This is a genomic window from Streptomyces sp. NPDC101132 (assembly GCF_044759225.1).
Classification (GTDB): Bacteria; Actinomycetota; Actinomycetes; order Streptomycetales; family Streptomycetaceae; genus Streptomyces.
This window is the reverse complement of the sequence record NZ_JBIVYX010000010.1, coordinates 155357-213027: the sequence shown is the minus strand read 5'-3', so window position 1 is coordinate 213027 and position 57671 is coordinate 155357. Positions and strand designations below refer to the sequence as shown.

The 57671-nt window shown below is 74.0% G+C and carries 43 protein-coding genes (2 of these 43 running past the window's edge); 37 read left to right on the top strand and 6 right to left on the bottom strand.

Annotated elements, in window-relative coordinates; all coding sequences use genetic code 11:
- The 7 genes from ACIQUR_RS23830 to ACIQUR_RS23800 all read left to right on the top strand — a co-directional run.
- Positions 1 to 482, top strand: the 3' portion of a protein-coding gene (locus ACIQUR_RS23830) for a S8 family peptidase (protein ID WP_403667643.1). The gene continues 895 nt to the left of window position 1, outside the view; the window shows 482 of its 1377 coding nt (coding positions 896-1377); its start codon lies beyond the left edge, outside the window; the stop codon is at positions 480 to 482.
- 202 nt (positions 483 to 684) lie between these two features.
- On the top strand, positions 685 to 1968 hold the full coding sequence (locus ACIQUR_RS23825) for a hypothetical protein (protein ID WP_403667640.1): 1284 nt from the start codon (positions 685 to 687) through the stop codon (positions 1966 to 1968).
- A gap of 124 nt (positions 1969 to 2092) precedes the next feature.
- Positions 2093 to 3121, top strand: a complete 1029-nt coding sequence (locus tag ACIQUR_RS23820; protein WP_403667637.1) for a WxL protein peptidoglycan domain-containing protein — start codon at positions 2093 to 2095, stop codon at positions 3119 to 3121.
- Positions 3122 to 3302: 181 nt separating this feature from the next.
- Positions 3303 to 6125: a helix-turn-helix transcriptional regulator gene (locus ACIQUR_RS23815; protein WP_403667635.1), complete on the top strand. Its 2823-nt coding sequence runs from the start codon at positions 3303 to 3305 to the stop codon at positions 6123 to 6125.
- A 68-nt stretch (positions 6126 to 6193) separates the two neighbouring features.
- The gene (locus ACIQUR_RS23810; protein ID WP_403667633.1) at positions 6194 to 6940 is read left to right on the top strand and encodes an SDR family oxidoreductase; all 747 of its coding nucleotides are present in this window, start codon (positions 6194 to 6196) and stop codon (positions 6938 to 6940) included.
- Between the two features lie 102 nt (positions 6941 to 7042).
- Complete coding sequence (locus ACIQUR_RS23805) at positions 7043 to 8680, top strand: FAD-binding oxidoreductase (RefSeq protein WP_403667630.1); 1638 nt, start codon at positions 7043 to 7045, stop codon at positions 8678 to 8680.
- Positions 8677 to 9177 (top strand): cupin domain-containing protein, encoded by a 501-nt coding sequence (locus ACIQUR_RS23800; RefSeq protein ID WP_403667627.1) that lies wholly within the window; start codon positions 8677 to 8679, stop codon positions 9175 to 9177. The genes ACIQUR_RS23805 and ACIQUR_RS23800 overlap by 4 nt, the downstream gene beginning before the upstream one ends.
- A 95-nt stretch (positions 9178 to 9272) precedes the next feature.
- Here ACIQUR_RS23800 and ACIQUR_RS23795 read toward each other — a convergent pair whose 3' ends face one another.
- Entirely contained in the window at positions 9273 to 9785 is a 513-nt protein-coding gene (locus ACIQUR_RS23795; RefSeq protein ID WP_403667624.1) for a cupin domain-containing protein, read from the bottom strand.
- 307 nt (positions 9786 to 10092) lie between these two features.
- Here ACIQUR_RS23795 and ACIQUR_RS23790 point away from each other — a divergent pair, with 307 nt between their 5' ends.
- The 7 genes from ACIQUR_RS23790 (at position 10093) to ACIQUR_RS23760 (ending at position 18815) form a co-directional block, all read left to right on the top strand.
- Entirely contained in the window at positions 10093 to 11595 is a 1503-nt protein-coding gene (locus ACIQUR_RS23790) for an MFS transporter (RefSeq protein WP_403667621.1), read from the top strand.
- The gene (locus ACIQUR_RS23785; protein WP_403667618.1) at positions 11592 to 13187 is read left to right on the top strand and encodes an FAD-dependent monooxygenase; all 1596 of its coding nucleotides are present in this window, start codon (positions 11592 to 11594) and stop codon (positions 13185 to 13187) included. Before ACIQUR_RS23790 ends, ACIQUR_RS23785 begins: the two co-directional genes overlap by 4 nt.
- Positions 13188 to 13340: 153 nt before the next feature.
- Positions 13341 to 14138, top strand: a complete 798-nt coding sequence (locus ACIQUR_RS23780; RefSeq protein WP_403667614.1) for a 2-amino-3,7-dideoxy-D-threo-hept-6-ulosonate synthase — start codon at positions 13341 to 13343, stop codon at positions 14136 to 14138.
- A gap of 142 nt (positions 14139 to 14280) precedes the next feature.
- A complete protein-coding gene (locus ACIQUR_RS23775) occupies positions 14281 to 15387 on the top strand; it encodes a 3-dehydroquinate synthase II family protein (RefSeq protein ID WP_403667611.1) in 1107 nt (368 codons plus the stop codon).
- A gap of 8 nt (positions 15388 to 15395) precedes the next feature.
- Positions 15396 to 16169 carry an amidohydrolase family protein gene (locus tag ACIQUR_RS23770; RefSeq protein ID WP_403667609.1) on the top strand — a complete coding sequence of 258 codons (774 nt, stop codon included), beginning with the start codon at positions 15396 to 15398 and terminating at the stop codon, positions 16167 to 16169.
- An 18-nt stretch (positions 16170 to 16187) separates the two neighbouring features.
- Entirely contained in the window at positions 16188 to 17525 is a 1338-nt protein-coding gene (locus ACIQUR_RS23765; RefSeq protein WP_403667607.1) for a phenylacetate--CoA ligase family protein, read from the top strand.
- 72 nt (positions 17526 to 17597) lie between these two features.
- The gene (locus ACIQUR_RS23760; protein WP_403667604.1) at positions 17598 to 18815 is read left to right on the top strand and encodes an FAD-dependent monooxygenase; all 1218 of its coding nucleotides are present in this window, start codon (positions 17598 to 17600) and stop codon (positions 18813 to 18815) included.
- 68 nt (positions 18816 to 18883) lie between these two features.
- Here ACIQUR_RS23760 and ACIQUR_RS23755 read toward each other — a convergent pair whose 3' ends face one another.
- The 3 genes from ACIQUR_RS23755 to ACIQUR_RS23745 form a co-directional block, all read right to left on the bottom strand.
- Complete coding sequence (locus ACIQUR_RS23755) at positions 18884 to 20251, bottom strand: cation:proton antiporter (protein ID WP_403667602.1); 1368 nt, start codon at positions 20249 to 20251, stop codon at positions 18884 to 18886.
- Positions 20238 to 20822 (bottom strand): flavin reductase family protein, encoded by a 585-nt coding sequence (locus ACIQUR_RS23750; protein WP_403667599.1) that lies wholly within the window; start codon positions 20820 to 20822, stop codon positions 20238 to 20240. Before ACIQUR_RS23750 ends, ACIQUR_RS23755 begins: the two co-directional genes overlap by 14 nt.
- An 85-nt stretch (positions 20823 to 20907) precedes the next feature.
- On the bottom strand, positions 20908 to 22515 hold the full coding sequence (locus tag ACIQUR_RS23745; RefSeq protein WP_403667596.1) for a tryptophan halogenase family protein: 1608 nt from the start codon (positions 22513 to 22515) through the stop codon (positions 20908 to 20910).
- A gap of 181 nt (positions 22516 to 22696) precedes the next feature.
- Between ACIQUR_RS23745 and ACIQUR_RS23740 the strand changes: the two genes are divergently transcribed.
- The 15 genes from ACIQUR_RS23740 to ACIQUR_RS23670 all read left to right on the top strand — a co-directional run bounded on the left by ACIQUR_RS23740 (position 22697) and on the right by ACIQUR_RS23670 (position 39011).
- Positions 22697 to 22831: a hypothetical protein gene (locus tag ACIQUR_RS23740; RefSeq protein ID WP_403667593.1), complete on the top strand. Its 135-nt coding sequence runs from the start codon at positions 22697 to 22699 to the stop codon at positions 22829 to 22831.
- 91 nt (positions 22832 to 22922) lie between these two features.
- Positions 22923 to 24002, top strand: a complete 1080-nt coding sequence (sbnA, locus tag ACIQUR_RS23735; RefSeq protein WP_403667591.1) for a 2,3-diaminopropionate biosynthesis protein SbnA — start codon at positions 22923 to 22925, stop codon at positions 24000 to 24002.
- Positions 23996 to 25024: a 2,3-diaminopropionate biosynthesis protein SbnB gene (sbnB, locus tag ACIQUR_RS23730; RefSeq protein ID WP_403667588.1), complete on the top strand. Its 1029-nt coding sequence runs from the start codon at positions 23996 to 23998 to the stop codon at positions 25022 to 25024. Before sbnA ends, sbnB begins: the two co-directional genes overlap by 7 nt.
- Before the next feature lie 36 nt (positions 25025 to 25060).
- Positions 25061 to 27556, top strand: coding sequence for an FtsX-like permease family protein (locus ACIQUR_RS23725; RefSeq protein WP_403667585.1), 2496 nt, complete (start codon positions 25061 to 25063; stop codon positions 27554 to 27556).
- 180 nt (positions 27557 to 27736) lie between these two features.
- The gene (locus ACIQUR_RS23720) at positions 27737 to 28000 is read left to right on the top strand and encodes an acyl carrier protein (protein WP_403667582.1); all 264 of its coding nucleotides are present in this window, start codon (positions 27737 to 27739) and stop codon (positions 27998 to 28000) included.
- Positions 27997 to 29352 carry a beta-ketoacyl-[acyl-carrier-protein] synthase family protein gene (locus ACIQUR_RS23715; RefSeq protein WP_403667579.1) on the top strand — a complete coding sequence of 452 codons (1356 nt, stop codon included), beginning with the start codon at positions 27997 to 27999 and terminating at the stop codon, positions 29350 to 29352. Before ACIQUR_RS23720 ends, ACIQUR_RS23715 begins: the two co-directional genes overlap by 4 nt.
- Positions 29353 to 29365: 13 nt before the next feature.
- Positions 29366 to 30550, top strand: a complete 1185-nt coding sequence (locus ACIQUR_RS23710; protein WP_403667576.1) for a beta-ketoacyl synthase N-terminal-like domain-containing protein — start codon at positions 29366 to 29368, stop codon at positions 30548 to 30550.
- A 158-nt stretch (positions 30551 to 30708) separates the two neighbouring features.
- Complete coding sequence (gene fabG / locus ACIQUR_RS23705) at positions 30709 to 31470, top strand: 3-oxoacyl-[acyl-carrier-protein] reductase (RefSeq protein ID WP_403667573.1); 762 nt, start codon at positions 30709 to 30711, stop codon at positions 31468 to 31470.
- Between the two features lie 100 nt (positions 31471 to 31570).
- Positions 31571 to 32287, top strand: coding sequence for a 2-hydroxychromene-2-carboxylate isomerase (locus tag ACIQUR_RS23700; protein WP_403667570.1), 717 nt, complete (start codon positions 31571 to 31573; stop codon positions 32285 to 32287).
- Positions 32284 to 33714 (top strand): condensation domain-containing protein, encoded by a 1431-nt coding sequence (locus ACIQUR_RS23695; RefSeq protein ID WP_403667567.1) that lies wholly within the window; start codon positions 32284 to 32286, stop codon positions 33712 to 33714. The genes ACIQUR_RS23700 and ACIQUR_RS23695 overlap by 4 nt, the downstream gene beginning before the upstream one ends.
- Entirely contained in the window at positions 33711 to 34010 is a 300-nt protein-coding gene (locus tag ACIQUR_RS23690; RefSeq protein ID WP_403667564.1) for a Dabb family protein, read from the top strand. Before ACIQUR_RS23695 ends, ACIQUR_RS23690 begins: the two co-directional genes overlap by 4 nt.
- A gap of 836 nt (positions 34011 to 34846) precedes the next feature.
- Positions 34847 to 36286: a phenylacetate--CoA ligase family protein gene (locus tag ACIQUR_RS23685; RefSeq protein WP_403667561.1), complete on the top strand. Its 1440-nt coding sequence runs from the start codon at positions 34847 to 34849 to the stop codon at positions 36284 to 36286.
- On the top strand, positions 36286 to 37398 hold the full coding sequence (gene ilvE, locus ACIQUR_RS23680; RefSeq protein ID WP_403667558.1) for a branched-chain-amino-acid transaminase: 1113 nt from the start codon (positions 36286 to 36288) through the stop codon (positions 37396 to 37398). The genes ACIQUR_RS23685 and ilvE overlap by 1 nt, the downstream gene beginning before the upstream one ends.
- Before the next feature lies 1 nt (position 37399).
- On the top strand, positions 37400 to 38023 hold the full coding sequence (locus ACIQUR_RS23675) for a hypothetical protein (protein WP_403667555.1): 624 nt from the start codon (positions 37400 to 37402) through the stop codon (positions 38021 to 38023).
- 1 nt (position 38024) lies between these two features.
- Positions 38025 to 39011 (top strand): ornithine cyclodeaminase family protein, encoded by a 987-nt coding sequence (locus tag ACIQUR_RS23670; RefSeq protein WP_403667553.1) that lies wholly within the window; start codon positions 38025 to 38027, stop codon positions 39009 to 39011.
- Between the two features lie 473 nt (positions 39012 to 39484).
- Here the strand turns inward: ACIQUR_RS23670 and ACIQUR_RS23665 are convergent, their stop codons facing one another.
- Positions 39485 to 39850: a hypothetical protein gene (locus ACIQUR_RS23665; protein ID WP_403667550.1), complete on the bottom strand. Its 366-nt coding sequence runs from the start codon at positions 39848 to 39850 to the stop codon at positions 39485 to 39487.
- 14 nt (positions 39851 to 39864) lie between these two features.
- Entirely contained in the window at positions 39865 to 41121 is a 1257-nt protein-coding gene (locus tag ACIQUR_RS23660; RefSeq protein WP_403667548.1) for a helix-turn-helix transcriptional regulator, read from the bottom strand.
- Between the two features lie 615 nt (positions 41122 to 41736).
- Here ACIQUR_RS23660 and ACIQUR_RS23655 point away from each other — a divergent pair.
- The 8 genes from ACIQUR_RS23655 to ACIQUR_RS23620 all read left to right on the top strand — a co-directional run.
- Positions 41737 to 41874, top strand: coding sequence for a hypothetical protein (locus ACIQUR_RS23655; RefSeq protein WP_169435287.1), 138 nt, complete (start codon positions 41737 to 41739; stop codon positions 41872 to 41874).
- A gap of 14 nt (positions 41875 to 41888) precedes the next feature.
- Positions 41889 to 43076, top strand: a complete 1188-nt coding sequence (locus ACIQUR_RS23650; protein ID WP_403667544.1) for a cupin domain-containing protein — start codon at positions 41889 to 41891, stop codon at positions 43074 to 43076.
- The gene (locus ACIQUR_RS23645; protein ID WP_403667540.1) at positions 43073 to 43981 is read left to right on the top strand and encodes an aldo/keto reductase; all 909 of its coding nucleotides are present in this window, start codon (positions 43073 to 43075) and stop codon (positions 43979 to 43981) included. Before ACIQUR_RS23650 ends, ACIQUR_RS23645 begins: the two co-directional genes overlap by 4 nt.
- Positions 43962 to 44816, top strand: coding sequence for a hypothetical protein (locus ACIQUR_RS23640; protein ID WP_403667537.1), 855 nt, complete (start codon positions 43962 to 43964; stop codon positions 44814 to 44816). Before ACIQUR_RS23645 ends, ACIQUR_RS23640 begins: the two co-directional genes overlap by 20 nt.
- 217 nt (positions 44817 to 45033) lie before the next feature.
- The gene (locus tag ACIQUR_RS23635) at positions 45034 to 46101 is read left to right on the top strand and encodes a MupA/Atu3671 family FMN-dependent luciferase-like monooxygenase (protein ID WP_403667534.1); all 1068 of its coding nucleotides are present in this window, start codon (positions 45034 to 45036) and stop codon (positions 46099 to 46101) included.
- 55 nt (positions 46102 to 46156) lie between these two features.
- Positions 46157 to 46399 (top strand): MbtH family protein, encoded by a 243-nt coding sequence (locus ACIQUR_RS23630; protein ID WP_399950486.1) that lies wholly within the window; start codon positions 46157 to 46159, stop codon positions 46397 to 46399.
- A 284-nt stretch (positions 46400 to 46683) separates the two neighbouring features.
- The gene (locus ACIQUR_RS23625; protein ID WP_403667531.1) at positions 46684 to 51714 is read left to right on the top strand and encodes an amino acid adenylation domain-containing protein; all 5031 of its coding nucleotides are present in this window, start codon (positions 46684 to 46686) and stop codon (positions 51712 to 51714) included.
- Positions 51711 to 57671: the 5' end (the start) of a non-ribosomal peptide synthase/polyketide synthase gene (locus ACIQUR_RS23620; RefSeq protein ID WP_403667528.1), read on the top strand. It continues 17673 nt past the right edge of the window; 5961 of the gene's 23634 nt are visible here — the first part of the coding sequence; the start codon lies at positions 51711 to 51713; its stop codon lies off the right edge, out of view. The genes ACIQUR_RS23625 and ACIQUR_RS23620 overlap by 4 nt, the downstream gene beginning before the upstream one ends.

Sequence of the window (57671 nt, the reverse complement as noted above, 5' to 3'; positions counted from 1 at the left end):
GGGCGGGCGAAGGTCCCGCGGTGGCCAACATGAGCATGGGCGGCCCCCTGAGCCAGGCACTCAACGACGCCATCCGCCGCTCCGTCGAGCGCGGCATCGCCTACACCGTGGCGGCCGGCAACGAGGGCGGCGACGCCTGCACCACCTCCCCGGCCGCGGAGCCCACCGCGGTCACCGTCGGCGCCAGCGACACCGACGACTCCGCGGCGGGCTTCTCCAACCACGGCCCCTGCCTGGACCTGTACGCCCCGGGCGTGGACGTCACCTCCGCCGGCCGCACCCCGGGCGAACCCGTCACCGCCTCCGGCACCTCGATGGCCGCGCCGCACGTCGCGGGCGTCATCGCGCGCCACCTGGCGGCCCACCCGGCCGCGTCCCCCGCGGAGATCGACACGGCGCTGCGGGCGGACGCCACGCCGGGCGCGCTGACCGGCGTACCCGAGGAGACGCCGAACCTGCTGCTGCACGCGCCGGCCGGCTGACCCGGCCCGGCCCCCGGCCCGGCCCGGAAGTCCTCCGGGTCAGGTCCTGATGGGACATCAATTTCTGTGCGCTTCACGGGAATGCAAGTCATTGACTTCTCATCACCGCGACGCGTCAATGTCGGCCACCGCACCGGCTCGGACTCCCCCGCACAAGCGGGTGTGGGGGAGGGCTCGTCATGACGAAGGAGTCGCGACCGAAGTGAGTACGAGTTACCGACGAAGAATCCTTGCCGGGGCGGGCGCCCTCACCCTGGCCCTGGGCGGCGTGGCGGGCCTGACCGGGACGGCGCAGGCGGCCACCAAGACGACCACCATCTTCATGGACTGCGACGCGCCCGCGCCGCAGACCGACGGGTCCGGCAACCAGGACTTCACCATCACCCTGCCGGACACGGCCAAGGCCGGTGACACCGTGCCGGTCACCATCGATCCCGGCCCCAGCCCGCTGGTGCCGGCCTTCGCGGTGACCACGGAGAACACCACCAAGATCACGTTCGTCGGTGTCCCGGGCCAGCCGATCACGGTCACGAGCCCCAAGGAGACGGTCACCGTCACCCCCGGAGTGCCGCTGGACGCCAAGCCGTTCACCGCGAACCTGACCATCCCGGACGGCACCGAGGGCACCACGATCGACTTCAAGATGGACCTCGCGGTGACCGTCGCCAACCTGGGCGGCATGGACTACGTCACCACGTGCACGCCGCAGCCGCGGCCCAGCGCCACGGTGGGTTCCATCGCGGTCGAGGCCCTGCCCAAGGACCCGGTCACCACCAAGCTGAGCCCCAACAGCGGCGGGCCGAACACGGCGGTCGTCGCGACCGGCGCCAACTTCCCGCCCGGCGCCGTGACCTGTGCCGCCTCCCTCGCGGGCGTGGACACCGGTGACACCGGTACGGGCACGGCCGACGCCTCCGGCGCCGCGTCCTGCTCCCTGACCGTCACCAAGAAGGCCGACAAGATCCGCATCGGGTCGACCGCGGGCAAGCCCTTCAGCTACATCGCCCCCGTCGAGGGCGTCCCGCACCCGGTCGACATCGAGGTCCTGCCCGGGCCGCTGGCGCTCGGCCCCACGGCCGGCCTGCCGACGCTCGACTTCGGCGCGATCACGATCAACGGCAAGAAGCAGTCCGTGGTGGGCGCGTTCAACGCGGCGACCGTCCAGGACTTCCGCGGCGGCACCCTCGGCTGGGACCTGACGGTGACCCGCACGCCGTTCCTGAACAGCTCCACCGGTCACTCGCTCGCGGCGGGCCTCGGCATCCAGCCGTCCTGCACCGTGACCAACCCGGACAGCCCGAGCCCCTGCGTCGCGGGCGCCCCGGGTGCCATCACCGACGTCCCGCTCAAGGTGGCCTCGCAGGCCGCCGGGGGCGACGACCTCACCGGTGGTGAGTTCGCGGTCGGCGGCGGCGCGATGATCCAGCTGCCCGCGTTCATGTTCGCGGACACCTACCAGTCGGTCGTGACCTTCTCGATCGCCTGATCCCGCCCGGGTGGTGCGGGGCTCCGGCCCCGCACCACCTCCCGCGTTCCCGTACCGGCGGAGCCCGTACCCGGCCGCATTCCGTACGACGCCCCCTCCGTCCCGCACCTGGAGAGCCGAGCCCATGCGCATACCCCGCCCGCTGCTCTGCCTGCTGGGGGCCCTGCTGGCCGTCGCCGGCGTGCTGCCCGCCGCCACGACCGCCGGGGCCGCCGAGAACGGCACCTGGGCCGTGTTCCCGACCCCCGCCGCGGGCGAGAAGACCACCAGCCGCGCCTACTTCTTCCACCAGGGCGGGGCCGGCACGACCATCAGCGACAGCGTCACCCTCACCAACTCCTCCGACGCGCCCATCACCTTCCGGGTCTTCGCGACCGACGCCGTCAACACCCCCGTCGGCGGCGCCTTCGCGCTGCTCCCGGTCGAGACGAAGCCCAAGGACGTGGGGACCTGGGTCCGGCTGCCGGAGGACGTCGCGGGCCGCACCGTGACCGTCCCCGCCAAGGGCCGCCAGGACATCCCCTTCACCGTCCGGGTGCCCGAGGACGCGAGCCCGGGCGACCACGTCGGCGGCATCGTCGCCCTGAACACCAAGGTCGAGGGGATCAGGAAGGAGGGCAAGGTCCAGGTCGGCGTGCGCCGCTCCGTGGGCGCCCGCCTCTACCTGCGCGTGCCGGGCCCGGTCACCCCCGCCGTCAGCGTCGAGGACGTACGGGTCGAACGCGGCGCACCCCTGCTGCCCTGGACCAAGGACGCGCACGCGACCGTCAGGTACGCCCTGGTCAACCGCGGCAACGTGGTCGTCGGCCCGAAGGTGGCCGTCCGCGCCGAGGGCCTCTTCGGCCGGAAGCTGCTGGACCGTGCCCCCCGCCACCTGCGGCTGGTGCTGCTGCCCGGCCAGCGGATCGAGCTGACCGAGCGGTGGGCCGACTCCCCGCAGCTGGACTGGGTGACGGTCCGGGTGACGGCCACCGCCGTCAACCACCCCGACACGGAGGAGAGCGGCGAGGCGGAGTTCCTGGCCGTCCCGTGGCCCGCCGCGGGCGTCCTGCTGGTCCTGGCCGGTGCCGGGGTCGCGGCCTGGGCGGTCCGCCGCAGGCGCCGTACGGAGCCCGAGCCGGCGGCGGAGGAGGAGCACCTCACCCCCGCCTGAGCATGGCGACCGCTTCTCGCCACCTCCCGGTCTCAGTGGCTGAGACCGATCTGACAGACCCCCACCGGAACTGTTTGACCTGCCATTTCACGGGTTGTTAGGTTCCTCGGCGGTCTTGTGGACCAGGAGGTTTCCCCCCGCTGCCGACGGCGAGGGCCGAGTGAGAGGCAGGAACCGCCGCGTGACTCCCCGGCTCACCTCACCCACCATCGGACGAGACGCCGAGCTGGCCGCCCTGCGCGAGGCCCTGGCCGCCACGGCGGCCGGGGCGGGCCGGTGCCTGGTGCTGGGCGGCCCGGCCGGCATCGGCAAGAGCCGCCTGCTGGCCGAGGCCCGGGCCGAGGCCGGGCGGCTGGGCATGGCCGTCGCCGCCGGCCGGGCCACCGAACTCGACCGCGTCGCGCCCCTCGCCACCCTCCTCACCGCCCTGCGCGGCAGCGTCCCGCCCGTGGTCGACGGCGCCGGCATGGCCGCCCTCGGTGCCGCCGGCAGCCAGGTCACCAACCGCTTCTGGCTGGTCGAGCAGCTCGGTGAGCTGATCGAGGAGTACGTGCGCCTGCGCCCCCTCCTCATCGTGCTGGACGACGCCCACGCCGCCGACGAGCTGACGGCCGTGGCCCTCCAGATCCTGGTGCCCCGGCTCCAGTCCTGCGCGGTGACCTGGCTGCTGGCCCAGCGGCCCGGACCGGCCAAGGCCCCCATGCACGAGGTCACCGCCCGGCTGGTCGAGGAGGGCGCGGTCCAGCTCACCCTGCCGCCGCTGGACCCCGAGGCCATCGCCGAGGTCTGCACCCACGTGCTGGGCAGCCCGCCCGCGCCCCGGCTGCGGGCCCTGGCCGCGCGCAGCGACGGCAACCCCTTCCTGCTGGAACAGCTGCTCACCATGCTCAACGACCACGGCTGGCTGCAGACCGCCGGCGGCACGGTCACCTCGGTGGCCGAGGACGGGCTGCCCGCCGGCTTCCTCTCGGCCGTCGAGTACCAGCTGCGGCACCTCTCCGAGCCGGCCCACCGGCTGCTGGAGGCCGCCTCGGTCTTCGGCCGCCCCTGCACCGTCCACGAGGCGGCCCGGCTGCTGGGCCGGTCCGCCGTGGCCGTCGTGCCCGCCGTCGAGGAGGCCGTCGCCGCGCACGTGCTGGTGGACGACGGGACGGCCCTGGCCTTCCGTCACGACCTGATCAGGGACGCCGTCTACGGCAACCTCTCCGGCGCCGTCCGCCAGACCCTGCACCAGGAGGCCGCCGTGCTCCTGGAGGCCGAGGGGAGGCCCGGCGCCGAGGCCGTGCTGCACCGCATCCGCGGCGCCCGCCCCGACGACCCGCGCACCCTGGAGGCGCTGTCCCGGGCCGTGGACGAGGTGGCGCCCATCGCCCCCTCGACCGCCGCCGACCTGATGCTCCAGCTGCTGGACCTGCTGCCCGCCGACTCCGCCTCGCGGCCGCACGCCATCGCCGAGACCGTCCGGCTGCTGGCCGTCTCCGGCCGGCTCGGCGAGGCCCAGGGGCTGGGCGAGCAGGCGCTGCGCGGGCGGGTGGACCCGGCGTACGAGGCCACCATGTGCGTGGGCCTGTGCGACGCGCTCAAGCACGCGGGACAGGACGCCACCGTCATCGAGTACACCGCCCGGGTGCTGGCCCGCCCCGGGATACCCGAGCCGGTCCGGGCCCAGCTGCTGGCCATCCAGTCGCACGCGATGCTCGTGGTGGGCGACAGCGCCGGCGCGGAGCGGTCCGCGCTCGCCGCGGCGGCCGCCGGCGAGCCCTCCGCCCTGGTGTACGCCGAGTCCGCGCGCAGCGCCGCCGCGCACGCCCGCGGCGACGTGGCCGCCGCCATCGCCATCGCCTCCGAGGCCGTGGAGGTCGCCGACCAGGACGGCGGCGACGCCCGTCACCGCCACCCCCGGCTGTGGCTGGGCCGGGCGCTGGTGGCCGCGGACCGGTTCAGCGAGGCCGAGGCCGTGTACGAGCTGGGGGAGCGGGAGGCACGTGAGCTGGGCACCGCCTGGTCGCAGCCGCTGTGGCACTTCTACCAGGCCGAACTGCGGCTGGCCGCGGGCCGTCTGGACGACGCCGAGGCCGAGGCGCTGGCGGGGGAGCGGGTGGCCCAGCAGCTCACCGCCCTCGCCCTGCTGCCCTCGCTGCTGGGGCTGCTGGCGGACGTGGCCGTCCACAAGGACGAGCTGGGGCGGGCGCGGGACCTGCTGCGCCGGGCCGTGAAGCTGGGCGACACCGGCAACGGCACCACCACCGAGGACCTGGCCTGGCCGCAGGCCCAGCTCCAGGCCGCGCAGGGCGACGGCGCCGCCGCCTTCGCGACCCTGGCCGCGGTGTACGGGGCGGTCGGCGAGCGCCCGCTGCTGCTGACCCTCACGCCCTGGGCGGCGCCGGCGATGGTCCGCATCGCGCTGGACGCGGGGGCCCGTACCGAGGCCGGCGCGGTCGCGGCGGCCGTACGGTCCCTGGCCGCGTCCGCCACCGCCGTGCCCTCCCTCCAGGGCGCCGCGGCCCACGCCGAGGGGCTGCTGCGGGCCGACGCGGACGCGCTGCGGGCGGCCGTGGAGGCGTACCGGGACAGCCCGCGCCGGCTGGCCAGGGCCGCGGCGCTGGAGGACCTGGCCCTGGCGGAGGCGGCGGCGGGCGCCCGGCCGCGTGGGGTGGCGCTGATGGAGGAGGCCCTGGAGCTGTACGCCGCCTGCGGGGCGGTCCGCGACGCCGCGCGCACCCAGCGGGCGCTGCGCGGCATGGGCGTCCGGCGCAAGCGCTGGCAGCAGACCGCGAAGGCGCAGACCGGCTGGGACAGCCTGACCGGCGCGGAGCTGCGGGTGGTGCGGCTGGTGGCGGAGGGCCTGACCAACCGGGCCACCGCGGAGCGGCTGTTCCTCTCCCCGCACACGGTCGACACGCACCTGCGGCGGGCCTTCGCCAAGCTCGGCGTGTCCACCCGCGTCGAACTCGCCCGGCAGGCCATCACGCACGACGACGCGAACGATCGCGTAAAGGCGTGATGCCGGGCGCCCCCTCTCCCGGAAAGGCTCGGACCGCACAACGTTCCGAAATCAAGGGAAGAGGGAGCATGTCTCTGCAGAACAAGGTCGCCATCGTCACCGGCGCCACCCGCGGCATCGGCCGCGCCGTGGCGGAGCGCCTGGGCCGTGAGGGCGCCGCCGTGGTCGTCAACTTCCGGGCCGGACGCGAGGGCGCCCAGCAGCAGGCGGAGGACCTCGTCGGCAAGATCAAGGCCGACGGCGGCCAGGCCGTGGCCGTGGCGGGCGACGTCAGCAAGGCGGGCGACGTCCAGGGCCTCTTCGACGCGGCCGAGCGCGAGTTCGGTGGCGTGGACATCCTGGTCAACAACGCCGCCGTGTTCGCCGCCGCCCCCATCGAGTACCTCTCCGAGGAGGACTTCGACCGGCTGATCGGCACCAACCTCAAGAGCGTCTTCTTCGCCGGCCAGCAGGCCGCCTCGCGCCTGCGCGACGGCGGCCGCGTCGTCAACGTCGCCGCGGGCCTGCCCAACGGCGGCATCGCCTTCATGGGTGCCTACGGTGCCACCAAGGCCGGCGTCGAGGTGCTCACCCGGTCCCTGGCGCACGCCCTCGGCGGCCGCGGCATCACGGTGAACGCCGTGGCCCCCGGCCCGACCGACACCGAGATGCTGGCCGACGAGGCCCGCCAGATGGTGGACCAGATCACCGGCAGCACCCCGCTCGGCCGCCTGGGCCGGCCGCAGGACCTCGCCGACGTGGTGGCCTTCCTCGCGGGCGACGACTCGCGCTGGATCACCGGCCAGGTCATCGGAGTCAACGGCGGCTTCGAGTAGCCGAGCCGGGCCCTGGAGCCAGCCAGGCGCCCCTTCCCGTGACGACGCTGTGCGCCGGGTCCGCTCGCGGGCCCGGCGCACCCCCACGAACAGGAGTTCCCCATGCGTCGCCTGACGCGCAGAAACCTCTTGGCAGGGGCGACCGCGGTCGCCGGCGGAGCCACCCTCGCCGCGGCCCTCCCCGGCTCCTCCGCCCTCGCGGCCGACGAGGCCCCCGCCGCGGAGGCCGGGCTCACCCCCACCACGCCCGCCGTCTCCGTCACCCCCGCGGACCCCCGCTACCCCGACCTCGCCCGCGGCGACAACAACCGCTGGATCGGCACCCCCGAGCAGGTCGTGGTCGTCTCCACCACCCAGCAGGCGCTGGACGCCGTCCAGCAGGCCGTGACCGCCGGACGCCGGATCGCCGTGCGCAGCGGCGGCCACTGCTACGAGGACTTCACCACCAGCCCGGACGTCAAGGTCGTCCTCAACCTGTCCGAGATGCGGGCGGTGTACTACGACTCCGCCCGCCGCGCCTTCGCCATCGAGGCCGGCGCCTCCCTCGGCGACGTGTACGAGCAGCTGTACCGCAAGTGGGGCGTGACCATCCCCGGCGGCTCCTGCCCGACCGTCGCCGCCGGCGGCCACATCGCCGGCGGCGGGTACGGCGTGCTCAACCGCACCCTCGGACTGACCGTCGACCACCTCTACGGGGTGGAGGTCGTCGTGGTCGACGCGGGCGGCCGTGCCTCGGTGGTCGTCGCCACCCGCGACTCCACGGACGCCAGGCTGCGCGACCTGTGGTGGGCGCACACCGGCGGAGGAGGCGGCAACTTCGGCGTAGTGACCCGCTACTTCATGCGCAGCCACGGCGTCAACAGCACGGATCCCGCGAAGCTGCTGCCGAAGCCCCCGTCCGAGGTGTGGATCGCCTCGTACGACCTCCCCTGGGACGGCCTGACCCAGGCCGGCTTCAGCCGGATGCTGCTCAACTTCGGTGCCTGGCACGAGCGCAACAGCGCCGCCGGCACCCCCGCGGCCGCCCTCTTCAGCCGCTTCATGGTGATGAACCGGGCCGCCGGCCGGCACACCCTGCCCATCCAGGTCGACGCCTCCGTGCCCGGTGCCGAGCAGATGATCGCCGACTTCGCGGCCGCCGTCGCGGAGGGCACCGGCATCACCCCGCGGCTGACCACCAAGCTGCGCATGCCCTGGCTCAAGGCCACCCACTGGTCCGGCATGTTCGGCGGCGACGGCACCGGACGCGCCGACTTCAAGTCCGCCTACATGCGGAAGAACTTCACCCCGGCCCACACCGCGGCCCTGTGGAAGCACCTCACGCGGGACGACTACGGCAACCCCTTCTCCCTCGTGCAGATCTCCGGCTACGGCGGCCGGACCAACACCGTGGCCGCCGCCGACACCGCCGTGCCCCAGCGCGACTCCGTGATGAAGCTGATGTACCTCGTCGGCTGGCAGGAGCCCGCCCAGGACGCCGCGCACATCGCGTGGATACGTGATGTGTACCGCGAGGCGTACGCGGAGACCGGCGGCGTGCCCGTACCCGGCGACGTCATGGACGGCTGCTTCGTGAACTACTGCGACATCGACCTCGGCGACCCGGCCCAGAACACCTCCGGCGTCCCGTGGACCACCCTGTACTACAAGGACAACTACCCGCGCCTCCAGCGAGCCAAGGCCGCCTGGGACCCCCGGAACGTCTTCCGGCACGCCCAGTCGGTGCAGGCCGCCTCATGACCCTGCGCAGCCAGGGGGCCCTGTACGGCCCCGGGGAGGGCTTCGTCCTGCCGCGCCCCAAGGTGACCGAGCGGCTGGCGCTGCCGGCGTCCGCCACCGGCGGCGGCCTCACCCTCATGGAGATCACCGTCGAGCCGGGCGGCCTGGTGGCCCCCGAGCACACGCACACGCGGGAGGACGAGTCCGCGTACGTCATCGAGGGCGAACTCACCCTCAAACTGGGCGGGGAGCTGCTCACCGCGGGCGCGGACAGCGCGCTCTTCGCCCCCCGCGGCACCCCGCACACCTTCTTCAACGCGGGCACCACCACCGCCCGGATGGTCCTCGTCGTCACGCCCGGCAACCTGGACGACTACTTCAAGGGCATCCCCGCCCTGGGCGCAGGCGGCCCGCCGCCGCCCCACCGGGTGGCCGAGCACGCCGCCGAATACGGGATGGCGCTGCGCCCCGAGAGCCTCGCGGAACTCGCCGAGCGGCACGGGGTCACCCTCGTCTGAACGGCCGAAGGGCCCTTCCCCCACCGGGGAAGGGCCCTTCCGCGTGCCCGGGAGCGGGCCGGGCACGCGGACGTGCCCGGCGGCGCGCCACCGGCTCAGGGGAAGTACCGCGGGCCTGCCTCACCGGCGCGCTCGACGTCCTTCTCCGTCACCCGGGGCCACGGCTGCCCCGGCACCGCCCGCTCGCCGATCTCGTAGAACAGGCCCTCGAAACCGGCCGGGGTGAACAGGAACAGCATCCGCGCCGCGTCCGGGCCCACGTTCTTGAAGCGGTGCGTCGTCCCGCGCGGGATGAAGATGAAGTCCCCCGGGCGCGCGGTGATCAGCCGGTCGCCGTCGAGCACCTCGAAGGTGCCCTCCAGGATGTAGTACGCCTCGTCCGCGTGGTCGTGGGCGTGCGGCGGCGGGCCGCTGCCCGGCGGGACCGAGGCCTCCACGGCCGACAGCGTGCCGCCCGTCGTCGCGCTGTCCACCTTCACGGTGTACGTGGCCTTCACCGACCCCAGCGCGTCCTCGGACTGCGTGTCCTCCGGTATCCAGAGGGACGGTCCCGTACCCGCCGGGACGTGGATCACCCCGTCACGGCGGGTTCCCGTGATCTGCGTCATCAGGCTTCCTCAGAGCTCGCGCCGCCGTCCGGTGACGGCGGGCCGACGCTCCCCATCGTGGCCGCGGGCGCCCTCCCGGCACTGCCGCACGATCGCGGGATCTTCCCCGGCCGGGACCCCGTCCAGCATCACGCGAAGACGCGATGTCCGGCGCCCCGCCGCGGGTCCAGCATGAGGCGGTCGTCCCGACCGGACCCCCGACCGGACCCCCGACCGGACTCCGGAAGACCCCCACAGAACCCCCGAGAACCCCCATGAGCAGCAGTCCCCTTACGAGACTTCCTTACGAGAGCCGAGGGCATCGCCGATGACCAGTGACATCAGCAGTGAGATCCACGGAGCGGGCCCCCAGGACCCGCCGGACGCGGTGCGGGGCGGCGTGCGCTCCCCGTGGGCCACCTTCTGGGTGCTGGCCCTCATCGAGTTCATCACCGTCCTCGACACCTCGATCGTCAACGTCGCCCTGCCGAGCATCCAGCGCGACCTCGGTTTCTCCGCCACGGGCCTGGCCTGGGTGGTCGACGCCTTCCTGCTCGCCTACGCCGGCTCGCTGCTGCTGGCCGGCCGGGCCACCGACTTCGTCGGCCGGCGGCGGCTGTTCGTCACCGGCGTCGCCGTCTTCACCCTCGCGTCGCTGCTCTGCGCCGCCGCCACCGAGGACTGGCACCTGGTGACCGGCCGCGTCGTGCAGGGCCTGGGCGCCGCCATGGTGGTCCCCGCCGCCCTGGCGCTGATCACCGACATCTTCCCGGAGGGCGCCGAGCGCAACAAGGCGATCGGCATCTTCAGCGGCATGGGCGGCTTCGCCGCCGCCGCGGGCGTGCTGTTCGGCGGCCTGCTCACCGCCGCCGCCTGGCAGTGGGCCTTCCTGATCAACGTGCCCATCGGCCTCGGCGTGTTCATCGCCAGCTTCCGGATGCTGCCCCGCACCCACCAGCAGGCCTCCGGCGGCATCGACGTCACCGGCGCCCTGTCCCTCTCCCTCGGCCTCGTCGTCCTGATCTACGCCGTGATCCGCGGCCAGGCCCAGGGCTGGGGCGCCGCCGCCACCCTCGCCCAGTTCGCCGCCGCCGTCGTGCTGCTGGGCGTGTTCGTGATCCGCCAGCGCACCGCCGAGGACCCGCTGGTCCCGCGCATGCTGCTGGCCCGGCGCAACATCGTCGTCGGCAACGCGGCCATCGCGATCGTCGGCGCCCTGATGTTCGCCACCTTCTTCATCATCACCCTCTACATGCAGAAGGTCCGCGGCTACGGCCCCCTGCTGACCGGCCTCACCTACCTGCCCATCCCGGTCGCCACCTTCACCGGCACCCAGCTCGCCCCCCGCCTGCTGCGCTTCGGCCCGCACAACTCCATGGCCATCGGCCTCCTCCTGCAGGCCGGCGGCCTCGCCTGGTGGGCGGCCCTCATCGGCGGCGACGCGCAGCTCGTCACCGGCTTCCTCGCGCCCACCGTGGTCTGGGGCCTCGGCGTCGGCATCGCCATCGTCAGCGCCTTCGTCACCTGCACCATGGGCCTCGACGGACCCATCGCCGGCGCGGCCTCGGGCCTGGCCACCATGAGCCAGCAGGTCGGCGGCGCCGTCGGCCTCGCCCTGCTCGCCGCCCTCGCGGAGAGCCACACCCACACCCTGCTCGGCCGCAGCCCGGCCCCCGCCGCCGAGGAGGCACTCGCCGCCGGCTACGGCTGGGCGCTCTGGGTGGCCGTGGCCCTCGCCGTGGCCGGAGTCCTGCTCACCCGGCTGCTGAACTTCGGCCCCCCGCCCCAGCAGGCGGACCAGGGCGCCGCCCAGGAAGGAGCCGCGGCATGACCGCCGGCACGCACACCCCCGTACTGATCGTCGGCGCCGGACCCGTCGGCGCCACCCTCGCCCTCGAACTCGCCCGGCACGGCGTCCGCTCCACCGTCGTCGAGCGCTCCACCACCGTCTCCGCCCACCCCAAGATGGACTTCATCAACGGCCGCAGCATGGAGCTGCTGCGCCGCCTGGGCGTGGCCGAGGAGATCCGCGAGCGGGGCGTCTCGCCCGACGAGCCCTTCAACTTCCTGTGGACCCAGGACCCGGCGCAGCCGCCCGTCTCCGTCTGGGAGTACCCCTCCGTCACCGGCCTGCGCGAACGGTACGCGGACCGCAACGACGGCACCGCGCCCCTGGAGCCCTACCAGCGGCTCCAGGGCTCGCTCCTGGAGGACGTGCTGCGCGGCAGGGTCCGCCGGCACCCCCTGATCGACCTGCGCGAGGGCCAGAGCTTCCTGTCCCTCACCCAGGACGGGCACGGCGTCGAGGCCGTGCTGCGCGACGAGGCCGACGGCCACACGTACGCGCTGCACGCCGACTGGCTGGCGGGCTGTGACGGCGGCGGCAGCTCCGTGCGCCGCGCCACCGGCATCGGCACCCACCACAGCGGGCCCGCCACCCGTCACTGCGACGTGTACTTCCGCAGCGAGGACCCCGCGCTCACCCGCCACGGGAAGTTCTTCCTCACCATCGCCGCCGGCGGCGCCACCCTCGTCAACCGCGACGGCGTCCGGACCTGGACCGGCACCTTCGTCCTGCCCGACGGCGAACCCGAGCCGGCCGACCCGCTGGCCGTCGTCAAGGAGCGCCTCGGCTTCGACTTCGAGGCCGACGAGGTCATCAACATCGCCTACTGGTACGGGCGGCTGGCCGTCGCCGAGCGGTACCGGGAGGGCCGCGTCTTCCTGGCCGGCGACGCGGCCCACCAGTTCTACCCGACCGGCGGGCACGGGGCGAACACCGGCCTCGGCGACGCCGTCGACCTCGGCTGGAAGCTGGCCGCCGCCGTCGGCGGCTGGGCCGGCCCCGCGCTGCTCGACGCGTACGAGGCGGAACGCCGCCCGGTGGCGCTCTTCAACCGGGAGATGTGCGCCCACCTGCTGGGCGTCTGGATCCGCTTCCCGTCGCTGGCCGCCGCCGGCGCCACCCGCCCCCAGCTGGCCGCGTACCTCGACAAGGAGCGGTACCAGATCGACAACCCGGGCATCCACTTCGGCCACCGGTACGGCACCTCGCCCGTGATCCGGCACGAGGACGGCCCGGAACCCGACTGGCGCTGGCAGGAGATCGTCCCCGCCACCTGGCCCGGCAGCCGCCCCCCGAGCCTCCGGCTCGCCGACGGCAGGGAGCTGTTCGACCTCCTCGGCGAGGGCTACACGCTGGTCGACCTGTCCGGTGACCTCAAGGGCGTGCCGCTCGCCGAGAAGGCCCTGCACCACGGGCTGCCGCTGACGCTGCTCACCGTCGACGACGCCGCGGCGCGCGACCGGTGGGAGCGCGACCTGGTGCTCGTACGACCCGACCAGCACGTGGCCTGGCGCGCCGACGAGGCCCCGGACGCCGCCGAGTGGGACGCCATCCTGCGTCACGTGACCGGCAGTTGAGCGGGCTCCGGCTCACGTGACCCTCACGTGCCGGATCCCGTGATCAAGCGATGTCCCGGCCCGCCGCCCCGCGGAAGACTTCCCTCTGTCGGCGGCGGCCGGGACCACACCCGAGATCCGAAGCCGCCCCCCACTTACCGGAGATGAGGCGTGATGTTCACCAATCTGCCCTTTGGCCGGAGGGTTCGCCTGAACCGGCTGTACGGCGAGGGAGACCAGCGGCTCCTGGTCGTCCCGATGGACCACCCGATCAGCGACGGCCCGGTCTTCGACCGGTCGGTCCTGGACAAGCTGGTCGGCCAGGTCTGCGAGAACGGGGCGGACGCGGTCGTCCTCCACAAGGGAAGCCTGCGCCAGGTGGGCCACGACCGGTTCGCGCGGACCTCGCTCATCGTCCACCTCAGCGCCAGCACCCTCCACGCGCCCGACCCGGACGAGAAGTACCTCGTCGCCGGCGTCGAGGAGGCCCTGCGGTACGGCGCCGACGCGGTCAGCGTGCACGTCAACCTCGGCTCCCACGAGGAGCGCCGGCAGGTGGCCGACCTCGGCCGCGTCTCGGACCTCTGCGACCGCTGGAACGTCCCGCTGCTGGCCATGGTCTACCCCCGCGGCCCGCGCATCGAGAACCCCAAGGACCCGGCCCTGGTCGCCCACGCGGTGACCCTGGCGGCCGAACTGGGCGCCGACATCGTCAAGGCCCCGTACGTCGGCAACCCGGACGAGATGGCCGACGTGGTCCGCAGCGCGGCGATACCGGTCATCGTCGCCGGCGGCCCCCGGCAGACCGAGACCGGAAAGGTCCTCGCGTACGTCGACGAGGCCCTGCGCGGCGGCGCCGCCGGCGTCGCCATGGGCCGGAACATCTTCCAGGCCGCCGACCCCGGCGCCCTGACGCGGAAGATCGCGGACGTCATCCACGGCACCACCGCGCGTGCGGCGTCCGCCGCCTGATCCCGCGCCTTCCCCCTGCCCTGACGTCCCCCGATTTCCCCGACCCGCACCTTCCCGCCGCGGGCCCCGGCGGACCGCCCCCGCGCGGCCGCCCGACGGCAACGCCCGCACGGCACCACCACGCACTTGGGAGTTCACACTCATGAAGCTCAGCTGGCTCGACGTCCGCGGTCTCGGCGAGGCCAAGGAAGCCATCCTCCAGGAGGCGCTGCACTACCGCGTCGAGGGCATCGTCGTCGACGACCTCGCGGACCTGGAGGGCCTGCCGCCCACCGTCAGCAAGGTCTACTTCCCGCAGGGCAAGGAGCTGCCCGCCGAGTTCGGCGACGCCACGATCGTCATCGTCGACCCGGAGCACCACGGCACCACCACCGCCGAACTGGCCCTGAAGCACCCCGAGGTGGACTTCGGCCGGTTCGTCGAGATCATCGACGCGAAGACGCTGGAGGACGCCTGTGAGTCCGCCCGCACCGAGCAGTGGAGCCTGCTCCTCTTCCGCGATCCGACCAAGATCCCGCTGGAGATCGTGATCGCCGCGGCCGCCCGCTCGCAGGGCAGCCTGGTGACCATAGCCCAGGACGTGGAGGAGGCCGAGATCATCTTCGGCGTCCTGGAGCACGGCTCCGACGGCGTGATGATGAAGCCCGCCGCGGTCGGCGAGACCTCCAAGCTCAAGGCCGCGGCCCTGGCCGAGGTGCCCGACCTGAACCTCACCGAGCTGGAGATCACCGACACCGAGCACATCGGCATGGGCGAGCGGGCCTGCGTCGACACCTGCACCCACTTCCGCGAGGACGAGGGCATCCTGGTCGGCTCGCACTCCAAGGGCATGATCCTCTGCGTCAGCGAGACCCACCCGCTGCCGTACATGCCGACCCGCCCGTTCCGCGTCAACGCCGGCGCCATCCACTCGTACACGCTGTCCAAGGACGAGCGCACCCACTACCTCAGCGAGCTGAAGTCCGGCAGCAAGGTCATGGCGGTGGACGTCAAGGGCCAGACCCGCATGGTCACCGTCGGCCGCGTCAAGATCGAGTCCCGTCCGCTGATCTCGATCAACGCGGTCTCGCCCGACGGCCGCAAGGTCAACCTGATCCTCCAGGACGACTGGCACGTCCGGGTCCTCGGCCCCGGTGGCGTGGTCCTCAACAGCACCGAACTCAAGCCGGGCGACAAGGTCCTGGGCTACCTGCCCACCGAGGACCGCCACGTCGGCTACCCGATCGACGAGTTCTGCCTGGAAAAGTGAGCCCTCACGTGACGACGGCGGACCCGCGGCCCGTGCTCGACTTCCACGTCCGGCTCGCGCCGGTCGAGCACGCCGCGGACCGCCTGCTCTCGATGATGGACGAGAGCGGTGTCGCCCGCGCCGTGGTGTGCGCGGGCGGCACCATGCCGCTGGAGCGGCTGTCCCGGAACCTGATCGAGGGCGGCCACATCGAGACCGACGCCGACAACGAGGCCGTGCGCGCCGCGTGCGCGGCCTCCGGCGGCCGGCTGGTGCCCTTCTGGTTCGCCAACCCGCACCGCGACCCGGCCGAGTACCGGGAGCGGGCCGCGGAGTTCAGGGGGCTGGAGATCTCCCCGGCCGTGCACGGCGTCGGGCTCGACGACCCCCGGACCGCCGCCCTGGTGGCGGCCGCGGGCGAGGCCGGGCACAGCGTCTACACGGTCTGCCTGGAGCGGCCCGGGGCCACGGTCGCGGACCTGGTGAAGCTGGCGGCCGCCCACCCGGACGTCACCTTCGTCCTGGGGCACATGGGCATCGGCAACATCGACCTGTACGCGCTCGAACTCGTCGGGGACCTGCCCAACGTGCTGGCCGAGACCTCCGGCGGCTACGCGGTCGTCGCCCGCACCGCCCTGCGGCTGCTGGGCCCGGACCGGATCCTCTTCGGCTCCGAGGCACCGCTCCAGCACCCCGCGACCGAGCTCGACAAGCTGCGCCGAGCGGGCTTCGAGGACGCCGACTGGCACGCGGCCACCTGGCGCAACGCCTGCCGCGTGCTGGGCGAGCCCGAGCGGACATGAGATGAGGAGGAGCCCCGGATGACCGACGACACGGCGGCACCGGCCACCCCGGCCGAGACCCGCCCCGAGATCGGCGACTGGCGGGACTGGGCCGGACTGGCCGCGCTCCAGGAGGCCCGGCTCGGCGTGATGCTGGAGCGGGCCGCGAAGTCGCCCTTCTACCAGGCCAGGTCGGGCCCCGGCGGCCTGACCACCGACCCGGCCGCCTTCGCCGGCCTGCCGGTCACGAGCAAGGACGACCTGCGGGAGGCCTACCCCTTCGGGCTGCTGGCGGTCCCGCAGAGCGAGCTGGCCACCTACCACGAGTCCAGCGGCTCGACCGGCTCGCCGACCCCCACGTACTACACCGAGGACGACTGGCTCGACCTCGCCGAGCGGTTCGCCCGCAAGTGGTGCGGGATCGAGGCCTCCGACACCCTGATGGTCCGCACCCCGTACGCGATGCTCCTCACCGGACACCTCGCGCACGCCGCCGGCCGGCTGAAGGGCGCCACCGTGGTGCCGGGTGACAACCGCTCGGTGGCCATGCCCTTCTCGCGGGTGGTGCGGGCCCTGCACGACCTGGGCGTCACCATGACCTGGTCGATGCCCACCGAGCCGCTGATCTGGGCCGCCGCCGCCGAGGCCGCCGGCCACCGGCCGGGCCGGGACTTCCCGGCGCTGCGCGCCCTGTTCGTCGGCGGCGAGCCGCTCAGCCCGGGCCGGCGGGCCCGGATCAGCGCGCTGTGGGGCGTGCCCGTCGTCGAGGAGTACGGCTCCACGGAGACCGGCAGCCTGGCCGGCGAGTGCACGGAGGGCCGCCTGCACCTGTGGGCCGACCGCGTGCTGTTCGAGGTGCGCGACCCGGAGACCGGCCGGATCGGCCGCGAGGGCGCCGGACAGCTGGTGGTCACCCCGCTGTACCGCGAGGCGATGCCGCTCCTCCGGTACAACCTGGAGGACAACGTCGAGGTCTCGTACGAGCCCTGCGGCTGCGGCTGGCTGCTGCCCACGGTCAAGGTGCTGGGCCGGGCCGTCTACGGCCACCGCGCCGGGGACACCCTGGTCACCCAGTACGAGCTGGAGGACCTCGTCTACCGGCTGCCCCAGGCGTACGGGGTGCTCTTCTGGCGCGCCAAGGCCGGCCCCGAGGGGCTGCGCATCGAGGCGGAGGCCCCCGCCGGGCACCAGGAGGCGGTCCGCACCGAACTCGCCGCCCTGGTGAGCGGCCGCTTCGGGGTGGGCTGCCGGGTCGACACCGTCGCACCGGGCACCCTCGTGCCCCGCGAGGTGCTCACCGGCATGCCGGACGTGGTCAAGCCCCGGAGCCTGTTCGGCCCGGAGGAGGACTGGGACAAGGCGGTCCTCTACTACTGACCCGCCGGCGGGCGGCCGGGCCGCACCGGCCCCGCCGCCCGCCGGCAGCCCTACAGCGGAAGGTGTTCGACCGTGCTCCATCCCAAGACCCGCGGCCCGGACCGGGAGGGCCCGCACATCGCCGTGGTGGGCGCCGGCATCGCCGGGCTCACCCTGGCCGTGGCCCTGGCCCGCGCCGGACTCCGCTGCGACGTCTACGAGCAGACGCGCCGGATGCGCGAGGTGGGCGCCGGCGTCCAGATCGCCCCCAACGCCTCCCGCCTGCTGCACCGGCTGGGTCTCGGCGAGCGCCTCAGGGAACTGGCCGTGCGCCCCTCGGCCGTGGAGATGCGGCGCTGGGACGACGGCGCCCTGCTGGGCCGGACCGCGCTGGGCGCCGAGTGCGAGGAGCTGTACGGGGCCCCGTACTACACCGTGCACCGCGCGGACCTGCACCAGCAGCTGCTGTGCCGGCTCGCCGACGGCAGCCTGCACATCGGGCTGCGCTGCGTGGGCGCCGAGGAGGACGCGGACGGCGCGGTGCTGCGCTTCGAGGACGGCAGCGTGCGCCGTGCCGACCTCGTCGTGGGCGCGGACGGCATCCACTCGGTGGTCCGGGAGGCCCTCGCCCCCGACGAGCCGCGGTTCTCCGGGCAGTCGATCTACCGGGGGCTGGTGCCCTCGGAGCGGCTGCCGTTCCTGATGGCGGAGCCCGCGGTGCGGCTGTGGCTGGGACCCGAACAGCACCTGGTCTGCTACCCGGTGAGCGGCGGCCGGCTGATCAGCTTCGGCGCCACCGCCCCGGCCGGCGACTGGACCGCCGAGTCCTGGACGGCCGACGGGCGGGTGGACGAGCTGGCCCTCACGTACACCGGCTGGAACCCGGACGTCCGCAAGATCGTGGAGGCGCCGGACGCGGTGGGCCGCTGGGCGCTGCACGACCGGGACCCGATCGACCGCTGGACCACCGGGCGCATCGCCCTGCTCGGCGACGCGGCCCACCCGATGCTGCCGTTCATGGCGCAGGGCGCGAACCAGGCCGTCGAGGACGCGGTGGTGCTGGCCGGCTGCCTGGCCGCCGCGGAGGCCGGGCCGGACGGGCTGCGGGCGGCGCTCGTCCGGTACGAGGAGCTGCGCCGCCCGCGCACCGAGCTGATCCAGCGCCAGTCGCGGGCCAACTCGGCGAAGTTCCACCTGTCGGACGGCGACGGCCAGCGCGAGCGCGACGCGGAGCTGATCGGCTCGCAGAACCTGCGCGAACAGGACTGGCTCTACGGCCACGACGCCGAGGCCGCCCTCGCGGCCGCCTGACCCGCCGGGCGCGCCGGAGCCGGCCGGCCCCCGTCGGCGAGGGGGCGGACCGGCTCCGGCGGGGCGGGTCAGCGGCGGGACAGCACCCCCTCGGACGCGGCGGCGTCCGCGGCGGACCCCGCAGCGGACGTCGCGGCCGGCTCCGTGCCGGCCGCCGCGGCGGGCTCCGTCCCGCCCGGTCGTGCCCCCGGGGCCCCGTCCGCCGGGCCGTCCGGGTCCTCGTGGCGCAGCCAGGAGACGACCGGGGCCGTGGCGGCCGTGGTGACCAGGGCCATCAGCACCAGGATGGTGAACAGCCCGGGCCCGATCACGCCCAGCTCCAGTCCGATGTTGAGCACCACCAGCTCCGTCAGGCCCCGGCAGTTCATCAGCGCGCCGATGGTCGCCGACTGCCGCCAGGAGCGTCCGGTGACGCGGGCGGCCAGCGTGCTGCCGCCGAACTTGCCCGCCACCGCCACCACGAGCACCGCACCGGCCCACAGCCACTGCTCCGGGTCGGCGGCCAGCAGGGCCAGGTCGGTCTTCATGCCGGTGTGCACGAAGAACAGCGGCAGCAGCAGCGGCACCGCCACCGCCCGCAGCCGCGCCGCGGAGCGCTCGACGTCCCCGGAGCCGCGCGGGGTGACGACCCCGAACAGGAAGGCCCCGAACAGGGCGTGCACGCCCAGCTCGTCGGTGGCGAGCGCGGCCAGGCACAGCCCGCTGAACAGCAGCACCAGCACGGCGCCGTCGCCCGCTCCGGAGGCCCGGGCCGCGAGCCGCGCCAGTACCGGGCGTACCACCTTGAACATCAGCAGCACGAACACCACGGTCAGGGCGGCCGAGGTGAGCGCGCCGAGCGCCGACTCGCTGGAGCCCACGGCCACCACCACGGCCAGCAGGCACCAGGCGGTCACGTCGTCCACCGCCGCGCAGGCCATGGCCAGTGCCCCGGTGGGCGTCCCGTACAGGTTCCGGTCGGTGAGGATCCGGGCCAGCACGGGGAAGGCGGTGACGCTCATGGAGACGGCGATGAACAGGACGAACGGCAGCCGGTCGACCCCGGGCGGGGAGAGCGTGCCGAACATCGCCAGGGCCAGCAGCGAGCCCAGCGCCAGGGGCAGCAGCACGCTGGCCTGGCTGACGGCCACGGCGGTACGGCTGTGGCCCCGCAGGGCGTTGAGGTCCAGCTCCAGGCCGACCAGGAACATGAAGGCCAGCAGCCCGAGCTGGCCGAGCACCGAGGTGAACGGCGCGATGGAGGACGGGAACAGCCACTGCTGGGCGTCGGGCCAGAGCCAGCCGAACAGGGACGGGCCCAGCAGGATGCCGGTGGCGATCTCGCCGATCACCGGGGGCTGGCCGAGCCGGCGGACCAGGGCCGCGCCGGCGTGGCACGCCAGGATGACGGCGGGGACGGCGATCAGCAGCGAGGGCAGCGGATCAGGGGCGGACACGGGCGGCTCCCTCCGTGGGGATCGGTTGCGCGGGCGGGTCCGGCCGGACCGCCGCGTCGGACCAACGCGCGTAGCGGCGGCGGCCGTACAGCAGGGGCGGCGCGGCGTTCTCCCGCAGCGTCACCCGTCTGACCCCGGCGAAGACCGCGGTGTGGTCGCCCATCTCCACCGTGCGCACGACCTCGCAGTCGGCGGTGGCATGGGCGTCGGCGGTGAGGTGCGGCCCGCCCGCCCCGAGCGGCAGCCGCCACTCGACCCGCTCGAAGCGGTCGTCGGCGCCGGAGGCGAACACCTGGGAGGCGTCGCGGGCGTCCTCGTGCAGCAGGTTCACCGCGAACTGGCCGCCGGCCAGGATGGTGTCGAGCGTCGGGCTGGCCGTCCGCACGCACACCACCAGCGTCGGCGGCGACAGCGCCACGCTGGCGAGCGAGCTGCAGGTCATGCCCCGGGGAGCGGCGTCCTCGTCGAGCGCGGTGAGGACGGAGACCCCCGAGGGGAATCCGGCCATGAGCGGGCGTATGTCGGCGGTGCCGGCCTCCACGGCCGTCGGATGGTGTGCTGGTGCGGGCATGGCGGTCCCTCCAGTGGGATGAGTACAGCACGGCCCGGCCACCGGTGGGGGGAACCGGGTGGCCGGGCCGTACGGGGGGAATCGGCTACGCGCCGTGCAGCTGGCGCAGGTAGTCGTAGGTGCTGGGCAGCGTTTCCAGCAGGTTCTGCTGCTGGCGCTTGACGGTGTCGAACAGCGGCTCGGCGCCGGCCACGGACTCGGGCTTGTGGGCCAGGGCGGGCAGCGGGGCGTCCGGAACCAGGCCGAGGCCTGCGAAGATGCAGTAGTAGCTGCCGTTCGTCCAGAAGTTCCGGAACTCTGCCTCGAAGTTCCCGTAGTACGTCGACTCGTCGGTGATCGGCGAGTTGATCGGCAGGCCGGCCTTGTACGCCGCGATCTTCTCCTGGATGTTCTTCGGCAGCGTCAGCTCCTTGTTGGCGCGCCAGAACGGGGTGTCGTTGCGCGGCGCGTAGTAGAAGTGCGCCTGGATGAAGTCGCGGGTGTCGTCGAACATCACCTCGATCTCGTTGTTGAAGCGGTCGACCAGCGCCGGGTTGAAGGTGCGGTCCGGGAAGTGCTTGGCCAGCTGGTAGATCGCGGCGGTGATGAAGTAGATGCCGGTGGACTCCAGCGGCTCCAGGAAGCAGGAGGACAGGCCGATGCTGACCACGTTCTTCACCCAGGCGCGCTCGTTGCGGCCCACGCGGAACCTGACGTGGTTGAACTTCGTCGTCTCCGGGTCGAGGTCCCACAGCTTGCAGAACTCCTCGGTCGCCTCCTCCTGGGAGGCGAACTTGCTGGAGTACACGTAGCCGGTGCCGAAGCGGCCCAGCATCGGGATCTTCCAGGTCCAGCCGGACTTCATCGCGATCGCGGAGGTGTACGGCTCGATGCCGTTGGCCGCGTCGTCGTGCGGGACGGCGGTGGCGACCGCGCTGTCGCAGAGCAGGTGGTCGCTCATGTCGATGAACGGCTCGCCCATGGCCTGGTTGATCAGCAGGCCGCGGAAGCCGGAGCAGTCCACGAACAGGTCGGCTTCCAGGCGGGCGCCGGACTTGGTGTGCAGGGCGGCGACGTAGCCGCGGTCGTCCTTCTCGACGCTCGTCATCTCGTCCTGGACGTGGTGGACGCCCATCTTCTCCGTGGCGAAGCGGCGCAGGAAGTCCGCGACCAGCGCCGCGTCGAAGTGCCAGGCGTAGCGCGTGGCCGGGCGGCCGTCGAGCCAGCGCGGCGACTTCAGCGCGTCCATCACGGGGGGCTCGCGGAAGCAGGCGTAGTCGAAGGGCTCGGTGGTCTTGCCCTCGTACTTTCTCTTGAACCAGTAGTGCGAGAGCGGGGTCTGGTCGTAGTCGGGGAGCAGGCCGAACGGGTGGTAGAAGTGGTCCGGTCCGTCGGTCGGCAGGGTGCGGGCCTGCGCCTCCCCCTCGCCCTCCGTCCGCCAGTTGACGAAGCGGACGGCCATCTTGAAGCTCGCGTTGCACTCCCGCATCCACTCGTCCTCGTTGATGCCGAGGAAGTCGAAGAAGGCGCGGTGCAGGTTGGGGACCGTGGCCTCGCCGACGCCGATGCGCGGGATCGCCGGCGCCTCCAGCACCGTGATGTCCACGGTGCCCTGGAGGGCCTTGCCGAGGTAGGACGCGGTCATCCAGCCGGCCGTACCTCCTCCGAGGATCACGACTTTCTGGATGCGGTGGTCGGTGCCGGTGCCGGTCATGTCAGCTCTCAGCTCTCTTCCGGGGCGAGGGTGGTGGGTCGATGCGGCCCAGAGTGAGCGGCGGGGCTATAGCGCAGCTACGCGGCGCCTGGCGGGGACGTATGGGGCGGATATAGCCGCCGGCCGGACTCTGGGACCGCCGGGCAGCACCCTCGGCACCCGTCCCACGGAAGGAACCCGCGTGAACAACAACCTCAACAACAACCTGAACAACAACGTCGCCAACAACGCCAACAACAGCAACAACAACCTGAACAACAACAACATCAACAACAACGCGAACAACAACCCGAACAACAACGGCAACAACGCCTGACCCGTGCCGGACACCGTCTTCGTGCCCCTGCCGCTCCGGCGGCAGGGGCCGGGGGCCGTCCCGCCACACGAGCAGAGGATGGCTGCATCACATGCCGTATGACGAAGGGAAAACCACCACGTCCGGCCGCCCGGCCTACGCCCCGGGGCTCAAGGGGATCCTCTCGGCGGTGGGAGGAACCCCGCTCGTCGAACTGGACCGGGTCGTCCCCGGGTTCACCTCCCGGGTGTTCGCCAAGATCGAGCGGTTCAACCCCGGCGGCAGCATCAAGGACCGTGCCGCACTCAGCATGGTCCTCGGCCGGATCGGAACCGGCGAGCTCATCCCCGGCCGCTCCACGGTCGTCGAGTCCAGCTCGGGGAACCTGGCCATCGGGCTCGCCCAGCTCTGCGCCTACTTCGACCTGCGACTGATCGTCGTGGTCGACGCCAGGACGACCGAGCAGAACATCGGGATCCTGCACGCCTACGGGGCCGAGGTCGAGGTCGTCACCGAGCCCGACCCCGTCACCGGAGAGCTGCTGCCCATGCGCCTGCGCCGCGTGGCCGAACTCCTCTCCACCATCCCCCACGCCTTCTGGCCCGACCAGTACGCCAACCCGCGCAACCGGCTCGCCCACGAGACCACCATGCGGGAGATCGCCGAAGCCCTCGACGGCCGCGTCGACCAGCTCATCCTCGCCGCCGGCACCAGCGGCACCCTGGGCGGCTGCGCCGAGTACATCCGCAGGACCGGGATGACCACCACCGTCAACGCCGTCGACGCGGTCGGCAGCGTGCTCTTCGACTCGCCCGTCGCCTGCACCCGGCTCATCCCCGGGCACGGCGCCTCCGTCCGCCCGCCCCTGCTGCGCCGCGGCGACGCGGACCGCGTCGTGCACGTCACCGACCTCGACTGCGTGGTCGGCTGCCGTCGGCTCGTACGCCGGGAGGCGATCCTCGCCGGAGGCTCCTCCGGCGGCGTCGTCGCGGCCCTGGAACGCCTCGCACCGGCCATCGAGCCCGGTTCGAACGTGGTCCTCGTGCTGCCCGACGGCGGCGACCGCTACCTCGACACCATCTACAACGACAGCTGGGTGCGCGGGCACTTCGGCGAGGTCTCCCACCTGTGGAAGGACCCCGCCCGCGGTGCGTACGCCGGCGAGACCCTGAAGGAGACCGTGCTGTGCTGATCATCGGCCACCGCGAGGTGCGCGACATACTCAAGGGGAAGGAGCCGGAGATCCTCGACCTCGTCGCGGACGCCTACCGGCTGCACGACGAGGGCCGCACCTCGCTGCCCCACTCCGTCTTCCTGCGCTTCCCCCAGGACGACCGCAACCGCATCATCGGCCTGCCGGCCCACATCGGCGGCGCCGAGCCGGCCGCCGGGATGAAGTGGATCGCCAGCTTCCCCGGCAACGTCGCCCTCGGCCGGGAGCGCGCCAGCGCCAGCATCGTCCTCAACTCGATGACCGACGGCAGCCCCGAGGCCTTCATCGAGGCCTCCCTGATCTCCGCCAAGCGCACCGGCGCCTCCGCCGCCCTCGCCGCCGGACTCCTCACCACCGAGGCCGAGCCGCGCGGCATCTCCCTCATCGGCCTCGGCCCGATCAACCTGGAGGTGCTGCGGTTCACGAAGGCGCGCCTCCCCGAGCTGATCGAGATCGCCCTGTACGACCTCGACGCCGAGCGCGCCGTCCACTTCGCCCGCGAGGCCCGGAAGATCGTCCCGGGCGCTTCCGTCACCTACTGCGGGACCCCCCAGGAGGCGCTGGCCGCCCACCGGCTGGTCTCCCTCGCCACCACCGCCGGCACCCCCCACCTCGACCTGACGGCGGCCCGTCCCGGCACCACCGTGCTCCACGTCTCGCTGCGCGACCTGACCGTCGACGCGATCCTGGGCGCCCGGAACGTCGTCGACGACGGCGACCACGTCTGCCGCGAGCGCACCTCCCTGCACCTCGCCGAACAGGCGACCGGCGGCCGGGACTTCATCGAGGCCCCGATCGGCGCCCTGCTGCGCGACCCCGCCCGGTACGCCCCCGACCCCGGACGCGTCACCGTCTACTCGCCGTTCGGCCTCGGCGTCCTCGACCTCGCCCTCGCGCGCTGGGTCAAGGACCAGGCGGAGCAGTGGGTTCTCGGCGTGCAGATCGACGACTTCCTGCCGGCCACCCTGCACCGGCCGGAACCTGTGACAGCCTCGGTCTGAGGACCGGCGGCCCAACCCCCCACGGGAGAAACACACATGCTGAACATCGCCTGGCTCACCCTGCGCAGCAGGTGGGCCGCATTCGGCGGGACCTTCCTGGCGCTGGCCCTGGGAGTCGCGCTGATGTCCTCCCTGGGGCTGGTGCTGGTCGCCACGACCAGCGGCCCCGACCGGGGCCCCGGCAGATTCGCCGAGGCCCCGGTCGTGGTGCGCGCCCACCAAGACCTGACCGTGCCGGCCGACTGGGGCACCACGTACAACCTGCCCCTGGAGGAGCCGCGCGGACTCGACCCCGCCCTGCTGCCCAAGGCCGCCGCCGGCGGCCGGGCGGTCGTCGACCGCAGTTTCTACGCCCAGGTCGCCGGCGGCCCCGGCAGCCAGGTCGGCCACCCCTGGACCTCCGCCGCCTTCGGCGGCTACCGGCTCACCGCCGGCACCGCACCCGCCGCCGACGACCAGGTCGTCATCCCGGCGGGCAGGGCGAAGCCGGGCGACCGGGTCACCGTCCAGACGGCCCAGGGCCAGAAGCAGTACACGGTCTCCGGCACCGTCGGCGAACTCCCCTTCGAACAGCCGGTCTTCTTCACCCCGGCCGAGGCGGAGCGGATCTCCCCGCGCGTCGACGCCGTCGTCGTCACCGGCGACGCCGAGGCCGTACGCCGGGCCGTCGGCAGCGCCGCCGAGGTGCTCACCGGCGAGGAGCGCGGCGAGGCCGACCCCCAGTACCGGGCCGACTCCGCCGCCCTGGTCGGCGTCAGCACCATGCTCGGCATGGCCGCCGGCGTGGGCGGCTTCGTCTCCGTCTTCGTCGTCGGCTCCACCTTCGCCTTCTCCGTCACCCAGCGCCGCCGCGAACTGGCCCTCTTCCGGGTCTCCGGCGCCACGCCGCAGCAGGTGCGCCGCCTGGTCCTCGCGGAGGCCGCCGGGGTCGGGGCCGTCGCCGGTGCCGCCGGCGCCCTCGCCGGACTCGCCGCCGGGCCCTGGTTCGCCCGCAAGCTCGCCGCGGAGGGACTCGCGCCCGAGTGGTTCCGGGTCGAGATCGGCGCCGCCTCGATCGTCGTCCTGCTCCTCGTCGCCCTCCTCGGGGTGCTCCTCGCCCTCGTCGGCGCCGGTGCGGCCGTCCTGCGGGCCGGGCGCATCCGGCCCATCGAGGCGCTGCGCGAGGCCACCGTCGAGACCCGGGCCATGACCTGGTTCCGCTGGCTCGGCGGACTGGCCGCCCTCGCCGCCGGCATCGGACTGATCGCCGTCGCCCCGCTGCTGCCGCCGCTGTACTGGGCCAGCCTCGCCACCTCCGTCGGGCCCGCCCTCATCCTGGCCTTCGCCCTGCTCTCGCCCGTCGTGATCCCGCTGCTCGCGCGCCTCGCCACCCTGCCGGTGGCCTGGTCCCGGGGAGCGGGCGCCCTGCTCGTACGCGCGAACACCGTCACCTCCGTACGCCGCACCGCCGCCACCGCCGCACCCGTCCTGATCACCGTCGGACTGGTCTGCTCGCTGTGGAGCACCTCGGACTCCCTGGAGGGTGCCAAGGCCACCGAGGCCGGGCAGCGCGTGAACACCGCCGACTACGTGGTCGCCCCCGACCACGCCCCCGGCCTCACCCGCGACCTGCTCGGCAAGGTCTCCGCCATCCCGGGCGTCCAGGTGGCCGCCACCACCTCGACCACCGTCTACACCGCCCCCGGCGCCGACATGTTCTCCGGCCCCGGCGGCGAGGGCGCCGTCGTCCCGTACTCCGCCGAGACCGTCGACCCCGCCGCCCTCGGCACCGTCCTCGGCCTGCCCGGCGTCGAGGGCGACGTGCGCAAGCTGTCCGACACCACCATCGCCGTCGACGAGTCCTGGAACCGCTCGGTCGGCGAGCAGGTCGAGGTCTGGCTCGGCGACGGCACCAAGACCGAACTGACCGTGGTCGCCGTCTTCAAGACCAGCACCAGCGGCAACGGCGCCGTCCTCACCCCGAAGCACGCCGGCAGCAACTTGCCCTCCGCCGCCTACGTGAAGCTCCGCGACGGCGCCGACCCGGCCGCGGTGCGCACCGCCCTGGCGGCGGCCGTCAAGGGCGAGGCCGCTCGTGCCGTACCGGTCTCCCAGTGGACGGCCGTCGGCGACACCAAGCGCCAGGAGGACGCCCGGCTCGCGCTGTACGTGATCGGCGGCATCGCCGTCGTCTACACCGGCGTCGCCGTCGCCAACACCCTGGTCATGTCGACCCGCAGGCGCAGCAGGGAGTTCGCGCTCCTCCGGCTCACCGGCACCACCCCCCGCCAGCTGGTGGCCATCGTCGCCGGGGAGGCGCTGCTCGTCGTCGCCGTGGGCGCGCTGCTCGCCGCCGGAGTGGTCGCGGTCAGCCTGACCGGTCTCTGGGGCGCCCTCCAGCAGCTCGTCGCCGGCGCGGTGGTCGAGGTGCCCACGGCCCCCTTCCTCCTCACCACCGGAGCCTGTGCCGTGGTGGCGCTGGGGGCCGTCCTGGTGCCCGCCTGGCTGGCCCTGCGCACCCCCGCCGTGCGCCTCATCGGGGCGGCCGACTGACGCCGTAGAGCCGCCGCCGAAGCACGCCGCGCCCGCCGCCGCGCCCCTGGTCGACAGGGGTGCGGCGGCGGGCGTTCCGCGTCCCGGGGGCCGCGTGGGCGGCGTATAGGGCACGGATAGCGGCCTCTCGAACAATCACTGTCATCCACCTTTCCGCGCACCCCGCCCACGGAGGCAGCGATGACCGTCCAGACCACCGAGCTCGGCACCGACCGCAAGGCCCAGATCAAGGAGATCGTCTGCGACATCCTGGAGCTGGAGCTCGACGAGGTCACCGAGACCAGCCTGTTCAAGGAGGAGCACGACGCCGACTCGCTCCGCGCCATCGAGATCCTCGCCTCCCTGGAGCGCGTCTTCGGCATCACGCTGGAGCAGTCCGAGCTCGCCCGCATGACCAACCTCGAGGGCGTCTACCTCGTCGTGGCGGAGGCCGAGGGCAAGTGAGCGCCCAGCCGACCGAGACCGCCAGGACCGGGGACCCCGGGACCGTGGCCCGGCACCGCGTGGTGATCACCGGCCTCGGCGTGGTCACCAGCATCGGCACCGGGGTGGACGCCTTCGCGGCGGGCCTGCGGGCCGGCCGCAGCGGTGCCAAGCCCATCGAGGCCTTCGACACCGCCGGCTTCGCCCACTCCAACGCCTGCGAGATCACCGACTTCGACGCCGAGGAGTGGCTGCGCCGCCTCCCGGCCGACGACCTGGGCCGCGCCTCGCAGTTCGCGGTGGCCGCCAGCCGGATGGCCGTCGCCGACGCGGGGCTCACCGAGGCCGACGTACGGGCCAGGCGCTCCCTGGTCTCGGTCGGCACGACCGACGGCGAGTCCCGCGACCTCGACCACCTCGTCGGAGTCCAGGTGGCCGAGGGCCAGGACCGGCTGGACCCGGTGGTCGCCCGCCGGGTCTGGCCCGGCCGGCTCTCCGCCGGGATCGTCAGGGAGCTGGAGCTGGAGGACGTGGAGACGGTCACCGTCGCCACCGCCTGCGCGGCCGGCAACTACGCCGTGGGCTACGGCTACGACGCCATCAGCACCGGCGACGTGGAGATGGCCCTGTGCGGCGGCGCCGACGCGCTCTGCTTCAAGACCTTCACCGGCTTCTACCGCCTGGGCACCATCGCCCCCGACGTCTGCCGGCCCTTCGACAGCGACCGCCAGGGCATCCTGACCGGCGAGGGCTCCGGGATCCTGCTCATGGAGTCGCTGGAGTCCGCCCTCGCCCGCGGGGCCCGGATCTACGCCGAGGTGCTCGGGTACGGGCTGTCCTGCGACGCCAGCCACCCCGTGGCCCCCGACGGCGACAGCATCGCCCGGTGCATCCGGGCCGCCCACCGCAACGCCGGCATCACCCCCGCCGACGTGGACTTCATCTCCGCGCACGGCACCGGCACGAAGGCCAACGACGTGACCGAGGTCGGCGCGATCCGCCAGGTCTTCGGCGAGGACCTGCCCCGCACCGTCTCCATCAAGTCCATGATCGGCCACACCATGGGCGCCGCCAGCGCCCTGGCCGCCGCGGCCTGCGCCCTGGCCCTGCGCGAGGGCTTCATCCCGCCCACCGTCAACCACCGCGAGACCGACCCGGACTGCGCCGTCGACTGCGTGCCCAACGAGGCCGTCGAGGCCGAGCTGAAGGTCGTGCAGAACAACGGGCTCGCCTTCGGCGGCAACAACGCCGTGCTGGTGATGGGGCGTTGGGACGGGGCCGGGGCCGCCGAGTCCGCTTCCGCGGCGGACCGGACCGCCGAGTCCGCTCCCGCGGCCGACCGGACCGCCGTTCCCGCGGCCGTCGCCTCCTGAGAGGAGAGTCCCCATGACCGCCACAGAACCGGCCGTGCCGTCCCCGGCGCCGGCCGCCGGCCCGGCGCCCGTGCCCGCCGGAACCCCCGCGGGCACCCCCGCGGGCCCGCCCCCGGCCGACCCGGCCGCGCTCGTCGTCTCCGGCTGGGCGGTCGCCTCGCCGTACGGCCTCGGGCGCGCCGAGTTCAGCACCGGCCTGCGCGCCGGGCAGGCCGCCCTGACCGAGCTCGACCCGGCCGCGTGGCCCGTCCCGTACGACCGGGCCGGGCTGATACCCGGCTTCGACATCCGGGAGGTGCTCGGCCGCAAGGGCACCCGCGCGATGGACCGGGTCACCGCCATCGCCGCCGCCACCGTCGGCATGCTGCTGGCCGACTACGGGCAGGGCCTGGACGACCCGGAGGGCACCGGGCTCGTGCTCGGCACCTCCGGCAGCGTGCAGTCGATCATGGACTTCACGGAGTCCGCCCTCACCGGCGAGAAGCCCTTCCACGTCGACCCCGCCCGCTTCCCCAACACGGTGATGAACTGCCCGGCCGGCGCCAGCGCCATCCGGCACACCCTCAAGGGCCCCAACGTCACCCTGTCCGGCGGCGCCACCACCGGACTCCTGGCCCTGAACTACGCCTCCCGGCTGCTGCGCGCCGGGCACGCCAGTGCCCTCCTCGCCGGAGCCGTGGAGGAGTTCTCGCCGCAGCGCGCCCGCCTGGAGCGGGTCGCCGACCACGGCGGGGACGCCCCGCAGCCGCTGGGCGAGGGTGCCGCCCTGTTCCTGCTGGAGCGGGCCGGTCACGCCCACGCGGGCGGGCGGGTTCCGCTGGCCACCGTGCTGGGCCTGCGGTTCCGCTCCTTCGCCGACCCGGCGCGGGCCGGCGCCGCCCTGGAGCACTGCGTGGCCGACGTACTGGCCGCGGCCGGCGCCCACCCGGAGGAACTCGCCCTGGTGGCACCGGGGCAGCCCGCAGGGCCGCTGGCCAAGCAGGAGGCCGCCGTACTGGACGCCCTGCCCGGCCCGGTGCTCCGGCTCGGCCCCCGCCCGCTGATCGGCGACACCACCGCGGCCGCCGGCGCGTTCCAGACCGCCGCCGTGCTCGCCGAGTCCGCCGCCAACCCGGCCCTGGCCGGCCGCCTCGCCCTCGTCACCGCCGTCGACCGCGACGGCACCGCGGGCGCGGGGCTGCTGCGGCTGGGCGCGTAGGACGCGGGGTGCCCCAGGGTGCCCCGGACGCGCGCAGCGGCGTACGACCGCACCACGGCACCACCGCTCTACGGCACCACCGCTCTACGGCACCACCGCACCACGACGGAACACCGCGGAACACCGCGGAACACCACCCCAGGAAGGCGGACCCGAGCATGTCCGAGACAGGCGGCACCGCCGCAGCGGCACGGCCGGTGGCGCTGGTCACCGGAGGATCCCGGGGCATCGGCCGGGCGGTCGTGGAGACCCTCGCCCGCGACGGGTACGACGTCGCCCTCTGCTACCAGTCCAACGAGGCGGCGGCCGAACTCGCCGCCAAGGCGGCCCGTGAGCACGGCGGCCGGGTCCTCACCCGCCGCGCCGACGTCACCGACCGGAGCGCCGTCCGGGCGCTGACCGCCGAGGTCGAGGACGGCTTCGGGCCCGTGGACGTCCTCGTCACGGCGGCCGGCATCATCCGCGACAGCCACCTCGCGATGATGGCCGACGAGCAGTGGGACGACGTGCTGCGCACCAACCTCGACGGCACCTTCAACTTCTGCAAGGCCGTGGTCTTCCCCATGATGAAGCGCCGCCGCGGCACGATCGTCACCCTCTCGTCGGTGGCCGCCGGGGGCCACGCCACCCAGACCAACTACTCGGCCTCCAAGGCCGGGATCATCGGCTTCACCAAGGCCCTGGCCAAGGAGTCCGGCCGGTCCGGGCTGCGCGCCAACGCCGTGGCGCCGGGCTTCATCGACACCGACATGACGTCCGGGCTCTCCGAGAAGCACGTCAAGGACATGCTCGGCCGCATCCCGCTGGGCCGCTTCGGCACCGCCACGGAGGTCGCCGAGCTGGTCTCCTTCCTGGCCTCGGACCGCGCCGCGTACATCACCGGCCAGGTCTTCCAGGTCGACGGCGGCCTCGTCGTCTGACCGGCGGGACGCTCCCCGCCTCCCCGTCCCGCCGCCCCGCCTCCCCGTCCCGCCGCCCCGGCACCCGCCGTGCGGCGCCCACCGCAAAAGGAGTTCACGCATGGCGCGCGCACCCAAGCCGCCGAGGTTCTATTTCAGTCTGCGCAGCCCCTACTCCTGGTTCGCGCTGCTCGAACTCCGGCAGAACCACCCGGAGCTGCTGGACCGGCTGGAGTGGCGGCCCTTCTGGGAGCCCGACCCGACCAGCGCCGCCCTGCTGGCCGACGCGGGCGGGGAGTTCCCGTACACCCCGATGTCCCGGGCCAAGCAGTTCTACATCCTGCGCGACGTCCGCCGGCTCGCCGCCGCCCGCGGGCTGGCCCTGACCTGGCCGGTCGACCGCGACCCCTGGTGGGAGCCCGCGCACCTGGGCTGGTTCGCCGCCGAGCGGCACGGCCTGGGCCCCGCCTGGGTCGACCGGGTCTCCCGGGCCCGCTGGCTGGAGGGCGCGGACATCTGTGACCCCGGCGTCGTCCGGGCCCTGGCCGCCGAACTGGGCCTGGACGCCGACGAGGTGGCCGGTGCCGTGGACGACCCGGGCATCCGCGAGCAGGGCGTGAAGGCCCTGCTGGACGTCCAGCGGGACGGGGTCTTCGGGGTGCCGTACTTCCTCAACGGCACCGAGCCGTACTGGGGCGTCGACCGGCTCGCCGCGTTCGCCGCCTCCTTCCCGGAGCCGCCGCCCGCCGCGCCGGAGTCCGCCCGGGTGCCGGAGCCGGTCCTCGCCGGGGCCGGCTCCGGCACCACCGACATGAGCCACGCGGGAGGCTGCGGATGACCGCCCCGACCCTCGCGGGACCGGGACCGGACACCGCGCCCGGTGCCCCCGGCGCCCCGCTCGGCGCGACGCAGCGGTCCATCTGGGCCGCGTACCGCTTCGCCCCCGACAGCGCCGTCTACAACATCACCATGCCGCTGCGCGTCCGCGGTCCGCTGGACGTGCCCGCGCTCGCCCGCGCCGTCACCGAGACCGGCCGCCGCCAGGCGCAGCTGCGGTCGTACTTCACCGAGCGCGACGGGGTGCCCGTACGCGTCGAGCGGGACGCGCCGTACGTCGCGCTGGACGTGCGGCAGGCACCCGGGGTGCCGGAGGACGAACTGCGGCGGCTGGCCCGCGAGGCCGGTGAGCAGCCCTTCGACCTGTCGGACGCGGTCTTCCGCGTCGTGCTGCTCCAGCGCGCCGAGGACGACTTCGCGCTGGTCATGGCCCTGCACCACATCGTCGGCGACTTCACCTCCCGCACGCTGCTGGCCCGCGACCTGCTGGACGCGTACCGCGGCATCGCGGCCGGCGGTGAACCCGCCTGGCGCCCGCTCAAGGGCTCGTACGCCGACGCGGTCGCCGAGGAGGAGGAGTACCTCGCCTCGGGACCCGGCGAGCGTGCCGCGGCGTACTGGCGGGAGACCACCGAGGGGGTGCCGGCCGCCGAACTCCCCCTGGACCGGCCCCGGCCGGCGCGGCCCGGCTACCGCGGCGCGACCGTCGCCGTCGAGCTGCCGGCCGAACTGACCGACCGGCTCGCGGAGGCGGCCAAGGCCGCCGGCACCACCCCCTTCGCCGTCCACCTGGCCGCGTTCCAGGCGCTGGTGGCCCGGTGGACCGGTCAGGAGGACTTCCTGATCGGGGTGCCCGCCAGCAGCCGGCTGGGCCGGGGCGCCCGCGACCTCGTCGGCTGCTACCTCAACACCCTCGCGGTCCGCGCCCGCCTCGGACCCGGCACCACCTTCGAGGAGGCCGCGCAGGAGGCCGGCCGGCAGGTGCAGGGCGCCATGTTCCACGCCCGCCACCCCTGCACCCTGATCGCCCGCCCGCCGGGGGCGCCGCTGTTCCGCATCGGGGCCTTCCTGGTCCAGATGCACCGCATGGACCCGCCGGTCCCGACCGTCCCGCGCGGCGCGGCCGAGGGCCCGGCCCTGGCGTACGGGGACCTGTCGCTCGCCCTGATCGACGTCCCCCAGCAGGAGGGCCAGCTCGACCTGATGCTCCGCCTGGAACAGGAGCCGCAGGGCACGACGGCCGTCTTCAGCTACGACACCGACCTGTTCGAGCCGGAGACCGCCGACCGCTTCGCCCGCACCTACGAGCGCTTCCTGCGCACCGCCGTCGACCGCCCGGCGGCCGGCGTGACCGACGTACCGCTGACCGACGAGGACGAGCTGGCCGCCCTGCTCGCCCTCGGCGACTGGGAGGGTGGTGCCTGGTGATCCGGCACATCGCACTGTTCAAATTCCGGCCCGGGTACGACTGGGCGCACCCCGAGGTGGCCGAGGCCGAGGAGCTGGCCGTGCGGGTCGGCGAGGAGGTGCCGGAGCTGTTGCACTGGCAGGCCGGGCGCAACATCACGGACCGGCCGGTCGCGTACGACTACGCCATCGTCGGCCTCGTGCGCGACGAGGAGGCGCTCCGGGCCTACCTCGACCACCCCTTCCACCAGCGGTCGGTCGAACGCTGGCGCGAGATCAGCACGTGGGTGGTCGCCGACCTGGCGGAAACGGCCTGACCGGCCCGCCTGCGGCGGGCCCGGTGTGGGGTGCCGGTCGCCGGCTGCGGGCTCCTGTGGGGGTTCCGGGCCGCCGCCCACGTGCCCTGCTCCGGCTGCCGGCGGCGGGCGCGGGGCCCGAGGAGGTGCCGGGCCGCCGACAGGGGGTGCGTCGTGTGGTGTGTGGGGCAGGTGCTTGAGGCGTCGTGGCAGGCTGGACCGGAGGCAGGCCCGGGCCGGGGGTGGCCGAAGGCCAGGGGCGCAGCCCCCCTGCCCCCGGGGTGGGCCTGCCGCAGGGCCTGCAGGCCACGACGGGTCAAGCACCGAGGGGACCCACACACCACACGACCCCCCCACGCCGGCCCTCTGCCCCCGTGGGGTGCCGGCCGCTGACACCGCACCGCTAGTGACGAAGCCCGCGCCGCAGGCCGGTCCTGCGCCGGCCGGTGCGTTGCGCGCCGGCGGCGGGTCCGGTGCCCGGGGTCCGGCACGCGTGGCCGGTCCCGGTGCTACCCGGTCCGGCGGCCAAGGCTTCGGCCCCGGTTTCTGCCAGGCCGGGCGATCAAGGCCTCGGCTCTCCCGGTCCGGCGGCCAAGGCTTCGGTTTCGGCCCTGCCGACCTCGGCCCCGGCCTCGGCCCCGGCCCCTGCCCCCGGCGCCCGCCCCGGCCCCGGCCTCCGCCCCGGCCCCGGCCCCCGCCCCGGCCCCCGCCCCGGCCCTGCCGGGCCGGTGGCCACGGCGAGGGCCGGGCGGCCAACGCTCCGGTCCCGGTGCTACCCGGTCCGGCGGCCAACGCTCCGGTCCAGGTCCTGCCGGCTTCGCCGGTGCCCGTACCACCCGTTCGAGAAGAGGTACGCCATGTTCACCGTCTACCGGCCCGAGCTGGCCGAGATCACCGCCGTCCTGCGGGACCAGCACCGCTCCTTCCTCGCGGGGGAGTGGGACGCGGAGCGGCTCGCCGCGCACCAGTCCGGCCTCGTCCGCCAGACCCTGCGCTACGTCAGGCAGAACTCGCCCTTCTACGCCCGCCACCTGGCCGGCGTCGACCCCGCGTCCGTGGAGCGGCTGGACGAGGCCACCCTCTCCGCCATCCCCTTCACCACCAAGGACGACCTGCGCGCCGCCCAGCACGAGATGCTGTCGCGCCCCCTGTCGGACGCGTGGATCTTCTACGAGACCACCGGGACCACCGGCCGTTCCACGCCCTGCCCGCGCGACGACATCGACTCGATCCACAACAACACCGTCCTCACGCACTACTACGGCACGGTCTTCCGGGAGTTCGGCGAGGGCCAGGTCATCGGCTCCAGCGGCCCCACCGAACTGCACGCCTTCTCCGACACCTTCGGGGACGTCTGCCGCAACCTCGGCCTCACGGTCGCCAAGATGTGGCCGCACTCGCCGATGGTCGGCTTCGAGCGCGCCCTCCAGGTGATGCGGGACTTCCCGATCACCGGCCTGTTCTGCACCCCGGGCATGGCCATGACCCTGGCCAAGCACGCGATCCGGGCCGGCCTCGACCCGCGCCGCGACTTCCGCCTCCAGGTGCTGATGACCACCGGCGAGCTGGCCTCCCCGAACCTGCTGGCCAACCTCGGCGAGCTGTGGGGCGCGACGGCGCACAACGCCCTGTACGCCTCCCAGGAGGCCTCCGTGAAGGGCGCGGTCGCCGCCGACGGCCGCCTCTACACCGCCCCGCTCATCGCGTACAGCGAGGTGGTCGACCCGGAGACCGGGGCCTGGGCCGTCCCCGACGCCGACGGCGTCCGCGAGGGCGAGCTGGTCGTCACCCACCTCTACCAGGGCGCCAAGCCGCTGGTCCGCTACCGCACGGGCGACCTCGTCCGGCTGCGCGACCCGCGGCCCGGGCAGTCCGTACCGGCCGCCTCGCTGGAGCCCCTGGGCCGGGTGCGCGACCGGATCCCGCTCGGCGGGCACGCCGTGACCGGGTACGACCTGGAGAACCTGCTGCTGCGCCACGTACGCGGCTGGCTCGACTACCAGGTGGTCATCGACCGCGAGGCCGGTGCCGACCGGCTCTCGCTCCGGCTGGAGCACCCCGCCGGCCGCACCGCCGACGCGGCCGCCGTCGCCGCGACCGTGGCCGACGTACGCGCGGAGCTGGGCCTGCGACTGGACGTCGGCGAGGACGCGTTCGGCAGCGTCACCGGCACCGGCGCGATGGTCAGCTGGAAGGCCGCCCGCGTGATCGACCTGCGCACCGAAACGCACGCCATGGACGACGCCCGGGCCCTGGAGAGCCTGGCCGCCGCCGGTATCGCCGCCAGGAGGTCCTGATGCCCGCACAGCGCACCCGCACCCGTACCCGCTCCCTCGCCGAGGACGCCGCGCGCCCGGCCCGCATCCAGGCGGCCTCCACGGCACCGGCACCGCCGCCCGCCGCCACGGCACCGGCACCGCCGCCAGCCGCCGCCCCCGGCCCCGCCCCCGCGGCCCCCTCCGCCCGGCCCGGCGTCGCCCCGTGGGCGTACCACGACGGCGCCGTCGTCCCCTTCGCGGAGGTCGGCCTGCCGCTGACCACCCAGGCGCTCCAGTACGGCACGGCCGTCTTCGAGGGCATCCGCGCCTTCGCCGTACCCGGCCGCGACGAGCTGGTCATCTTCCGCGCCCACGACCACTACGAACGCTTCCTGCGCTCCTGCCGCCTGCTCCGCATCGAGGTGGCCGCCACCGCCGAGGAACTCGTCGAGCGCACCTTCGACCTGCTCCGCCGCAACGGCATCGCCCAGGACAGCTACCTGCGCCCCCTCGGCTACAAGCTCGGGCTGCTGCCCGGCACCCCGGCCGGCGTCCGGCTGACCGGACTCACCGACGCCTTCTCCGTCACCCAGTTCACCCTGGGCGCGTACACCCCGTCCACCGGCATCACCTGCGGCGTCAGCTCCTGGAGCAGGCCGCGGAGTTCGGCGATCCCCGTCCAGGCCAAGGTCACCGGCGGCTACGTGAACAGCGCCCTGGCCGCCGAGGAGGCCCGGGCCGCCGGGTACGACGACGCGATCCTCCTCAACGACCGCGGCCAGGTCGCCGAGGCCAGCACCGCCAACGTCTTCGCCGTGCGGGACGGGCGCCTGCTCACCCCGCCGCCTGGCGCGGACCTGCTGCCCGGCATCACCCGCGACACCGTCCGCGTGCTGGCCGACGGCATGGGTGTGGACACCCTCGAACGCGACCTCGGCGTCCCCGACCTGCTCCAGGCCGACGAGGTCTTCCTCACCGGCACGGGCGTCGGCATCACACCGGTCACCGGAATCTCCGGCCGCCCGGTCGCCGACGGCACCCCCGGCCCCCTCACCCGCCGCCTGGTCCGCGCGTACGCCGAAACCGTGCGCGGCGCCGGCGACCCCCGCCACGACCACTGGCTGACCATCGTTCCGATCGAGCGAGGATGACATGACCATCACCGCACCCGCCCCCCTCGCGCCGCCCGCGGCCGGGGACTGGGTGATCCGCGACCACCTGCTCCGCCAGCCCCTGACCGCCGTCGGGACCCTCGGTCCCGAGGGCACCAGCAGCCAGGACGCCGCCGGCTTCCTGTGGAACTCCCTGCCGGACGGCGGTCCGCACCGTCCCCGGGACGTCCGGCTCTTCGACACCTACGAGAAGGCCGGCGAGGCCCTGCGCCGGGGCGAGGTGAGCCACCTCGTGGTGGCCAACGCCTACTCCGGGGTGGACCGGTTCTACATGGACCCGGAGCTCAGCCTGGCCGCCGCCTTCCACTGGGAGACCCCGCCCTACGGCATCGCCTCCCTGCCCAGCGGCACCCAGGACGTCTCCCCGCGGGTGGCCAGCCACCCGGCGCCCGTACCGATCGTCGGGCAGCTCCTCGACGCCTCCTTCGGCACCCCGAAGATCTCCCTGGTGACCTCCACCAGCGCCGCCGCCCGTGCGGTCCGGGAGGGCGAGGCCGACCTCGCGCTCACCACCCTGCCGGCCGCCCGGCTCTACGGCCTGGTCTTCATCTCCTCCACCCGCACCATCCAGATGGTGTGGTCCGTCTTCGTCCGGGAGCAGTGAGATGCTCCTGCTGGACCGGGAGACCGTGCAGCGGGTCTACCCGGTGCGCGCGGCGATCCCCGTGATGGCCGAGGCCATGCGCCGGTACAGCGGCGGACACGCGGCGCAGCCGCTGCGCACCATCGTGCGGCCGCCGCACGAGACGGGCCTGCTCGGCAGCATGCCGGGCCACGTGGCGGGGGAGCAGCACGCCGGTTTCGGGGTCAAGGTGATGGCCCTGAAGCCCGAGAACCCGGCCCGGGGCCTGGACCTGCACATCGGCATGGTCATCGTCTTCGATCCCGACACCGCCCGGCCGGTGGGTCTGCTCGACGCCGGTGCCGTGACGGCCGTCCGTACGGCCGCCGTCTCCGCGGTGGCCACCGACGCCCTGGCCCGGCCGGACGCCGGGGACCTGGCGGTCCTCGGCTCGGGGACGCAGGCCCGCAGCCACCTGAGCGCGATGCGGGAGGTGCGGGAGCTGCGCCGGGTGCGGGTGTGGTCGCGTACCGACGCGCACGCGTACGCCTACCGGGACTGGGCCGCCGCCGAACTCGGCATCGAGGTGGAGGTCACCGCGGGCCCGCGCGAGGCCGTCACCGGAGCCGACCTGGTGTGCACCACCACCGGCTCTACGGTGCCGCTGCTCGACGCGGTCGACCTCGCGCCGGGTACGCACGTCAACGCGGTCGGCAGCTCCTTCCCCGACCAGCGCGAGCTGACCGCCGAGGCGGTGGCGGGTGCCGAACTCTTCGTGGACAGCCGGGAATCCGCGCTCGCCGAGTCCGGCGACATCCGGGCCGCGCTGGACCACGGGCTGGCCCCGCCGGACCACCTGCGGGCCGAACTCGGCGACGTACTGCTCGGCCGCCACCCGGGCCGCAGCGGACCCGACGCCGTGACCGTCTACAAATCCCTCGGCCTCGGCGTGCAGGACATCATGTCCGGCTTCGCCGCGGTCGAGGCGGCGCGGGCCCAGGGCCTGGGCACCACCTTCCACCTGGACTGAAACCCGCGCCGTCATGTCGACGAAGGGGGCGCTGGAAACCTCGGCCCCGGGGGCCGCAGAGGGCCCGCCCCCGCGCTGTCGGCCGGCTCACTCGCCCTGACGGCCGCCGGCCGCCTGGCGCCACCGCCCGGGCGGCGGGCGGCTGGGAGACCGCGACCCGGCCGCCGGCCCACGGGACGAAGGCGGCGGCCACGGCCCGCGGGAGGCTGCCGGTCGCCGGGACGCGGACGGTCTCCGGCGTCGACCGTCCCGCGGTGCGCAGCCGGACGGGGACGGGCCGGTCGGCGCGCACGACGCTTCCCGCTCCGGCGGGCGAGCGCCTCTCCGCGGACGCCCTCCGACGACATCCGGTTGATCGGCGAGACCAGTCCTCGGGCACGACGGAAATGCACGCGGCCCGCCGCAACGGCACCGCCTGGTCCCCCGTCCCGGTCCGCGACGGGTCCCGGGCCGCCCCCAACGCCGCGCAGGGATCAGCCCAGTGACTTCTCGACGGCCTCGAAGATGTCGGCGTCGGTCTCCTGCTGCCACGCGGGAAGGTCCGGCCAATCCGCCACGTAGCCCGGCTTCGGGTCCTCGAAGTGCTTGAACATCTGGGCGGTCCAGCAGATCGCCACAAAGCGGCTCTTCTGCTCGCGGGTCAGCCGGGCCGTGGTGCCGCCGCTGATCTCGATGAACTGGCGTACCTGCTCGTACACGGAGCCCGCGGCCTCGCGCTCCCACTGCGGCGTGTCCGCCCAGGGGGTCACGTAGCCGGCCTTCGGCTCGCCGGGGAAGTGCTGGTGCACTCCCGCGATCCAGGCTTCGCGGAACAGTCGTGCGCCTTCGGTCTGCGACATCCCAACCCCTCTCGTCACGGCGTCCTCAGTGTGGCGATCTCCGCCCCCAGCTCCGCTATGCGGTGGTCCCGGCTCAGGGGTCCGAACTCGTCGCACAGGCTTTGGAGTCTACGGGCGACGTACCCGGACGAGGATGCATGGGCCAGGTCCAGGGCTTCACGCGCGTACGTCACCACCTGCTCCGGGTCACGGCGCTTCGCACCGACTATGGCCAAGTCGGCAAGGACGGCGCCTCTGCGGCGGTACGAGTAACCGGGAGCCAGCGAGTTCTGGTCCAGTGCCCGCCTGAGAGCGTCCTCCGCCAGGTCGAGGCGGCCGAGCTGTACGTACCGGGCTCCCCGCTCCTCCGCCAGACGTGTGCCGTCGAAACGGAGCCACCCGCCGTTCGTGCTGCCTTCCGACAGGCTCTGGACCTCCTCGGCCTGACAGAGAGCTCGCTCGCATCCCTCCAGGTCGCCGAGGCCGGCGCACACCTCTGCCTGCACCGATGCCACCCACTGCCGGGTGGACAGGCTCCTGTCCCCTCGTGCCGCGACGCGTTGCGCCGCTCCGAGGATCTCGGCCGCCTGCTCGTACCGCTGGTCGGACATGTCCACGTAGGCGTGCCGTACGAGGGCGCAGGCCCACAGGTCGTAGGCCCCTGCTTCCTTGCTCACGGATGCCGCGAGCGCGTACGAGGCCGCCGAGTCGGTGTACCGGTTGGCGTCGTACGCAACTTCCCCCACGAGCTGGAACAGGTCGGCTGCGGCAGTGAGGAGCGGGCGTGAATTTCCCCGGCTGCCCCCGGCCAGGGCCTCGTTCAGCGTCGCCAGTTGATCGCGGACGATCGGATAGACAGATCCTTTGGACCGCGCGAGTTGGTAGACCTGCCACAGGTGGCTGTTCATCCGGGCGAAGTCTGCCGGGCTGCCCCTGCGCACGCCGTCGGCCAGGGCCTCCGCCTCGTCGAACGGTAAGGCGGTCAGCGCACCGCTGACGCTGAGGATGCGGAGGAATTCGCGGCGGATCATCTCGTCGGGGTCTCCCGCGCTCGGGGGGTCACTGGACTTCTGCCCTGCGACTCCCTGGCTTCCGTCTCTTGGCGGTCTCAGGAGGTCGTCCAGCTCGTGGAGGCTGACTTCAAGGGCGGCGGCCAAGCCTGGTCGCTGGGGCGGCTGCGGTGCGATCTTGCCGCTTTCCCAGCGTCCGACCGTTGTGCGGTCCACGCCAAGTAACTCGGCCAATTTCTCCTGACTGTAACCCAGAGTCCTGCGCCGTTCCGCCAGTCCCATGACGACCCCTTCCCGTGGCTACCGGCCCCTCGGCTCGCATGCACGGATCTGCGTCAAGCCTGCCGCATGGATGCCGTGGAGGCTCCCGACTCGGCGCTGTTTCCTGGGTGTTGTCGCGAACGACGTGGGCACGGGACTACGGAAGGGTGCGGACATGGCAACGGCCGACAGCGGTCAGAGTGACGGATTCGGCGGGGCCTCCTGCTCACCGGATACCGAGTCCGAGAGCCGTATCCGGATGACCCTCCGCGTGTCCCGGGACTCCGGACGCTCGTGGTCGCGGACGACGTGTGTCCGGGACGGCGACCCGGTGGTGATCCTGTCCGCCCCCGGACGCTTCCCGCCCTGCGAGTGCCCCCGCTGCGGCGGCTCGTCGGCTCCCCCGGCCCGGACCCTCCGTACGGTCCCCGCCATTCCGGGCCGGTTCCGGTGAGCGGATTAGGCAGGTGGGCGCTCCGCAGGTTCGGGCGGTACGCCGGGCCGCTGTACCTCGCCATGGTGATCGGCTCGGTGTGCCTGCACGCCGTCGGCATCTACGCCACGTCGTAGCGCGCCGACCCCCAGTCTTCCCACCGGACACCCGGTGGGAGTTCCCCGAGTAGAGAGGGAAGTTCGATGGTGGAAGAGAACACCGGCTCCGTGGCCCCCGAAGGGGGTGGCCTGCTCGTCGCGAAGCGGAAGATCGTCGCCGCGCGGACCCGCGCCGAGCAGGAGTCCGACGTCAGCAGCGGCCGTTCCGACGGCAACGACTGACGGGGCCGCCCACGATGCTTGATGCAGCCTCGTGGGCGGGGCGTCTGGGCGGGGACACGTTCCTCGCCCAGACGTACCACCGCTCCTACGCACACGTCCCCGGCGCCGCCGACGTGGCGGGCCTGTTCACCTGGGACGATCTCAACCACATCATTGCCACGCAACGTCTCGAACCGCCCCGGCTCCGTCTGTCCGCCGACGGCGAGATGGTCCCGCTGCACCGCTACGCGGTCCCCACGACCAACCGTCGCGCGGTGACCTGGTCCCGCATCCAGCCAGCCGAGCTGCACGCCCAGCTCAAGGACGGCGCCTCGATGGTCCTGGACGCGGTCGAGAAGATTCACCCCGCCGTGCGGGAGGCGGCCGAGGGGCTGGAACGGTTCCTGGGCACCTCCGTGCAGGCGAACGCGTACGCGTCGTGGACCGAGCGAGAGGGCTTCGGCCTCCACTGGGACGACCACGATGTCGTGGTGGTGCAACTGCACGGCTCCAAGCGGTGGCGCCTGTACGGGTCCACACGCCAGGCCCCTACTTTCCGGGACGTCGAATCGCCTGAGCAGCCGGAGGGCGACCCGGTGGCGGACATCGTGCTCGCGGCAGGTGACGTGCTCTACCTGCCGCGCGGCTGGTGGCACGCGGTCACCGCGGACCAAGGCACGGAATCCCTCCACCTGACCTTCGGGATGGTCCCCCACACCGGCGCCGATCTCATGCTCTGGGTCGTGGACCAGCTCCGGGCCACCCTGCCCCTGCGCACGGACGTCCCCCGTTTCGCCGCCCTGCCGGAACAGTCGGACTTCCTCGCCGCTGTACGCCGCGAAGTGCTCGATTTCCTGGCTGACCCCCGGCTGATCGAGCGCTGGGCGGAGTCCGGCGACACGACCGACCTCGGGCATGCTGTCCCGTCGCTGCCCTACGTGGACGGGCTCCCCTCCATGCCGGAGATCACCGTGCGGCTCACCACCCCACGGGCACGTGTGACGGTGAACGACGGGCACGGCACGGTCACGTTCTCGGCGGCCGGGACGGCCTGGGACTTCGCGGAGTCCGCAGGGCCGGTCCTTCGGACGCTGCTGCTCGGCCAGCCGACGACGCTGGGGGCCCTTGCCTCAGCCGCCGGTCTGGAGGTCAAGGACGTGGCCGACCTGATCTGGGTCCTCATCGAGGGCCAGGCCGTCGCCGTCGTGGGGGCGGGGCTGTGACGGCGTCCCTGGCCCTGGGCACCTACCGGGTCCGAGACGTGGTGGAAGCAGCACGCATGGCGGTGCAGGCCGGGACCCCGTGGATCGACACTGCGCCGAACTACGCCGACGGCCAGGCCCTCCATGACCTCGGCCGGGTCCTGCGGGCGGCCCCCAGCCCTCCGCTCGTCGCCACCAAGACGGGCTTCTTCACCCGCAGCCAGGGGCGGGCCGCCCTCGGCCGGGGCCTGCTCACCGAACACGATGCCTCGGCCGGCCACTGCCTCGACCCCTCGTTCGTCGGCCATCAGGTGGAAGAAGCGCTCGCCCTCCTCGGCCGCGTGGACCTGATGTTCGTCCACAACCCGGAACGGGCCGGTCGCGGAGGAGACCGGTCGGGGATGCACTGGCGGCTCCGCGAGGCGTTCACCGCCTTGGAAGAGCAGGTGCACGAGGGCCACATCCCCGGCTACGGGGTGGCCACCTGGTCGGGCCTGCGTGAGGGGGCGTTCAGCGTGCCTGAGCTGCTGTCGCTTGCCCGGGAGGCGGCAGGGTCATCCGATCACCACCTGATCGCGGTACAGATGCCCGTCAGCCTGATCGATGACGCCCCGATCATGCAGGCCCTGAACGGCGGCGGGCCGCTGGTGCAGGCGAAGGACGCCGGGCTGATCACGTTCGGCTCCGCTCCGCTGCACGGCGGCGAACTGCTGGATGCGATGACACCCGAACTGGTGGATCTGATCCGCCCCGGGCTTTCTGCCGGCGCCGCAGGCGTCCTGGCCGCCGCGTCCTGCCCCGCCCTGGACTTCGTGCTGACGTCCACCACGAATCGTGATCACTGGGACGATGCGGTGAAGGCACTCGCTTCGCCCTTCACCCCCGAACAGCTCAGGAGAGTGACCGATGAACTCGCCACCGGATGAGGACATCCGAGCACTCATGGAGGCCGCGCACGAGCGGGCGGCCAAAGCCCTGGGCCTCACCTGTACGGGCCTCCCGGTGTGGGGCTTCGCCGGATTCACGCTGGGCCGCAGCGCGGGCGACTACTGGCTTCGAGTCAGCCGCGGCCATCTGAAGAACGCGGGGCGCACACCAGGGCAAGGGCCCGTGGGCGCGTCCCTCCTCGTGCCACACGATGTGCCACGCCCAGCGCTGCACGGCGTCCACGACTGGGTGGACGGCATGTGGTCGTTCCAGTCCGAAGTCCTCGACCGCGTGCCACACCCGGTGGTCTCACCCACCCGCGCTGACCTGGTCCGGGATCCGGCTCTCCCGGAGCAGTGGTGGGGGCTGCTGAGGCGCTCCCTCGACCGTCTGGCGCAGGTGGAGGGGGTCAAGGAGACCGTCCGGGACTCCTGGATCGAGCGGGCCTTCCCCCAGTTCCTCGGCATTTCCGCCCCCGGCAAGATCGAGCGGGTCACCGGCCACGGCGACCTGCACTGGGGCAACATCACGGGCCAGCCCCTGACCTTCCTGGACTGGGAACGCTGGGGCCGCGTCCCCGTCGGCTACGACCCCGGCCTTCTGCACGCTCACAGCCTCCTCGTCCCCGCCGTTGCCACGCGCATCCGGACCGAGTTCGCCCAGACCCTCGACACCCCCGCCGGCCGCCTCGGTGAGTTGGCGGCGCTCGCCGAACTCCTCCAGGCCGTTGCCCGAGGTTTCCACCCCGAGCTTGCCCCGCACCTTTTCGGCCGGGCCGAGGAATTGACCGGGGTCCGGCCCCCGGTCTCGGCTCCTGCGGAGGTCATCGTCTGACCACGGCACCATGGCGCCACCGGCTCCGGATCCCGCCTCCTGAGGCCCCCGCACGCTGCTCCCGTGCTGGGGGCTCGGGCGTGCACGGCATCGTCCGCGTACCCGGGCTGAGCTGCGGGTTTTCGGGGGGTGGAAATAGTTTCGATAACGCGTGAAAACCCCCGCTGCCTAGCGTCCTCGGTATCCGACCGCCGAGAGCCGATCCGAAGGAGCCGGGGTGGACTTCAGTCTCTTCTACTTCGCCAACGACAGCACCGCGTCCGGCACCGCCGGGCGGTACGAACTCCTCACCGAAGGCGCCCGGTTCGCGGACCGGAACGGGTTCACGGCGGTGTGGACCCCGGAGCGGCACTTCCACCCCTTCGGGGGGCTCTACCCGAACCCGGCCGTCACCGGGGCCGCACTCGCCACCGTCACCGAGCGGATCGCGATCCGGGCCGGCAGCGTCGTGGCGCCGCTGGGGCACCCGCTGCGGATCGCCGAGGACTGGTCGGTGGTCGACAACCTGTCCCACGGCCGGGCCGGGGTGTCGTTCGCCTCCGGCTGGCACCCCACCGACTTCGTGCTGCGGCCCGAGGCCCACGCCCGGCGCAAGGAGCTGCTGACGGAGACGGTCGAGACCGTACGGGCCCTGTGGCGCGGCGAGTCCGTGACGCTGCCCGACGGGCGGGGCGCCGCCGCCGAGGTGCGGGTCTACCCGCCGGCCGTACAGCCCGAACTGCCCTGCTGGATCACCAGCGCCGGCAGCGCCGACACCTTCCGCACCGCCGGGGAGCTGAACGCGGGTGTGCTCACGCACCTGCTCGGCCAGGACCTCGACGAACTCGCCGGGAAGCTGGCCATCTACCGGGCCGCGCTGCGCGAGCACCACGGCGAGCGGGCCAGGGGGCACGTGGTGCTGATGCTGCACACCTTCCTCGGCACCGACACCGAGGAGGTGCGCGAGCTGGTCCGGCCCTCGCTCTCCGCCTACCTCAAGACGTCCTTCGGGCTGCTGTCCGGGACGGTCAACGCCGACCAGGCCGTGTTCGACCGCTCGGCGGTCCGCGACGCCGACGTCGACTACCTGGTGGAGCGGGCCTTCCAGCGCTTCTTCGACCGCCAGGGCATCTTCGGCACCGTCGAGCGGGCGCTCGGCGTGGTGGAGCGGCTGGACGCCCTCGGCATCGACGAGGTCGGCTGCCTGGTCGATTTCGGGGTCGACACCGAGCGCACCCTCAAGAGCCTCGAACACCTCAATGACCTGCGGATCCGTGCCGCCGGACAGCGTATGGGCGCCGTATAGCGGGCCCTCGCAGAGTCGTACGCAACCATCACCGACACCCTTCTGGAGACCCACCATGAGCGACACCCAGACCGACGAGCGCCTGTACCGCGTGGTCCGCAACGACGAGGAGCAGTACTCCGTCTGGTGGGCCGACCGGGACCTGCCGGCCGGCTGGCACGCGGAGGGCTTCGAGGGCCCCAAGGACGCGTGCCTGGAGCGCATCACCGAGGTGTGGACCGACATGCGCCCGCTGAGCCTGCGCCGCCGCATGGAGCAGGCCGCCCTCCAGGACGCGGAGCTGTCCGCCGCCTCCTGAACCGGACCCCCGCCTCCCCCCACCGCAGTCCCCCCACTCCCGCCCCCCACCCCCAGACCGCGCCGGCCCGGCACCCCCCCGCCCGGGCCGGCGCGTCTCTTCCGCCCCGCAGAACCGCGTGGCCGTTACCCCGGCCGTCACCCCGGCCGTCACCCCGGCCGTCACCCCGGCCATCACCCGGGCCATCACCCCCGAGTCACCCCCCAGCCACCTCCCCCACCCGTCCCGCATCCGGCCACCTCCGCTCCGCGCCGGCTCATCAACTCATCAAGAGGACCCGAGAGATGACTCAGCAGATCCGTCAGAGCGAGGCCGGCCCGTCCCTCGCCGAGCTCGTCGCCCGGCAGGCCGCCGTGACCCCGCGGGCCACGGCCGTGATCGCCGCCGACGGGAGCACCCTCGACTACGCCGCGCTCGACGCGCGCGCCAACCGCCTGGCCCACCGCCTCGGCCGGCTGGGCGTGCGCCCCGACACCGTGGTCGGCATCCACCTGGAGCGCTCGGCCGAACTGGTCGTCGCCGTGCTGGCGGTGTGGAAGGCGGGCGCCGCCTACCTGCCGCTCGACCCCGCCCACCCGGCCGCCCGCCTCGCCTCGCTGGTCGAGGAGGTCCGCCCGGTGCTGGTGCTGACCGCCGGCCGCTCCGCCGGTACGGAGCTGGGCGCCCCGCAGCTCGACCTGGACGCCGAGCGGGAGCTGGTCGACGCCCTGCCGGCCACCGCTCCCGAGGTCGCCGCGCACCCCGGCCACCTCGCGTACGTCATCCACACCTCGGGCTCCACCGGCCGCCCCAAGGGCGTCCAGATCACCCAGGCCGGCATCGCCAACCGCGTGATGTGGACGGTGCGCACGCACGGTCTCGGCGCGGACGACCGGGTGCTGCACAAGACCGCGATCGGCTTCGACGCGCACAACTGGGAGATCTTCGCGCCCCTGGTCAGCGGCGGCGCGGTGGCGCTGGCCCCGGTCGGCGCCGAGCGCGACCCGGCCGCCCTCGTCGCCTCGGCACGGGACCTCGGCGCCACCGTCCTCCAGGTCGTCCCGTCCGTGCTGCGGCTGCTGGTCGCCGAGCCCGCCTGGCGCGAACTGACCTCGCTGCGGCTGCTGTTCTCGGCCGGCGAGCCCCTGCACGCCGAGCTGTGCCGCCGGGCCCTGGACGCGGCCGGCCGCACGGACCTGGCCATCTGGAACACGTACGGCCCCACCGAGTGCTCCATCGACGTCACCGCCCAGCCCTACGACCCCGCGCAGACCGCCGGCCCGGTCCCGATCGGCCGCCCGCTGCCGCGCACCCGGCTGCTGGTCCTCGACGACCGGGGCAAGCCGGTGCCGGTGGGCGTGCCGGGCGAGCTGTTCATCGGCGGCGCGGGACTGGCCCGCGGCTACCTGGGCCGCCCGGACCTGACCGCCGAGCGCTTCGTGCCCGACCCGTACGGTCCCGAGGGCGGCCGCCTCTACCGTACGGGCGACCTCGTCCGGTGGCGCGCGGACCGCACCCTGGAGTACCGGGGCCGCGCCGACCACCAGGTCAAGGTCAACGGCGTCCGGATCGAGCCCGGCGAGGTGGAGGCGGCGCTGCTGGCCCACCCCGAGGTCACCGGCGCGGTGGTCACCGCCCCCGAGACCCGGGACGGCACGAAGCGGCTGACCGCCCACCTCACCACCGCCGACGCCCGGATCCCCGCCGACCTGCGTTCCTTCCTGCGCGGCCGGCTGCCCGAGGCGCTGGTGCCGACGGTGCTGGTGCCGCTCGCCGAGTTCCCGCTGACGCCCAACGGCAAGCTGGACCGGGCCGCCCTGCCGGCCGCCGCGGCCGAGGAGGCCGACCGCCCGTACGTCGCCCCGCGCACCGCGGCCGAGGAGATCGTCGCCCAGGTCTGGCGGCGGCTGCTGAACATCGAACGCGCCGGTGTCCAGGACGACTTCTTCCGGCTCGGCGGCGACTCGCTGATGATCACCCGGCTCGCGGCCGGGCTCCGCGAGGCCACCGACAAGGACGTCTCCCCGGCCTCCCTGTTCACCTCCGCCACCGTCGAGCAGCAGGCGGCCCTCCTGACCCGGGCCGGCGTCCGGCCGCCCCTGGTGCCGGTGGACCGCGAGGGCCCGCTGCCCCTCTCCTTCGGCCAGCGCCGCCTGCACTTCCTGGACCGGATGAACCCCGGCGGCGCCGAGTGGGTCTCCCCGCTGATCCTCCCGCTGCCCGAGGGCGCGGACACCGCCCTGGTGCAGCGCGCGCTGGACGCCCTGGAGGAGCGCCACGAGGCCCTGCGCACCCGTTACCCGGCGGACGCCGACACGGCCGGCCAGCGGATCGCCGCCCCCGGCCGGGTCGGGCTGGCCGAGGCCGCCGCCGACCGCGAGGGCCTGGGCGCCCTGGCCGCCGCGCACTTCGCCCGCGGCTTCGACCTGGCCGAGGGCCCCCTCTGGCGGGCGCTGCTGGTCCGCGTGGAGGACGCACACCCGGTCCTGGTGATCGCGATGCACCACCTGAGCTGCGACGGCTGGTCCTCGGCCATCCTGGAGCGCGAGTTCGGCGAGCTGTACGCCGCGTACGCGGAGGGCCGCGAGCCCGAACTGCTGCCGCTGGAGCTGGGGTACGCGGACTTCGCCGCCTGGCAGCGCACCGCGCTCACCGAGGACGCCCTGGCCGCCGACCTCGACCACTGGCGGGAGGCGCTCGACGGCCACAAGCCGCTGGCCCTGCCCACCGACCACCCGCGCCCCGCCGAGCGCGACCACAAGGGCGCCGTCGTGCCGGTCGTCGTCCCGGCCGCGACCGCGGACGCCCTGGCCGAGCTGGGCCGCGAGCACGGCGCCACGCCGTTCATGACCCTCCTCACCGGGTACGTGACCCTCCTCGCCCGGCACAGCGGCGAGTGGGACGTCACCGTCGGCACCCCGGTCGCGGGCCGCACCCGCCCCGAGACCGGGAACCTGGTCGGCTTCTTCCTCAACTCCCTCGCCGTGCGCTGCGGGCTGACCGGCGACCTCACCTTCGCCGAGGCCCTGGACCGGGTCAGGACCGTGACCCTGGAGGCGTTCGCCCACCAGGAGGTGCCCTTCGAGCGGGTCGTCGAGGACGTGCAGGGCGACCGCGACCTGTCCCGTACGCCGGTCTACCAGGCGGCCTTCGACCTGCACGACGAGACGCTCACCACCGGCGGCGCCGACCTGGACGACCTGGAGACCTTCCGGGAGGCCTGGCGGATCGCCAAGACCGACCTGACGCTCTTCCTGCGCCGCCGCCCCGACGGCACCCTCGCGGGCGTCCTGGAGTACGCCACCTCGCTGTTCGAGGACGCCACCGTACGCCGCCTCGTCGACCACCTCGTGCGGCTGCTCGGCGACGCCGCGGCCCGCCCGGACGCCCGCCTCGCCGACCTCGACCTGTCCGGCGCGGACGAGCGGCGGCGGCAGCTGGTCGAGTGGAACGCGGGGGCCGGCAGCACGGTCGCCGAGCCCGCCGACGTCACGGTGCTGGAGCTGTTCGAGGCGCGGGCCGCCGAGCGCCCCTCGGCCACCGCCCTGCGCCACGCGGGGGAGTCGGTGACCTTCCGGGAGCTGGACGCCCGGGCGAACCGTTTCGCCCACCGGCTGCGGCAGTCCGGCACCACCACCGAGCACCTGGTCGGCGTCCTGCTCGACCGGGGCCCCGACCTGGTCGCCGCCTTCCTCGGCAGCTGGAAGACCGGCGCCGGCTACGTGCCGCTCGACCCGGCCGGCCCGGCCGAACGCAGCGCCGCGATGCTCACCGACTCCGGCGTCCGGGTGCTGGTCACCACGGCCGAACACGCCGCGGCCATGGCCCCGTTCTTCCCCGGCGAACTCGTGGTCGTCGACCGCGACCGCGCCCTGATCGACGCCCTCCCCGACACGGCCCCCGAGCGCCGTCCCGACCCGGACGCCATCGCCTACACGATCTTCACCTCGGGCTCCACGGGCCGCCCCAAGGGCGTGGCCGTACCGCACCGGGGCCTGGCCAACCACGTGGCCTGGGCCGCCCGCGACCTGATCGGCGGCCACGGCGGCGGCGCCGCCCTGTTCTCCTCCACCGCCTTCGACCTGGTGGTCCCGAACGTCTACGCGCCACTGGTCGCCGGCGTCCCGCTGCACCTGCTGCCCGCCGGACTCGACCTGGCCGACCTCGGCCGGACCCTGGCCGCCGGGGCGCCGTACAGCTTCGTCAAGCTTACCCCCGGCCACCTCGACGTCCTGTCCCAGCAGCTCGGCGACGAGCAGGCCGCCACCCTGGCCCGCACGGTGCTGGTCGCCGGCGAGGCCTTCCCCGGGGAGGCGGCCTCCCGCTGGCTGGAGCTGCTCGGCCCGGGCCGCCTGATCAACGAGTACGGGCCCACCGAGTGCTCCGTCGGCACCTGCGTCCAGCCCGTCGACGCACCCGTCACCGGGGTCGTGCCCATCGGCCGGCCGCTGCCCGGCATGGCCATGTACGTGCTGGACGACGAGCTGCGCCCGGTGCCGCTGGGCGCCGTCGGGGAGCTGTACGTCGGCGGCACCGGCGTCGCCCGCGGCTACACCGGCCGCCCCGGCCTGACCGCCGAGCGCTTCCTGCCCGACCCGTACGGTCCCGCAGGGGCCCGCCTGTACCGCACCGGCGACCTGGCCCGGCAGCTGCCCGACGGCGCCGTCTCCTTCCTCGGCCGCATCGACCACCAGATCAAGGTGCGCGGCTACCGCGTCGAGGCCGGCGAGATCCAGGCCGTCCTCACCGCCCACCCGGCCGTCCGCGACGCCGCGATCACCGCCGACAAGGGCCTCACCGCCTACCTGGTGCCCGCCGGCGACGGACTCCCCGACCACGGGGAACTCGCCCGTCACTGCGCCCGGCTGCTGCCCGACTACATGGTGCCCGGCGCGTACGTCGCCCTGGACGCCATCCCGCTGACCGCGAACGGGAAGCTGGACCGAGCCGCCCTGCCGGACCCCGCGGCCGCCCGCGCCGAGGACCCCGGCTCCGGGCCCGCCGGCCCCCGCGACATCGTCGAGGAGCACATCGCCGGGATCTGGCAGGAACTGCTGGGCACCGACCCTGACATCCACGACGACTTCTTCCAGAGCGGCGGCAACTCCATCCTCGGCATCCGCCTGATCTCCCGGATCCAGGCCGAGTTCGCGGTGTCGCTGCCCCTGCGCGCCATCTTCGAGAGCCCCACCGTGGCGGGTCTCGCCCGCGCCGTCGAGGCGCTGGTCCAGGCCGAGATCCAGAACGCCTCGCAGGCCGGTCCGGCCACCACAGACGACCTCTCCGACTCTTCGCAGTCCTCGCACACGTCGCAGCCGAAGGAGCACCAGGCATGACCACCAGCGCCGAGCAGACCCAGACCCCCGACGAGCTCCGCGCCGAACTGCTCCGCAGGCTGGCCGGCCGCACGGCCCGGCGGAACGAGGAGATCCCGCGGGCCGACCGCGACCTCCCGCTGCCGCTCTCGGCCGGCCAGCAGCAGATGTGGTTCCTCAGCCGCCTGGAGCCCGACAGCCACGAGTACCTCGTCCCGCTCACCCTGCGCCTGACCGGCCCGCTGGACGCCGACGCGCTGCGCCGGTCCGTGGACCGGGTGGCCGCCCGCCACGAGGTGCTGCGCACCCGGTACGACTTCTTCGCCGACGAGCCCGTCCAGCTCATCGACGAGCCCGGTCCGGTGCCCTTCTCCCTGGAGGACCTCACCGGCCTGCCCGAGGCGGAGCGCGAGCCGGTGGCCCAGCAGCTGGCCGCCGAGTACGCCCGCGAGTCCTTCGACCTGGCCGCCGAGTGGCCGCTGCGGGTGCGCCTGGTCCGGCTGGCCGCCGACGACCACGTCCTCGCCCTGGTCTTCCACCACATCGCCTGCGACGCCTGGTCCACCCAGGTCTTCGCGCAGGACCTGAGCGCCTACTACCGGGGCGCCGCCCCGGCCGGAGAACTCACCGTCCAGTACGCCGACTACGCCGCCTGGCAGCAGGGCCGCGCCGAGTCCCTCCTGGAGCGGCACCTGCCGTACTGGCGCGAGCGGCTCGACGGGATCGCCCCGCTCGACCTGCCCGCCGACCGGCCCCGCCCGGCCACCCGCAGCGCCGAGGGCGCCGAGGTCGCCTTCGCCCTGCCCCGGGCGCTGGGCGCCGCGCTGCGGACGCTGGCCGCCGGACACCGCACCACCCTGTTCACGGTGCTGCTCACCGCGTACCAGGCCCTGCTGGGCAAGTACACGGGCGGCACCGACATCGCGGTGGGCACGGTCGTCTCCGGCCGCACCCGTCCCGAGCTGCAGAACCTGATCGGCTACGGCATCAACAGCCTGGTGCTGCGCGCGAGCTGGGCCGGCGACCCCATCTTCGCCCGCCTGCTGGACCGCAACCGGGTCGAGGTGCTGGACGCCTTCGACCACCAGGAGATGCCGTTCGCCCGGCTGGTCGACGCCGTCCAGCCGGAGCGCGACCTGTCCCGCACCCCGCTGTTCCAGGCCGCGTTCACCCTGCACGAGTCGCGCACCGCCGCCTACGACCTGCCCGGCATCACCGTCGAGCCCTTCGAGGTGCCCTCCGGCATCGCCCGCTTCGACCTCCAGCTGCTGGTCGAGGAGGCCCCGGACGGCTCCCTCCGCGGCCGTTTCGAGTACGCCACCGCCCTCTTCGACGAGGCCACCGTGCGGCGCTTCGCCGGGCACTTCGAGCGGCTGCTCACCGCCGTGGCCGCCGACCCGGAGGCCCGGCTGTCCGCCCTGGACGTGCTGGACCCCGCCGAGCGCGCGCTGGTGGTGCAGCCGGCGCCCGAGGAGACCCCCGACCCCCGTTTCGTCCACGAGGTGTTCGAGGCCCAGGTCGCCGCCACGCCCGACGCGGTGGCCGTGGTCGCCGACGGAACCGAACTGACGTACGCCGAGCTGAACGCGCGGGCCAACCGCATCGCCCACCGGCTGCGCGAACTGGGCGCGGGCCCGGACCGGCTCGTCGGCGTCTGCCTGGAGCGCGGCCCCGAGCTGATGCCCGCCCTGCTCGGCGTGCTGAAGTCCGGCGCCGGCTACCTGCCGCTGGACCCCGCCAACCCGGCGGACCGGCTGGCGTACGTCGTCGGGGACGCGGGCGCGGCGGTCGTGCTCACCGAATCCCGCCACGCACCGATGATCGAGGAGTGCCATGAAGGACCGCTCGTCGTACTCGACCGAGAGGCCGCCACTGAGGCCTGGCAGGGCCTTCCGGTGGAGAATCCGCCGCTGGCTGGCCACCCGGATCAGCTGATCTACGTCATCTACACCTCAGGCTCCACCGGCAAGCCCAAGGGCGTCTGCCTCAGCCACCGCAACGTGCTCCGCCTGCTCACCACCGCCCACCGGCACTACGGGTTCTCCGCCGCGGACGTCTGGCCGCTCTTCCACTCCTACGCCTTCGACGTGTCCGTGTGGGAGATGTGGGGCGCCCTGCTGCACGGCGGGAAGCTGGTCGTCGTCCCCGCGGCCGTCACCCGCTCGCCCGACGACTTCCTCGACCTGCTCGTCGAGCAGCGGGTCACCGTCCTCAACCAGACGCCGTCCGCCTTCCGTTCCCTGGTCGCCGCGGCCGCCGAGGGCGACCCGCGGATCGGCCGGCTCGCGCTGCGGGCCGTGGTCTTCGCCGGCGAGAAGCTGATCGTCCCCGACCTCAAGCCGTGGACCGACCGGCTGGGCCTGGACGCGCCCGCCCTGCTCAACATGTACGGCATCACCGAGACCACCGTGCACACCACCTTCTACGAGGTGGGCGAGGCCGACCTCGCGCCCGAGGCGGGCAACCCCATCGGCGTCCCCCTGGACGACCTGCGCGTCCACCTCCTCGACGCCCACGGGCAGCCCGTGCCCGTCGGGGTCTTCGGCGAGATCCACGTCGCCGGACCCGGCGTCGCCCGCGGCTACCTCGGCCGGCCCGGACTGACCGCCGACCGCTTCGTCCCGGACCCGTGGGGCCCGGCCGGCAGCCGCCTCTACAGGAGCGGCGACATCGCCCGCCGGCTGGCCGACGGCAGCCTGGAGTTCCTCGGCCGCGCCGACGGCCAGATCAAGATCCGCGGCTACCGCGTCGAACTCGGCGAGATCCAGACCGCCCTGGCCGCCCTGCCGCAGGTCCACGACGCCGTCGTCGTCCTCCGCGAGGACACCCCCGGCGCCCAGGAGCTCGTCGCCTACCTGGTCACCGCCTCCGGCACCGCCCTCGACCCCGCCGAGCTGCGTGAACTCCTCGGCCGCGACCTGCCGCCGTACATGGTCCCCGCCGCCTTCGTCACCCTCGACCGGCTGCCCCTGACCACCAACGGCAAGCTCGACAAGCGGGCCCTGCCCGCCCCCGGCGGCGACTCCCGCCGCGCGGCCGGCGCCCACACCGCCCCCCGCACCCCCACCGAGCAGCGCATCGCCGACGTCTGGTGCCAGGTTCTCGGCCTGGACCGGGCCGGCGTCGACGAGGGGTTCTTCGACCTCGGCGGCGACTCCATCCGCGCCGTCGCGCTCGTCGGCGAGCTGCGCGCCGCCGGCTTCGACCTCGCCGTCCGGGACGTCTTCGCCTGCCGTACGGTCGCCCGCCTCGCCGAGCTGGTCACCGGCCGCACCGCGCCGGCCGAACTCCCGCCCCCGGTCGCCCCCTTCGAGCTGGTCTCCGCGGCCGACCGCGCCCTGCTGCCGGCCGGCGTCACCGACGCCTACCCGCTCTCCCAGGTGCAGACCGGCATGGTGCTGGAGATGGTCGTGCCCGGCGGCGCGAACAACTACCACAACGTCACCAGCTTCCGGATCCGCGACGACCGCCCCTTCCGGCACGAGGCCCTCGCCGCGGCCGCCCGCATCGTCACCGCCCGCCACGAGGTGCTGCGCACCTCCCTCGACATCGAGCGGTACTCCGTGCCGATGCAGCTCGTGCACGCCACGGCCGAACTGCCGGTCGGCAGCCGGTCGCTGGCCGGGCTGACCGAGGAGCAGGTGCGCGACGAGGTCCGCGCGTACACCGCCGCCGAGCGCGCCGAGGTCTTCGACCTGGCCGTGCCCGCCCTGATGCGCCTGTACGCGCACGACACCGGCGACGGCAGCTGGTGGCTGTCGGTCACCGAATGCCACCCCGTCCTGGAGGGCTGGAGCCACCACTCCCTCCTCATGGAGATCCTCGACCTGTACCGCGACCTGTACGAGGGCCGCACCGTCGAGGAGCCGGCGGCGCCCGCCATCCGCTTCGCCGACTTCATCGCCGAGGAGGCCCGGGCACTCACCGACGCGGCCCACCCGGCCTACTGGACCCCGCTGCTGGAGTCCCACCCCACCCTCACCGTGCCCGCCGGCTGGGGCGGCGACCCGGACGCGCCCCGCGCCGTCCACCAGATCGAGGTGCCCGTCGAGGACCTGTACGAGCGGCTGCGCGCCCTCGCCACCGGTGCCAGGGCCTCGCTGAAGAGCGTCATGCTCGCCGCGCACCTGAAGGTGATGAGCCAGCTCACCCCCGAGCCGCGCTTCACCGCCGGCCTGGTCTGCGACGCCCGGCCCGAACTGCCGGACGCCGACCGCGTCTACGGCATGTACCTCAACACCCTGCCCTTCGCGCACGACGCGGGCCGGGCCGCCACCTGGGCGGAGCTGGTGGAGCAGGTCTTCGCCGCCGAGGTCGAGCTCTGGCCGCACCGCCGCTACCCGCTGCCCGCCGTACAGCGGCTGGCCGGGGGCCGGCAGCTGATCGACGTCTACTTCAACTACCAGGACTTCCGCCAGGTCGACCTCGACCGCGTGGACTACACGGCCAGCATCGACGACAGCCCCACCGAGTTCCCGCTGACCGTCTCCAGCCGCGCCGGCCACATCATCGTCACCGCCAACGACCGCTCGGTGTCGCGGGAGAACGCCGAGCGCCTCGCGGGCATGTACCGGTCGGTGCTGGAGGCCATGGCGGCCGACCCGGCGGGCGACGCCCGGGCGGTCCTGCTGCCGGCCGACGAGCGCACCCGTGTGCTGGAGGAGTGGAACGCCACGGCGACCGCCCTGCCGGCGCGCACGGTGCCGGAGCTGTTCGCGGCCTCCGTCGCGGCCGCGCCGGACGCCGTCGCCGTCACGGGTGCCGGCCGGTCCCTGTCGTACGGGGAGCTGGACGCGGCCTCCGGCCGGCTGGCCGCGCACCTGCGGGAGCTGGGCGTGCTGCCGGGCGACGTGGTCGGCGTCCTGCTGGAGCGCGGCACGGACCTGCTGGTCGCGCTGCTCGCCGTACAGAAGGCGGGGGCGGCCTACCTGCCGCTGGACGCGCACCACCCCGCCGCCCGGCTGGCCGGGATCACCGCCGACGCGCTGCCCGTCGCCCTGATCAGCCAGGAGTCCCTGGCCGGCCTGGCCGCCGAGGTGCACGACGGTGCGGTGGTCTCCCTCGACGGCCCGGACGCCGCGGCGGTCGCCGCGCTGCCCGGCACGGGTGCGTGGGCGGCACCGGAGGCGGAGGCGGTGGCGTACGTCCTGTACACCTCGGGTTCGACCGGCCGGCCGAAGGGCGTGCAGGTCACGCACGGGGCGCTGGGGAACCTGCTGACCGGCATCCGCCGGGTGCTGGGCGACTCTCCGGCCGGCACCGAGCACTGGCTGGCGTCCACCTCCGTGTCCTTCGACATCTCCGGGCTGGAGCTGTACCTGCCGCTGGCGGGCGGGCACCGGGTCGTCGTCGCGGAGAGCGGCGCGGACCTGGTGGAGCTGGTGCGGGCGGAGGGCGTGACGCACGCGCAGGCCACGCCGTCGGGCTGGAAGCTGCTGCTGGAGGGCGGGTTCGCGGTCGCCGACGTCACCGCGCTCGTCGGCGGCGAGGCGCTGCCGGTGGAGCTGGCGCGTGCACTGCGCTCGCGGGTCGGGCGCTTGGTGAACGTGTACGGCCCGACGGAGACCACCATCTGGTCCTCCGCCTGGGAGGTCCCGGCCGACCCGGCTGCCGTCTCCATCGGCGCCCCGATCGACAACACGCAGTTCTACGTGGTGGACGCGCTGGTGCAGCCCGTCCCGCTGGGCGTCGTCGGCGAGCTGTGCATCGCCGGCGACGGCGTGGCGCAGGGTTACCTGGGACGCCCGGACCTGACGGCGGAGCGGTTCGTGCCCGACCCGTTCGGGGACGCGGGCGCCCGGCTCTACCGCACGGGCGACCTCGCCCGCCGGATGCCGGACGGTGCGCTGGAGTTCCTGGGCCGGACCGACCACCAGGTGAAGATCCGGGGTTACCGGATCGAGCTGGGGGAGATCGAGTCCCGGCTGCTGTCCCACCCGGGTGTGCGCGACGCCGCGGTGGTGGCCCGTACCGAGGAC

Coding starts and splice junctions, on each gene's coding strand:
- ACIQUR_RS23795 (WP_403667624.1), bottom strand. CDS start 9,785: ATGACGCAGATCACGGGAACCCGCCGTGACGGGGTGATCCACGTCCCG.
- ACIQUR_RS23745 (WP_403667596.1), bottom strand. CDS start 22,515: ATGACCGGCACCGGCACCGACCACCGCATCCAGAAAGTCGTGATCCTC.
- ACIQUR_RS23655 (WP_169435287.1), top strand. CDS start 41,737: ATGGTGGAAGAGAACACCGGCTCCGTGGCCCCCGAAGGGGGTGGCCTG.
- ilvE (WP_403667558.1), top strand. CDS start 36,286: ATGCCCGCACAGCGCACCCGCACCCGTACCCGCTCCCTCGCCGAGGAC.
- ACIQUR_RS23720 (WP_403667582.1), top strand. CDS start 27,737: ATGACCGTCCAGACCACCGAGCTCGGCACCGACCGCAAGGCCCAGATC.
- ACIQUR_RS23800 (WP_403667627.1), top strand. CDS start 8,677: ATGACCCTGCGCAGCCAGGGGGCCCTGTACGGCCCCGGGGAGGGCTTC.
- ACIQUR_RS23640 (WP_403667537.1), top strand. CDS start 43,962: ATGAACTCGCCACCGGATGAGGACATCCGAGCACTCATGGAGGCCGCG.
- ACIQUR_RS23700 (WP_403667570.1), top strand. CDS start 31,571: ATGGCGCGCGCACCCAAGCCGCCGAGGTTCTATTTCAGTCTGCGCAGC.
- ACIQUR_RS23750 (WP_403667599.1), bottom strand. CDS start 20,822: ATGCCCGCACCAGCACACCATCCGACGGCCGTGGAGGCCGGCACCGCC.
- ACIQUR_RS23775 (WP_403667611.1), top strand. CDS start 14,281: ATGAAGCTCAGCTGGCTCGACGTCCGCGGTCTCGGCGAGGCCAAGGAA.
- sbnA (WP_403667591.1), top strand. CDS start 22,923: ATGCCGTATGACGAAGGGAAAACCACCACGTCCGGCCGCCCGGCCTAC.
- ACIQUR_RS23630 (WP_399950486.1), top strand. CDS start 46,157: ATGAGCGACACCCAGACCGACGAGCGCCTGTACCGCGTGGTCCGCAAC.
- ACIQUR_RS23810 (WP_403667633.1), top strand. CDS start 6,194: ATGTCTCTGCAGAACAAGGTCGCCATCGTCACCGGCGCCACCCGCGGC.
- fabG (WP_403667573.1), top strand. CDS start 30,709: ATGTCCGAGACAGGCGGCACCGCCGCAGCGGCACGGCCGGTGGCGCTG.
- ACIQUR_RS23820 (WP_403667637.1), top strand. CDS start 2,093: ATGCGCATACCCCGCCCGCTGCTCTGCCTGCTGGGGGCCCTGCTGGCC.
- ACIQUR_RS23710 (WP_403667576.1), top strand. CDS start 29,366: ATGACCGCCACAGAACCGGCCGTGCCGTCCCCGGCGCCGGCCGCCGGC.
- ACIQUR_RS23660 (WP_403667548.1), bottom strand. CDS start 41,121: ATGGGACTGGCGGAACGGCGCAGGACTCTGGGTTACAGTCAGGAGAAA.
- ACIQUR_RS23675 (WP_403667555.1), top strand. CDS start 37,400: ATGACCATCACCGCACCCGCCCCCCTCGCGCCGCCCGCGGCCGGGGAC.
- ACIQUR_RS23665 (WP_403667550.1), bottom strand. CDS start 39,850: ATGTCGCAGACCGAAGGCGCACGACTGTTCCGCGAAGCCTGGATCGCG.
- ACIQUR_RS23725 (WP_403667585.1), top strand. CDS start 25,061: ATGCTGAACATCGCCTGGCTCACCCTGCGCAGCAGGTGGGCCGCATTC.
- ACIQUR_RS23805 (WP_403667630.1), top strand. CDS start 7,043: ATGCGTCGCCTGACGCGCAGAAACCTCTTGGCAGGGGCGACCGCGGTC.
- ACIQUR_RS23625 (WP_403667531.1), top strand. CDS start 46,684: ATGACTCAGCAGATCCGTCAGAGCGAGGCCGGCCCGTCCCTCGCCGAG.
- ACIQUR_RS23650 (WP_403667544.1), top strand. CDS start 41,889: ATGCTTGATGCAGCCTCGTGGGCGGGGCGTCTGGGCGGGGACACGTTC.
- ACIQUR_RS23780 (WP_403667614.1), top strand. CDS start 13,341: ATGTTCACCAATCTGCCCTTTGGCCGGAGGGTTCGCCTGAACCGGCTG.
- ACIQUR_RS23685 (WP_403667561.1), top strand. CDS start 34,847: ATGTTCACCGTCTACCGGCCCGAGCTGGCCGAGATCACCGCCGTCCTG.
- ACIQUR_RS23765 (WP_403667607.1), top strand. CDS start 16,188: ATGACCGACGACACGGCGGCACCGGCCACCCCGGCCGAGACCCGCCCC.
- ACIQUR_RS23790 (WP_403667621.1), top strand. CDS start 10,093: ATGACCAGTGACATCAGCAGTGAGATCCACGGAGCGGGCCCCCAGGAC.
- ACIQUR_RS23785 (WP_403667618.1), top strand. CDS start 11,592: ATGACCGCCGGCACGCACACCCCCGTACTGATCGTCGGCGCCGGACCC.
- ACIQUR_RS23670 (WP_403667553.1), top strand. CDS start 38,025: ATGCTCCTGCTGGACCGGGAGACCGTGCAGCGGGTCTACCCGGTGCGC.
- ACIQUR_RS23695 (WP_403667567.1), top strand. CDS start 32,284: ATGACCGCCCCGACCCTCGCGGGACCGGGACCGGACACCGCGCCCGGT.